General features: G+C 64.2%; 51 protein-coding genes (2 of these 51 only partly in view). 27 read left to right on the forward strand and 24 right to left on the reverse strand.

Annotation, left to right across the window (positions count from 1 at the left end):
- From ACN2XU_RS07805 to dctP, 8 genes are all read right to left on the reverse strand, one after another.
- Positions 1–487, reverse strand: partial view of a UxaA family hydrolase gene (locus ACN2XU_RS07805; protein ID WP_419409858.1) — the start only. 1,022 nt of this gene lie to the left of the window's left edge; only the first 487 of its 1,509 coding nucleotides appear in the window; the start codon lies at positions 485–487; its stop codon lies beyond the left edge, outside the window.
- Between the two features lie 17 nt (positions 488–504).
- On the reverse strand, positions 505–2,142 hold the full coding sequence (locus ACN2XU_RS07810) for a tannase/feruloyl esterase family alpha/beta hydrolase (RefSeq protein ID WP_419409859.1): 1,638 nt from the start codon (positions 2,140–2,142) through the stop codon (positions 505–507).
- 40 nt (positions 2,143–2,182) lie between these two features.
- Positions 2,183–2,902 carry a ribonuclease activity regulator RraA gene (locus ACN2XU_RS07815; protein WP_419409860.1) on the reverse strand — a complete coding sequence of 240 codons (720 nt, stop codon included), beginning with the start codon at positions 2,900–2,902 and terminating at the stop codon, positions 2,183–2,185.
- A 39-nt stretch (positions 2,903–2,941) separates the two neighbouring features.
- Positions 2,942–3,841, reverse strand: coding sequence for a dihydrodipicolinate synthase family protein (locus ACN2XU_RS07820; RefSeq protein ID WP_419409861.1), 900 nt, complete (start codon positions 3,839–3,841; stop codon positions 2,942–2,944).
- Complete coding sequence (gene araD / locus ACN2XU_RS07825; protein ID WP_419409862.1) at positions 3,841–5,574, reverse strand: L-arabinonate dehydratase; 1,734 nt, start codon at positions 5,572–5,574, stop codon at positions 3,841–3,843. The genes ACN2XU_RS07820 and araD overlap by 1 nt, the downstream gene beginning before the upstream one ends.
- A gap of 10 nt (positions 5,575–5,584) precedes the next feature.
- Positions 5,585–5,707 (reverse strand): dihydroxy-acid dehydratase, encoded by a 123-nt coding sequence (locus ACN2XU_RS07830; RefSeq protein WP_419409863.1) that lies wholly within the window; start codon positions 5,705–5,707, stop codon positions 5,585–5,587.
- 13 nt (positions 5,708–5,720) lie between these two features.
- The gene (locus tag ACN2XU_RS07835; protein ID WP_419409864.1) at positions 5,721–7,796 is read right to left on the reverse strand and encodes a TRAP transporter large permease subunit; all 2,076 of its coding nucleotides are present in this window, start codon (positions 7,794–7,796) and stop codon (positions 5,721–5,723) included.
- 152 nt (positions 7,797–7,948) lie between these two features.
- The gene (dctP, locus tag ACN2XU_RS07840) at positions 7,949–8,989 is read right to left on the reverse strand and encodes a TRAP transporter substrate-binding protein DctP (protein WP_419409865.1); all 1,041 of its coding nucleotides are present in this window, start codon (positions 8,987–8,989) and stop codon (positions 7,949–7,951) included.
- Between the two features lie 192 nt (positions 8,990–9,181).
- On the opposite strand from dctP, the gene ACN2XU_RS07845 reads away from it, so the two are divergent.
- The 12 genes from ACN2XU_RS07845 to ftsA all read left to right on the forward strand — a co-directional run bounded on the left by ACN2XU_RS07845 (position 9,182) and on the right by ftsA (position 23,441).
- Entirely contained in the window at positions 9,182–9,910 is a 729-nt protein-coding gene (locus ACN2XU_RS07845) for a GntR family transcriptional regulator (protein ID WP_419409866.1), read from the forward strand.
- Positions 9,911–9,973: 63 nt separating this feature from the next.
- Positions 9,974–11,245, forward strand: a complete 1,272-nt coding sequence (locus ACN2XU_RS07850) for an NAD(P)/FAD-dependent oxidoreductase (protein ID WP_419409867.1) — start codon at positions 9,974–9,976, stop codon at positions 11,243–11,245.
- Between the two features lie 353 nt (positions 11,246–11,598).
- On the forward strand, positions 11,599–12,765 hold the full coding sequence (gene ftsW, locus ACN2XU_RS07855) for a putative lipid II flippase FtsW (RefSeq protein WP_419409868.1): 1,167 nt from the start codon (positions 11,599–11,601) through the stop codon (positions 12,763–12,765).
- Positions 12,766–12,924: 159 nt separating this feature from the next.
- The gene (murG, locus tag ACN2XU_RS07860) at positions 12,925–14,058 is read left to right on the forward strand and encodes an undecaprenyldiphospho-muramoylpentapeptide beta-N-acetylglucosaminyltransferase (RefSeq protein WP_419409869.1); all 1,134 of its coding nucleotides are present in this window, start codon (positions 12,925–12,927) and stop codon (positions 14,056–14,058) included.
- Positions 14,039–15,475, forward strand: coding sequence for a UDP-N-acetylmuramate--L-alanine ligase (gene murC / locus ACN2XU_RS07865; protein ID WP_419409870.1), 1,437 nt, complete (start codon positions 14,039–14,041; stop codon positions 15,473–15,475). The genes murG and murC overlap by 20 nt, the downstream gene beginning before the upstream one ends.
- 414 nt (positions 15,476–15,889) lie before the next feature.
- Positions 15,890–17,449, forward strand: coding sequence for a DUF6161 domain-containing protein (locus ACN2XU_RS07870; RefSeq protein ID WP_419409871.1), 1,560 nt, complete (start codon positions 15,890–15,892; stop codon positions 17,447–17,449).
- 92 nt (positions 17,450–17,541) lie between these two features.
- Positions 17,542–18,717, forward strand: coding sequence for an APC family permease (locus ACN2XU_RS07875; RefSeq protein ID WP_419409872.1), 1,176 nt, complete (start codon positions 17,542–17,544; stop codon positions 18,715–18,717).
- 56 nt (positions 18,718–18,773) lie between these two features.
- Positions 18,774–19,025 (forward strand): DUF2484 family protein, encoded by a 252-nt coding sequence (locus tag ACN2XU_RS07880; RefSeq protein ID WP_419409873.1) that lies wholly within the window; start codon positions 18,774–18,776, stop codon positions 19,023–19,025.
- A 41-nt stretch (positions 19,026–19,066) separates the two neighbouring features.
- On the forward strand, positions 19,067–20,017 hold the full coding sequence (gene murB, locus ACN2XU_RS07885) for a UDP-N-acetylmuramate dehydrogenase (protein WP_419409874.1): 951 nt from the start codon (positions 19,067–19,069) through the stop codon (positions 20,015–20,017).
- Between the two features lie 150 nt (positions 20,018–20,167).
- On the forward strand, positions 20,168–21,088 hold the full coding sequence (locus ACN2XU_RS07890; RefSeq protein WP_419409875.1) for a D-alanine--D-alanine ligase: 921 nt from the start codon (positions 20,168–20,170) through the stop codon (positions 21,086–21,088).
- Complete coding sequence (locus tag ACN2XU_RS07895) at positions 21,076–22,116, forward strand: cell division protein FtsQ/DivIB (protein WP_419409876.1); 1,041 nt, start codon at positions 21,076–21,078, stop codon at positions 22,114–22,116. The genes ACN2XU_RS07890 and ACN2XU_RS07895 overlap by 13 nt, the downstream gene beginning before the upstream one ends.
- The gene (ftsA, locus tag ACN2XU_RS07900; RefSeq protein WP_419409877.1) at positions 22,113–23,441 is read left to right on the forward strand and encodes a cell division protein FtsA; all 1,329 of its coding nucleotides are present in this window, start codon (positions 22,113–22,115) and stop codon (positions 23,439–23,441) included. Before ACN2XU_RS07895 ends, ftsA begins: the two co-directional genes overlap by 4 nt.
- A gap of 338 nt (positions 23,442–23,779) precedes the next feature.
- Here ftsA and ACN2XU_RS07905 read toward each other — a convergent pair whose 3' ends face one another.
- Positions 23,780–24,091 carry a hypothetical protein gene (locus tag ACN2XU_RS07905; protein ID WP_419409878.1) on the reverse strand — a complete coding sequence of 104 codons (312 nt, stop codon included), beginning with the start codon at positions 24,089–24,091 and terminating at the stop codon, positions 23,780–23,782.
- A gap of 285 nt (positions 24,092–24,376) precedes the next feature.
- Here ACN2XU_RS07905 and ACN2XU_RS07910 point away from each other — a divergent pair, with 285 nt between their 5' ends.
- From ACN2XU_RS07910 to recN, 5 genes are all read left to right on the forward strand, one after another.
- On the forward strand, positions 24,377–25,138 hold the full coding sequence (locus ACN2XU_RS07910) for a helix-turn-helix domain-containing protein (RefSeq protein WP_419409879.1): 762 nt from the start codon (positions 24,377–24,379) through the stop codon (positions 25,136–25,138).
- 495 nt (positions 25,139–25,633) lie between these two features.
- Complete coding sequence (ftsZ, locus tag ACN2XU_RS07915) at positions 25,634–27,259, forward strand: cell division protein FtsZ (protein WP_419409880.1); 1,626 nt, start codon at positions 25,634–25,636, stop codon at positions 27,257–27,259.
- Positions 27,260–27,525: 266 nt separating this feature from the next.
- A complete protein-coding gene (lpxC, locus tag ACN2XU_RS07920; protein WP_419409881.1) occupies positions 27,526–28,452 on the forward strand; it encodes a UDP-3-O-acyl-N-acetylglucosamine deacetylase in 927 nt (308 codons plus the stop codon).
- Positions 28,453–28,704: 252 nt separating this feature from the next.
- Positions 28,705–29,559, forward strand: a complete 855-nt coding sequence (locus tag ACN2XU_RS07925) for an outer membrane protein assembly factor BamD (protein WP_419409882.1) — start codon at positions 28,705–28,707, stop codon at positions 29,557–29,559.
- 33 nt (positions 29,560–29,592) lie between these two features.
- A complete protein-coding gene (gene recN / locus ACN2XU_RS07930) occupies positions 29,593–31,245 on the forward strand; it encodes a DNA repair protein RecN (RefSeq protein WP_419409883.1) in 1,653 nt (550 codons plus the stop codon).
- Between the two features lie 258 nt (positions 31,246–31,503).
- On the opposite strand, the gene ACN2XU_RS07935 is transcribed toward recN, so the two are convergent.
- Positions 31,504–32,142: a DsbA family protein gene (locus ACN2XU_RS07935; protein WP_419409884.1), complete on the reverse strand. Its 639-nt coding sequence runs from the start codon at positions 32,140–32,142 to the stop codon at positions 31,504–31,506.
- 71 nt (positions 32,143–32,213) lie between these two features.
- Here ACN2XU_RS07935 and ACN2XU_RS07940 point away from each other — a divergent pair, with 71 nt between their 5' ends.
- Complete coding sequence (locus tag ACN2XU_RS07940; protein ID WP_419409885.1) at positions 32,214–32,639, forward strand: LysR family transcriptional regulator; 426 nt, start codon at positions 32,214–32,216, stop codon at positions 32,637–32,639.
- 759 nt (positions 32,640–33,398) lie between these two features.
- On the opposite strand, the gene ACN2XU_RS07945 is transcribed toward ACN2XU_RS07940, so the two are convergent.
- Positions 33,399–34,772 (reverse strand): FAD-binding oxidoreductase, encoded by a 1,374-nt coding sequence (locus ACN2XU_RS07945; RefSeq protein WP_419409886.1) that lies wholly within the window; start codon positions 34,770–34,772, stop codon positions 33,399–33,401.
- A 141-nt stretch (positions 34,773–34,913) separates the two neighbouring features.
- Here ACN2XU_RS07945 and ACN2XU_RS07950 point away from each other — a divergent pair, with 141 nt between their 5' ends.
- Both ACN2XU_RS07950 and ACN2XU_RS07955 read left to right on the forward strand, forming a co-directional pair.
- Positions 34,914–36,524, forward strand: a complete 1,611-nt coding sequence (locus ACN2XU_RS07950) for a chloride channel protein (RefSeq protein WP_419409887.1) — start codon at positions 34,914–34,916, stop codon at positions 36,522–36,524.
- A gap of 223 nt (positions 36,525–36,747) precedes the next feature.
- Positions 36,748–37,251, forward strand: a complete 504-nt coding sequence (locus tag ACN2XU_RS07955) for a CHAP domain-containing protein (protein ID WP_419409888.1) — start codon at positions 36,748–36,750, stop codon at positions 37,249–37,251.
- Between the two features lie 224 nt (positions 37,252–37,475).
- Here the strand turns inward: ACN2XU_RS07955 and ACN2XU_RS07960 are convergent, their stop codons facing one another.
- The 7 genes from ACN2XU_RS07960 to cobS form a co-directional block, all read right to left on the reverse strand.
- Entirely contained in the window at positions 37,476–37,817 is a 342-nt protein-coding gene (locus ACN2XU_RS07960) for a DUF427 domain-containing protein (RefSeq protein WP_419409994.1), read from the reverse strand.
- Positions 37,818–37,920: 103 nt separating this feature from the next.
- The gene (locus ACN2XU_RS07965; protein ID WP_419409889.1) at positions 37,921–39,690 is read right to left on the reverse strand and encodes an aminopeptidase P family protein; all 1,770 of its coding nucleotides are present in this window, start codon (positions 39,688–39,690) and stop codon (positions 37,921–37,923) included.
- 211 nt (positions 39,691–39,901) lie between these two features.
- The gene (gene cobT, locus ACN2XU_RS07970) at positions 39,902–41,782 is read right to left on the reverse strand and encodes a cobaltochelatase subunit CobT (RefSeq protein WP_419409890.1); all 1,881 of its coding nucleotides are present in this window, start codon (positions 41,780–41,782) and stop codon (positions 39,902–39,904) included.
- 182 nt (positions 41,783–41,964) lie between these two features.
- Positions 41,965–42,438 carry a hypothetical protein gene (locus tag ACN2XU_RS07975; protein ID WP_419409891.1) on the reverse strand — a complete coding sequence of 158 codons (474 nt, stop codon included), beginning with the start codon at positions 42,436–42,438 and terminating at the stop codon, positions 41,965–41,967.
- Positions 42,439–42,565: 127 nt separating this feature from the next.
- On the reverse strand, positions 42,566–42,955 hold the full coding sequence (locus ACN2XU_RS07980) for a hypothetical protein (RefSeq protein WP_419409892.1): 390 nt from the start codon (positions 42,953–42,955) through the stop codon (positions 42,566–42,568).
- Positions 42,956–43,163: 208 nt separating this feature from the next.
- The gene (locus tag ACN2XU_RS07985) at positions 43,164–43,646 is read right to left on the reverse strand and encodes a DUF1877 family protein (RefSeq protein WP_419409893.1); all 483 of its coding nucleotides are present in this window, start codon (positions 43,644–43,646) and stop codon (positions 43,164–43,166) included.
- An 81-nt stretch (positions 43,647–43,727) separates the two neighbouring features.
- Positions 43,728–44,714: a cobaltochelatase subunit CobS gene (cobS, locus tag ACN2XU_RS07990; protein ID WP_419409894.1), complete on the reverse strand. Its 987-nt coding sequence runs from the start codon at positions 44,712–44,714 to the stop codon at positions 43,728–43,730.
- Between the two features lie 235 nt (positions 44,715–44,949).
- Here cobS and ACN2XU_RS07995 point away from each other — a divergent pair, with 235 nt between their 5' ends.
- The 5 genes from ACN2XU_RS07995 (at position 44,950) to msrB (ending at position 48,906) form a co-directional block, all read left to right on the forward strand.
- A complete protein-coding gene (locus ACN2XU_RS07995) occupies positions 44,950–45,516 on the forward strand; it encodes a hemerythrin domain-containing protein (protein WP_419409895.1) in 567 nt (188 codons plus the stop codon).
- 371 nt (positions 45,517–45,887) lie between these two features.
- On the forward strand, positions 45,888–46,439 hold the full coding sequence (locus ACN2XU_RS08000) for a sigma-70 family RNA polymerase sigma factor (protein WP_419409896.1): 552 nt from the start codon (positions 45,888–45,890) through the stop codon (positions 46,437–46,439).
- A complete protein-coding gene (locus tag ACN2XU_RS08005; protein ID WP_419409897.1) occupies positions 46,436–47,134 on the forward strand; it encodes an anti-sigma factor in 699 nt (232 codons plus the stop codon). Before ACN2XU_RS08000 ends, ACN2XU_RS08005 begins: the two co-directional genes overlap by 4 nt.
- A 445-nt stretch (positions 47,135–47,579) precedes the next feature.
- A complete protein-coding gene (locus ACN2XU_RS08010) occupies positions 47,580–48,134 on the forward strand; it encodes a fasciclin domain-containing protein (RefSeq protein WP_419409898.1) in 555 nt (184 codons plus the stop codon).
- Positions 48,135–48,432: 298 nt separating this feature from the next.
- A complete protein-coding gene (gene msrB, locus ACN2XU_RS08015) occupies positions 48,433–48,906 on the forward strand; it encodes a peptide-methionine (R)-S-oxide reductase MsrB (protein WP_419409899.1) in 474 nt (157 codons plus the stop codon).
- Between the two features lie 352 nt (positions 48,907–49,258).
- Here msrB and ACN2XU_RS08020 read toward each other — a convergent pair whose 3' ends face one another.
- Positions 49,259–49,885: a J domain-containing protein gene (locus tag ACN2XU_RS08020; protein ID WP_419409900.1), complete on the reverse strand. Its 627-nt coding sequence runs from the start codon at positions 49,883–49,885 to the stop codon at positions 49,259–49,261.
- 716 nt (positions 49,886–50,601) lie between these two features.
- On the opposite strand from ACN2XU_RS08020, the gene ACN2XU_RS08025 reads away from it, so the two are divergent.
- Complete coding sequence (locus ACN2XU_RS08025; protein WP_419409901.1) at positions 50,602–51,321, forward strand: PRC-barrel domain-containing protein; 720 nt, start codon at positions 50,602–50,604, stop codon at positions 51,319–51,321.
- 186 nt (positions 51,322–51,507) lie between these two features.
- On the opposite strand, the gene gatB is transcribed toward ACN2XU_RS08025, so the two are convergent.
- Complete coding sequence (gene gatB / locus ACN2XU_RS08030; protein ID WP_419409902.1) at positions 51,508–53,025, reverse strand: Asp-tRNA(Asn)/Glu-tRNA(Gln) amidotransferase subunit GatB; 1,518 nt, start codon at positions 53,023–53,025, stop codon at positions 51,508–51,510.
- Between the two features lie 75 nt (positions 53,026–53,100).
- Positions 53,101–54,351: a hypothetical protein gene (locus ACN2XU_RS08035; protein WP_419409903.1), complete on the reverse strand. Its 1,251-nt coding sequence runs from the start codon at positions 54,349–54,351 to the stop codon at positions 53,101–53,103.
- Positions 54,352–54,751: 400 nt separating this feature from the next.
- Between ACN2XU_RS08035 and ACN2XU_RS08040 the strand changes: the two genes are divergently transcribed.
- Positions 54,752–55,411, forward strand: a complete 660-nt coding sequence (locus ACN2XU_RS08040) for a lytic transglycosylase domain-containing protein (protein ID WP_419409904.1) — start codon at positions 54,752–54,754, stop codon at positions 55,409–55,411.
- 137 nt (positions 55,412–55,548) lie between these two features.
- On the opposite strand, the gene ACN2XU_RS08045 is transcribed toward ACN2XU_RS08040, so the two are convergent.
- The 3 genes from ACN2XU_RS08045 to ACN2XU_RS08055 form a co-directional block, all read right to left on the reverse strand.
- Positions 55,549–55,755 carry a DUF421 domain-containing protein gene (locus tag ACN2XU_RS08045; protein ID WP_500797237.1) on the reverse strand — a complete coding sequence of 69 codons (207 nt, stop codon included), beginning with the start codon at positions 55,753–55,755 and terminating at the stop codon, positions 55,549–55,551.
- Between the two features lie 305 nt (positions 55,756–56,060).
- Complete coding sequence (locus ACN2XU_RS08050) at positions 56,061–56,717, reverse strand: DUF998 domain-containing protein (protein WP_419409905.1); 657 nt, start codon at positions 56,715–56,717, stop codon at positions 56,061–56,063.
- Positions 56,718–56,848: 131 nt separating this feature from the next.
- On the reverse strand, positions 56,849–57,063 hold the 3' end of the coding sequence (locus tag ACN2XU_RS08055; RefSeq protein ID WP_419409906.1) for a lysophospholipid acyltransferase family protein. Its footprint extends 658 nt past the window's final position; only the last 215 of its 873 coding nucleotides appear in the window; its start codon lies off the right edge, out of view; it ends in the stop codon at positions 56,849–56,851.

Genomic DNA, 57,063 nt, shown 5'->3' on the forward strand with positions numbered 1-57,063 from the left:
CTTGATTGTGCACAAAGGCGACCACGCCATCGACATTGGGAAAGGCCGCCAGCCGCTCTTCATCGAAGTAATCGGCGATCTTGCGGGCCACGGTGGCGGCGCAGTTCACGGTGATGAACACGCCAAGGTAATTGCGCGTTCCGACGCGGCCATCCTCGCGGGTGAATCCCATGAAGGTGGCGCGCTCTGCGGCGGGCAGGACCTCGACCGGGACGTAATCCTGCGCAAAGCGGTAATCCTTCTGCACGGCGTCCATCAGCACGTTGTGCGTATGCACATAGGTTCCCGGGGGCACATCCGCTCCGGCAAAGCCGATCACGCAATTGTACTTGAGCACGGGCGCGCCCCGGGCGATGGCCTGCGTGGCGAGTTTGTGGCCAGGCGGGATGTCGTCCTGCGCGGTGATGCCTTCGGAGGGGATCGCCGTGCCCTTGGGAATCTCGACCCGGGCGACAACCACGTTGTCAGCCGGATCGAGACGGATCACGGGAGAGACTTCGCCCATCATTCGCAGGCAAAGCTCTCTGCGCTTGTTTCATCGCCGCCCTGATAGCGGGCAACCGACGGGTAGGGGCAAAGTTTGCGCGTCACATCGCCAAGCGCCGCGCGGCCTTCGGCGTTGCCCTCGGTCACACCGGCGACAATCGTGCCCGGCGCCGCGCCGCTCTCGACCCAGGCGACCAGCGGGCTTAGCAGGTCGTAGTCGTCCGTTGAGGGACCGCCGGCGCCATGCGGCATGCCGGGATTGCGATAGAACAGCGCGAAGGCCTCGGCGTTGCCGCCATTGTTGGCGTCGAGCGCGTCGTACCACGCCTGCGTGTCGCGCACCGAAAAGACCGGATCGGACTGGCCGTGCAGGATCAGCATCTTGCCGCCTGCATCGCGGAATTCGGCAAGCTCGGGATCATCCACACCCGGCGGGGTCATCACCTCCATCGCGCTTTCGGGGAACTCTGCGGTCGTGGCAAAGATCTTGTCTGCCTCCATGGCGATATCGAAATCCATCAGGAAGGTTTCGAGGGCCTCGGGGCTGCCCTGCACATCCGTGGGCGGCGTGGTGAAAACCTGCGCCAGCGAGGACGCCCCCATCACGGCGATAATGGGTTTGTTGCCCCAGGGCGGGATCGGGCTTTCGAGTTTCCAGAAGCGCCAGTTTCCGGATGCGATACCCCGGTCCCAGGCCCAGTCGGAATAGAGTGCGTCTCCATCCTTGCCCTTTGGTCCGGCGTGGATGGTCACCAGCGCGGCGGTTTGCGCCTCGCTCAGGCACTCGGTGTTCTGACCGGCAGCGCAGGTCAGCGCGGCGGGATCGAAGGCGCTCTGACAGGCGTCGCTGTCTGCGATGATGCCATCGCGCAGCCCATCGAGCCCGTCGCAGGCTTCGAGCACCTTGCCGGCCACAAACGTCAGGTTGTCGCGGCTGAACGCGGTGCTCAGATTGTCCGACACAGAGCGGAACGCCTGCACATCAAGCGCGTGTTGCAGCGCGGCGCGGGGCAGGTTGAAGCCGGGATAGCCGACGAGAAGCCCGTCGAACATCTCCGGATAGCGCGCCGCGGCAACCATGGCGTGACGCCCGCCGTTGGAGCCGCCGATGCCATAGGAATAGGCGATATCCTTACCGTAGTAGTCGCGGGTCAGCGCCTCGGCCACCGGATTGAGATCGCGCACGGCGGTGTAGCCATAAGCGGCGCGGGCCGCCGGATCAAAACCGAAGCGCGCGCCTCCAGCAAGGCCGAAATCCGTGAACGTGCCCCCGTCATGGCCAGCATTGGAGGACACCACCGCATAGCCACGCGACAGTGCCGTGTCCGCCGCGTTGCCCGACAACAGCGGGCCGAGTGCCGGCTTGACCTCGCCGTCATTGCCGCCGTTGAACTGATGCACGAAGCGCCCGTTCCAATCGTCGGGCAGGCGCAGCTCGAAGTCGATGGCATAGGGCATGCCGTCGACACCGGTGCGGGCATTGATTTGGCCGCTGACGCGGCAATGGGGCAGGGGGCTGTCCTCGCCCGCAGGCAGGGCCTCGGCGGCGGCGATGGTCACGCCTTGCATGGCGAGGGCCTGCGGCGCACATTCGGCAAAGGCAGGCCCGGCCAGGGAAACCCCGGCCAGAAAGCTGACGGTCAAACTTGGTTTCATCACAAGGTCCTTCCTGATGGTTTGCGCGCGCGCGAAGGCCTCAGCGTCCGTTGTCCTTCCGCCACGCGGCGAACCTTTCGAGGTTTTCTTCCTGTGTCGCGGGATAGAGGCCGATGATCGGCTGGCCGCCCTTGACCTGCTCGACCACGAAATCCTCGTAGGCGGTCATTTCCGTCGCTTCATCGGCGATCTCATCGGCCAGATGCGCCGGAATGATGATCACGCTGTCGCCGTCGCCCACCACGATGTCGCCGGGAAAGACCGGCGCGTCGCCGCATCCGATCGGGCCATTGATCTCGATCGCCTCGTTGAGGGTCAGGTTCGTGGGGCTCGAGGGGCGGTTGTGATAGGCGTGGATCTCCAGATCGGCGATGGTCATCGCGTCGCGAAAACCGCCATCTGTCACGACGCCTTCACAGCCGCGCACCATCAGCCGGGTGATGAGAATATCTCCGGCGGAGGCGGCGCGCGCGTCCTTGCGGCTGTCCATCACCAACACGGCGCCCGGCGGGCATTGCTCGACTGCCTGACGCTGGGGGTGCTCGGGATTGCGGAACTCGGCCAGCGTGTTGCGGTCCTCGCGGGCGGGCATGTAGCGCAGCGTGAAGGCCGGGCCGACCATGTTGCGGCCCTTCTGGCTGAGCGGGCGCACGTCCTGGATCGCCTGATTCCGCAGCCCGCGCTTATACAGCGCGGTGGCCAGCGTGGCGACGCTGACGTGGCGCAGTTTCTCGATGCTTTGGGGTTTGACGTCTGTCATCTTTCTGTCCTTTTCTGGGGTGCGGGGTGGAACCCCGCCCTACGCCAGCAGGCCGTTTTCGGCCATGAAGCTCTGCAATCTATCCTGTTGATCAGGCGTCAACGGCCATGCGCCCGGCGGGCGCACCGCGCCGCAATCCATGCCCTGCAAGGCCAGCGCGGCCTTGACGCCGGTGACGTTGGTGCCGCCCATCTCCTCGGCGCGGATGTCTTCGAAGACGCGCATCCCGGCGATGAGACGGTTCGCCTCCGTATAGTCGCCAGCGGCCAGCGCATCGCGGATCGCCACCGATCGCTCTGGCCAGATGTTGATCAGACCGGAGGTGAAGCCGCGCGCACCGACCGCGCAGAGCGGCGGTGCCCAGACCTCGGCCAGCCCGCCGACCCAGATCACCGCGGGATCGCTGGCAGCAATGGCCTTGGCGAGGTTCATCGGATTGGGCGTGGCCCATTTTACGCCCGCAACGCCCTCTATCGACGTCAGCCGCGCGATGGCGTCCGTGCCGATGGCATCATTGCGCAGGTACAGCATCGCCGGCAGCCCGTCGCCCGCCGCAACCACGCGCTTGACGTAGTCTTCATAGCCACGCGGAGCGACGAAGGGATCGGGCGTCTGATGGATCATCAGCGCATCCGCCCCTGCGGCCCGCGCATGGCGTGCAGCGCGCTCCGCCTCCACGATGCCGCGCCCGATCCCGGCAAACAAAGGCACGCGCCCGGCAATCTGCTCGATCGCGCTGGCGCAGAAGCGCTGGGCCTCGGCCTCGTCGAGCCCATAGAATTCCCCGGTGTTGCCATTGGCGACAAGGATATCGACGCCCGCGCCGATGGCTCGGTCGATGATCGGTGTCAGCCGCTCGGGCGCCAATGCCCCATTGCCATCAAACGGCGCGGCGAGGATGCCTGAAATGCCCGTCAGGGCCTGCCTGATCGTCTCCATCAGTTGATCTCCGGTTCCGGAACCGGGCCGCCGAAATCGCTACGCAGGAAGTCGAAATCACAACCCTTGTCCGCCTGTTCCACGTGGCTCGAAAACATCTTCCCATAGCCGCGCTCATAACGCGGGGCAGGCGCGGTCCAGGCCTTGCGGCGCTCTGCCATCTCTTCGTCGGACACATCGACCCGGAGCACGCGGTTCGGCACGTCCAATTCGATACTGTCGCCGGTCTTGATCAGCGCCAGGGGTCCACCGACGAAGGCTTCGGGCGCGACATGCAGGATACAGGCGCCGTACGAGGTGCCCGACATGCGCGCATCCGACAGGCGGACCATGTCGCGGTGACCGTCCTTCAGAAGCGCCTTTGGCATCGGGATCATACCCCATTCCGGCATCCCGGGGCCGCCTTGCGGGCCGGCATTGCGCAGGACCAGCACGTGGTCCGGGGTCATCGGATAGTCTTCGTCATTGATGATGGTCTTCAGCTCGGCATAGCTGTCGGCGACGATGGCGGGGCCTTTGTGCTTCTGGAATCTGGCATCCATCGCGGCGGGCTTGATCACCGCGCCATCGGGGGCGAGGTTGCCCTTGAGTACCGCCAGCGAACCTTCGTGATACAGCGGGTTTGTCAGGGGCCGGATCACGTCATCGTTGTAGTTCACCGCCCCTGCGATGTTCTCGCCCATGGTCTTGCCATTGACGGTCATCACCGACAGGTCGAGCTTGTCGCCCAACTCCTTCATCAGCGCAGGCAGGCCGCCCGCGTAGAAGAAGTCCTCCATCAGGTATTCCTTGCCGGAGGGGCGGATATTTGCGAGCACGGGGGTCTCGTGTCCGATCTCGTCCAGATGGTCGAGCGTGAGATCAACGCCCGCGCGCCGCGCCATGGCAATCAGGTGGATGATGGCATTGGTGGAACAGCCCGTCGCCATGGCCACGGTCACGGCATTGCGCGTGCTCTGCCATGTCATGATCTTGTCCGGGGTCAGGTCTTCCCAGACCATATCGACCACGCGCCGCCCGCAGTCCGCCGCCATGCGCTTGTGCCCCGCATCGGGGGCGGGGATCGACGACGCACCGGGCAGGGTGAGGCCCCAGCCATCGGCGATGCTCATCATCGTTGACGCCGTGCCCATGGTCATACAGGTGCCATAGCTGCGGGCGATGCCGCCCTGTACGCCCATCCATTCCTCCTTGCCGATTGTCCCGGCGCGGCGCTCGTCCCAGTATTTCCAGACGTCGGTACCGGAGCCGAGTTTTTGCCCGGCATAATTGCCGCGCAGCATCGCACCCGCCGGCATAAAGATGAACGGCAGATTCATCGACACCGCGCCCATGATGAGCGCCGGTGTGGACTTGTCACAGCCGCCCAAAAGCACTGCCCCATCAATGGGATGCGCGCGCAGCGTTTCCTCGACCTCCAGCGCGCCCATGTTGCGATAGAGCATGGAGGTGGGTTTCAGGAATTGTTCTGAAAAGGAATGCACCGGCATTTCGACCGGCGTGCCGCCCGCCTGCAAAATCCCCCGTTTCACCCATTCCGCGCGGTCGCGCAGGTGGTGGTGACACGGGGAGAGATCGGACCACGTGTTGATGATGGCGATGACCGGCTTGCCTTCCCAATCGTCGGCGGTCCAGCCCATCTGCATGGCGCGCGAGCGATGTCCCATCGAACGCAGATCGTCCGGCGCGAACCAGCGGGCGGATCGCAGATCTTCGGGTTTCTTGTTTGTCATGTCTTGCCTTTCAGGAAATCGGTTGGGCGAAACTGAACATCAAAAAGATGATCAGTCCAGCCAGTGCCACCCCGAGAACCCACGGCCAAACACCGTAGCCGTTGATATCGTCGTTTGAATCGCGTCCGATCATGGGGTCGGGCTCCTCAGTTCAGAAGTTCAGGAAGGAAGAGGGCGATCTGCGGGAACATCATCACGAGGATCAGACCGGTGATCTGAAGCGCGATGAAGGGCAGGACCGCGAGGAAGATCTCCTGCAGGGTCACGTCCTTCGGGGCCACTGACTTGAGCCAGAAGCACGCCGGACCAAAGGGCGGCGACAGGAAGTAGATCTGGATGTTCATCACGAAGAGGATGCCGAACCAGATCTTGGCCTGATCCTCGGTCAGGCCGAGTTCGGGGGCGAGGGTCATCACCACGGGCGCAAAGACCGGCACGGTGATCAGCACTATGGCAATCCACTCCATGAAGGTGCCAAGCACCATCAGGATCAGCATCATCACCACCACCGTGCCCATCGCCGACAGGCCAAGGTTGAGGAACAGCGATCGGATGAAATCGCCGCCCCCCACGAGGTTGAAGATACCGACGAAGGAGACCGCCCCAAGCACCAGCCAGATGATCGTGCCGACGGTGGTCATGGTGCCCAGCAACGAAGCCGAGATGACGTCCCAGGTAAAGCGCCCGCGCACGGCGGCGATGAACAGCGCCCCGATGCAGCCCACGGCGGCGGATTCCGTCACCGACGCGATGCCGCCGTAGATCGAGCCCATGACCATGGCGATCAGGATGATGCACAGGATCACCGCCGTCATCCGCTCTTTCGACAGCTTTTGCTTGGTGCCGGTCATCTCTGCCACCTCGGCGGCGGTCGGCGCCATGGATGGATTGAGGTTCACCCGAACCAGCACATAGCTCGCGTAGAACGTCGCCAGCATGATGCCCGGAAGCGCACCCGCCATGAACAGATCGCCGATCCCGACCTCTGCGGAGACGCCGTAGACGATGGTGATGATCGACGGCGGAATGAGCGTGGCCAGCGCGCCGGCGGCGCAGATCAGGCCGATGGAGAGCTTGCGGTCATAGCCGAGACGAAACATCTGGGGCAGGGCGACAAGGCCGAGCATGACGATCTCCCCGCCCATGACACCGGACATGGCGGCAAGAATGACGGCAACCACCGTGGTTTGCACCGCAACGCCGCCGCGCAGGTTCCCGGCAAAGATGCTCATGGCGTCAAAGAGGTCCTCTGCGATCCCGGCTCGTTCCAGGATGGAGGCCATCAGGACGAAGAACGGCACCGCAACAAGGCTGTAGTGCTCCAGAAGGCCTGCCGCATTGGAGCTGACGAGGAACAACCCGCGCGGCCCGAAGAAGCCAATCGCCATGATCACCGAGACAAACAACGTCACAATGCCCAGCGGCATGCCCGTCATCATCAGCGCAATCAGCAGCACGACCATGATCAGCGAGATCGTCCCGAGATCCATCTGGCGCAGTTGCAGCGCCTTGGAGGGGTCCATCGCCTTGCCGATCTCGCTTATGAAATCGGAGAAGGCGGCGAAAATCTGGACATCCATCACATGGCTGAGGAAGGCCGAGACGAAGTAGACGACGAAATAGACGGCGACGGCCTTGACGATCAGCCTGGCCCAACCTGAGACGAGGTGCCGGTGCAGGTTCACCATGAGCTGCGCAAGATACATGAACGCGCCGGTAACCATCAGCGATTTCATCATCATCGGCAGGGGAGAGTTGAAGGCGGAACCGGATTTCTCGATCCGCATGACGCTGTCATAAGCCCGGATCGACGCGTCGGTCAGCAGCATGTAGAGCGCAAAGACACCAACCACCATGGCGAACAGATCCAGCCACCAGCGCTGCGTGGGGTTGGCGATGTTGTGGATCACGGTGATCGCGATGTGACGTTTTTTCATCGTCACATAGCCCGCCGAGAGCATCCAGGATGCCGCCACCGTGACCATCACCGTCTCGAAGGCCCAATAGGTTGGGTGATGCAGTACGTAGCGCGAGAACACCTCGTAAAGCGTCGCCAGCGCGGCGAACATGTAGAAGGTCGACACGGCGATGCCGCTGATGTGGCTGATGTGCTCGACAATCGTGTAATCGGAGCGGCTCACATCGGGCTCGTCGTGCTCCGGATCCTGTGCGCCGATCTCGATTTCCGTCTTGTCCAGGGCGTCGTCGTAAGGCCGCGACATAGGGGCTCTCCTCCCTCAAGGTGTCCGGTCTGACGCCGGAACTCGTCTGTGCGTGGGTGAAATGGCGCGCCGCGCCCACAGCGCCCCGGCAGCCGTGCCGCCGGGGAACAGTCGGTCATGAGGTCCCGGAACAGTCCGGGACCGGCCCCTGCTCAGAGCAGGCCCGCGTCTTTCATGAAGGCGATGTGCGCGTCATAGACTTCCTTGGCCAGATCGCTCTGCGCCGCAAAATCAGCCCAGGCTTCCTGGGCGATCACGCGCATCGCGTCACGCTCTGCCTGCGGCCAGTCGATGATTTCCAGCTCGCCGGCTGCCTTGTCACGCGCCACCAGCTGGCGGTCGAGGCGATCGAAGTACTGGCGCAGACCGTTATAGGCCGCCAGATACCAGGTCTCCAGCGCCACGCGCTCCTGTTCGGTCAGCTCCTCGTACACGGCCTCGCCGATGGTGAACTGCAGGATCGGGGTGGAGTGGATTCCCGGAAAGATCGGGAACTTGGCGATCTTGTGCATGCCGTTGGCGTCATTGTTGGCATAGGCGGAGTTGTCCGCCGCGTCGATCACGCCCTTTTCCAGCGCGCCATAGGTTTCAGAGCCGGACATGGAAACCGGCGCCGCGCCCGCGCGTTTGAACACGTCCGCAGCAAGCCCCTCTGGCGAGCGGATCTTGAGGCCCGCGAGATCGGCGACACCGCGTACCGGCACTTTGGAGACAAAGGCTTCGCGCGCGTAGGCGCCGCAGCCGACCACATGTACACCATCGTAATGCGCGTCAAAGAGCTTTTGCAGCATCTCCTTGCCGCCGCCCTGCGCACAGAAGGCCTGGATCTGGTCGGCGCTGTCATAGCCCGCGATCAGATCGCCCATGAGGGCAAAGGCCGGGTCGATGCCGGCGAAATAGTTGATCGAAGTCAGGTCACCGTCGAGAATACCGACGCTGATCGCCTCTGCGGTCTCGCGGCGCGGCACCACCGCATCCACGGGCAGCAGCTCGACGGTGAGCGTGCCGCCGGTCATTGCCTCCAGCTTGGGGACCCACTCTTCGTTGAGATAGGCGAGCGAGGCGTGGCTGGCGTTGGACGACGTCTGGATTTTCAGAACCCGGTCTGCCGCATCCGCTGCCGTGGCCCCGATTCCCATCACGGACATCAAGAGCGCAGCCTTCAAGCCGCCTTTCAGCATATTGAATTTCATCAGTATTCCTCCCTGGGTGGTGTCAAATTTGCGCGAGGATCTCCTCAGCCCCTCGTGCTTGACGCTTAAACTGATATATTAGTACATTAACCCGGTCAACGTCAGGTTTGTCAGAGGGCGGGCAAGGGGCTATCTGCCCTCGGATCGGCGGATGATCCGCCACAGACATGTCCTGCAGGGAGGATGAACAACGTGCAGGCACCTTCGCTCTCGAAGCTTGATCTTCCGCCGCATGGGGTCGAGGCCAGCGGGGCGGTTTCGGCCTCCCAGGCCGCCTATGAGGCGCTGAGGCAGCGCATCATCGCGCTTGATCTGCCGCCTGGCGCGGTCCTTTCCCGCAACGCGCTTGCAAGACAACTCGGGGTGAGCCAGACACCGGTGCGTGAAGCGCTGCAAAAACTGGAACAGGACGGGCTGATCCGGATCGTGCCGCAATCGCGCACCACGGTTCGGCGCATCGACGTCAAGCAGCTCGAAGAAACCCAGTTTTTGCGCATGGCGGTCGAAAGCGAGGTCGTGAGCCGGCTGGCGCGCGGGAACTATGGCGATGCGCTCAAACGGCCGCGCGCCCTCGTGCAGATGCAGGCGAGCCTTGGCAATGACATTGGCCAGATGGAGCTGTTCGACACGCTCGACCGGGGCTTTCATCGGGCCTTGTTCGAAGCGGTGGGCATGGTCCGCGTGCATGCCATGCTGGGCCGCCAGCTCGGGCATCTGGCGCGGTGTCAGCGTCTTACCCTGCCGCGTGAGGGCAAGATGGCGGATATCGTGACGGCCCATACGGCGATCCTCGATGGCATCGCTGCCGGTGAAGAGGCCGTCGCGGTGGCGGCGATGCGCGAGCATCTCTCCGGTACGATCCGGCAGGTTCCTGATCTGCAAAAGGAATTTCCCGACTATTTCCTCCCCGAGAGCGATTGACGGCGACCCGCGTCATTGGCACCGTCCGGCATATGGCGATCCCCGCCCGGAGCCCGCATCCCCATGGACAGACCCTCCCTGTGGACCCACAGCGCCGAAGAGCCGCCTTTGCTGCCGGAGGCCGAAGCACCCGCCGAGGGGGCCGTGGACGTTGCCATCATCGGAGGCGGCTATACCGGGCTGGCCACCGCGCTCTTTGCGGCGCAGGCTGGGCTTTCGGTGCATGTGATCGAGGCCGCCGCCATTGGCGCGGGCGGGTCGGGGCGCAACGTGGGTTTGATCAATGCCGGTTTGTGGGTGCCGCCGGATGATCTTCTGCAGACCCTCGGGCCGCAGGTTGGCCCCCGGTTTCTCGATCTGTTCGGGCGCGGGCCGCAGACGGTCTTCGACCTGATCGAACAGCATCAGATTCGCTGTGAGCCGCGCCGCATGGGCACCATTCACGCGGCCCACGCCCCGCGCGGCCTGCGCGATCTGCAGGCGCGGCATGCGGCCTGGCGCAGGCTCGGCGCGCCCGTGGGTCTGCTGGACCGGGAGGAAACCGCCGCGCTGACCGGAACCACGCTTTTTCATGGCGGGCTGCTGGACCGGCGCGCAGGCAAGATCAATCCGATGGGCTATGCGCGCGGTCTGGCGCGGGCGGCGCGCGGGGCCGGGGCGCGGATCACGACCGCAACGCCGGTCACTGCGCTGCGGCGCGATGGCGCTGGCTGGCGCGTCGAGACCGGGCGGGGCACCATCACCGCGCCGCAGGTCGTGCTGGCCACCAATGCCTACGGCGGCGATCTCTGGCCTGCGCTGGCGCGCGCGGTGACCATCATCCATTTCTTCCAGGTCGCAACCGCACCGCTTGGCGAGGCAAGCGCCGACATCCTGCCGCAGGGGCAGGGTCTGTGGGACACGGCGCCGGTGATGACGTCGCTGACCCGCGATGGTGCCGGACGTGTGATCCTTGGCTCCATGGGGCGGATGATCGGCACGCCGCAGACCGGAGTGAGCGCGCGCTGGGCCCGGCGGCGCTTTCGGCGGCTGTTTCCGGAAAAGCCGGTTCCGGACTTCACCGAAGGCTGGCATGGTCGCATCGCGATGACACAGGACCACATGCCGCGCATTTGCCAGCTTGACCGCGGTCTCTGGGCGCCGATGGGCTACAATGGCCGGGGCATCACCACCGGCACGCTCTTTGGCCGGGCGCTGGCCGAGATGCTGGCCGGGGCGCCGCAGTCGTCGCTGCCGCTGCCGGTTTCGCCGCTGGGCCGCCGGGCGGCACCGGGCCTGCAGGCGCGTGCCTTTGATCTCGCCTTTACCCTGAACCAGATCGCGCCGATCCCATAGGGGCGGCACCTGTCCTGCCCGCCGCCGGTCTGACCCTCGGGCGGGACCATCGCGACCGATTTATCATTGAGGCGGGCCGTACGACTTGTGCGGGCTTTGTCGGTTCAAGGTGGGTTGTCGCGTCTTTGCGGCGCGATGGCGGCGGGGGCGGTCAGGGTGCGCAAGTCAGGCTATGCCTTGGGGGTAGGGGGCTGCGGCAGCTGAACCCAGCAGCCGCGTGATCCAGCCTCCCCCCCTCGCGCAAACCTGTCGCCGGGCTTGACGAATGTCTGGCTTCAAGCGCGGAATTGCGTTACGCTGCCTGTCAGACCCGGACAACCGGGCGATCTTGAGGCAGTACGAGCGGTGTTCCCATGACGGAAATGGTCTATGGCACGGTGCCGGTGCGCGATGGCGAGCCGGTTTTCCCGAAATGGTGGCGGACGGTGGACAAGTGGACCTTGTCCTGCATCCTGATGCTTTTTGGTGTCGGTATCCTGCTCGGCCTTGCGGCCTCGCCGCCGTTGGCGGAGCGCAACAATTTCGCGCCCTTCCACTATGTTCAACGGCAGGCTTTCTTTGGCGGCGTGGCGATGATCGCCCTGATCCTGACCTCGATGATGTCGCCCACGGTGGTGCGCCGCCTTGCGGTCATCGGCTTTCTGGGCGCCTTCGTGGCCTTGGCCTTCCTGCCGGTCTTCGGCACGGATTTCGGCAAGGGCGCGGTGCGCTGGTACAGCCTCGGATTTGCCTCCGTGCAACCCTCCGAGTTCCTCAAGCCCACGTTCGTGATCGTCGCCGCCTGGCTCATGGCCGCGGCGCAGGACCTCGGCGGACCGCCGGGACGTCTCTATTCCTTTGCCCTCACGGTGGCCATCGTGCTGATGCTGGCCATGCAGCCGGACTTCGGGCAGGCCAGCCTCGTGCTCTTTGGTTGGGGCGTGATGTGGTTCGTCGCGGGCGCGCCGATGCTGCTGCTTATCGGTCTTGCCGGTCTCGTTGTTCTGGGCGGAACCTTCGCCTACAACAACTCCGAACACTTCGCCCGCCGCATTGATGGTTTCCTGTCGCCCGAGGTCGATCCCACAACCCAGCTCGGCTATGCCACGGACGCGATCCGCGAGGGCGGTTTCTTTGGCGTCGGCGTCGGGGAGGGGCAGGTGAAATGGAGCCTGCCGGACGCGCATACGGATTTCATCATCGCCGTCGCGGCCGAAGAATACGGGCTCGTGCTCGTGCTTGCGATCATCGCGCTCTATGCCACCATCGTCGTGCGTTCGATGATCCGCCTGATGCGTGAACGCGATCCCTTCATTCGCCTTGCGGGCACGGGGCTGGCCTGCATGTTCGGTGTTCAGGCGATGATCAACATGGGCGTCGCCGTGCGGCTTTTGCCTGCCAAGGGCATGACCCTGCCATTCGTCAGCTATGGCGGCTCTTCGTTGATTGCGGGCGGGATTGCCGTCGGGATGCTGCTGGCCTTTACCCGCACCCGTCCGCAAGGCGAGATCGGGGATATCCTGCGCGGGCGGATGCGCTGACAGTCGCAGGGTCTCCTGTCGTGCCACGGTGGATGTTTTGGATATTTGGACAGAGAAGAAGCAGGGGTATGCGCGAAAAGCTGCCAACGTCGGGCGCAGGATGGACGGAGCCGTGCCCGTGTTGTACTGGCCTCCTTCAATTGGTGAGGGATTGAGCAGATGAGCGAAACGCAGCCCCTTTTGGTTATGGCAGCCGGTGGCACCGGCGGGCATATGTTCCCGGCGCAGGCGCTGGCAGAGCAGATGTTGAGCCGGGGCTGGCGCGTCAAGCTGAGTACCGATGCGCGCGGCGCGCGCTATACCGGGGCGTTCCCGGGGGCGGTTGAAATCGAACAGGTGTCGAGCGCGACTTTTGCGCGCGGCGGCCCGTTGGCCAAGCTGTTCGTTCCTTTCCGCATCGCCGGGGGTGTGGTGTCAATGGCGCTGCGTATGCTGCGTGACAAACCCGACGTGGTGATCGGCTTTGGCGGCTATCCTTCGATCCCGGCGCTGTCGGCGGCCACGCTGCTGCGTCTGCCACGTTTGATCCATGAACAGAATGGCGTGCTCGGCCGGGTGAACCGGATCTTTTCCAGCCGCGTCAACATGGTGGCCTGCGGGACATGGCCAACCGATCTGCCGGAGGGGGTTGAGGGTCGCCATGTCGGCAACCCGGTGCGCGGCGCGGTCATGGAGCGGGCTGCGGCTCCCTACATTCCGCCCGGCTACTATCCGATGTCCGTCCTTGTGATCGGTGGCAGCCAGGGGGCGCGGGTGCTTTCGGATGTGGTGCCGCCGGCGATTGCGGCCCTGCCGATGAAGGCGATCACGCTGCTGCGGATCAGTCATCAGGCGCGCGGCGAAGACGAAGAGCGCGTCGCGCAGTTCTATGCAGATCACGCCATCAACGCGGATGTTCAGCCGTTTTTTACCGATGTGCCCGATCGCATGGCCGAAGCGCAGATGGTGATTTCGCGCTCTGGCGCGTCCTCCGTGGCGGATATCAGCGTGATCGGGCGTCCGGCGATCCTGATCCCTTACAAGCACGCGACGGGGGATCACCAGGCGGTCAATGCCCAGGCGCTGACCGAGGCCGGCGCGGCGATTCGTATTCCCGAAAGCCGTCTGACTGTGGAGAGCATGACGGATGCGATCCTGTCGATCCTCGACAACCCGGCGGGCGCCGAGCAGATGAGCCGCGCGGCGCTGAGCGTTGCGAAGCCGGACGCGGCCGGAGCATTGGCCGATATCATAGAAAAACTGGCGGTAGAAAAACAAGCGAAAGGGGCAGGCGATGAAGGATCTGGAACGTGAACGGGGCATGGCATTGAACGGCGCGACGAAACTTCCCGGGGACGTGGGCCCCATTCATTTCGTCGGGATCGGCGGGATCGGCATGTCCGGCATCGCTGAAGTTCTGCTCAATCATGGCTATGTCGTGCAGGGCTCTGACCTGAAGTCCTCCAAGATCACCCAACGATTGCATGAGCTGGGCGCGCATGTCTTCGAAGGGCAGCGGGCCGAGAACCTCGAAGGCGCCGAGGTGGTTGTGATCTCCTCTGCGATCAAGACCGGCAACCCGGAGCTGGACGAAGCGCGTCGGCGCGGCCTGCCCGTGGTGCGCCGGGCCGAGATGCTGGCCGAATTGATGCGGCTGAAGTCGAACGTCGCCATTGCCGGGACGCACGGCAAGACAACGACGACCACGATGGTCGCGACATTGCTCGATGCGGGCAAGTTTGACCCGACGGTCGTCAACGGAGGGATCATCCATGCCTATGGCTCCAATGCGCGGATGGGGCAGGGGGAGTGGATGGTGGTGGAGGCGGACGAAAGTGACGGCACCTTTAACCGTTTGCCCGCCACAATTGCCATCGTGACGAACATCGACCCGGAGCATATGGAGCATTGGGGCACGATCGAGAACCTGCGGCAGGGGTTTTATGATTTCGTCTCCAACATCCCGTTTTACGGCCTTGCGGTGTGCTGCACCGACCATCCGGAGGTTCAGGCGCTGGTTGGGCGGGTCACGGACCGGCGTGTGGTGACCTATGGGTTCAACGCGCAGGCGGATGTGCGGGCGGTCAACCTGACGTACCGCAAGGGCGTGGCGCATTTCGATGTGGTGTTCCAGGTCGACGGTGTGACGCTTGAGGGCTGCAGCCTGCCGATGCCCGGAGATCACAATGTTTCCAATGCCTTGAGCGCCATTGCCGTGGCGAAACACCTCGGTATGAGCGGCGAGGAAATCCGCGCGGCGCTGGCGGCGTTCGGCGGCGTGAACCGGCGCTTTACCAAGGTGGGCGAAGTCAACGGCGTCACCATCATCGACGATTACGGCCATCACCCGGTGGAGATTGCCGCCGTGCTGAAGGCCGCGCGGCAGGCGACGGAGGGGCGCGTGATCGCGGTGCACCAACCGCACCGGTATTCCCGCCTGCACCACCATTTCGAGGATTTCTGCACCTGTTTCAACGAGGCGGATGTGGTTGCAATCGCTGAGGTTTTTGCCGCTGGCGAAGAACCGATCGAAGGCGCGTCGCGCGATGATCTGGTCGCGGGGCTGGTGCGGCACGGGCATCGCCATGCCCGCGCGATTGTCAGCGAAGACGATCTCGAACGGCTGGTTCGGGAGCAGGCGCAGCCGGGCGATATGGTGGTTTGTCTGGGCGCGGGGACGATCAGCGCCTGGGCCAACAACCTGCCCGGACGGTTGTCCAAACCGTCTTAACGATTGGCCGGCGCGCGGAATGGGTTAACCCGGCGCGCGCCGGGTTACCGCACCGCGCGGCGAGGATCGCCCACCACATCTTGTGTGGTGGGCGTTTTTGTCTGCAACGGGTTAATGGTTTTTAACCGTTTGGGCCCCCTCGTTAATCCGCGAATGGTACGATTCTGGCCGGGTTTGGTACAAAACTCCGGTTGGGCGGCCCGGGCTGCTGTCCTGACAGGGTCAAGGCGGGTTAACCTTTGTGAAAGGGCGAAAGCGGGCGGATGTGTCGCGGGGGCCGCGCGCGGTGTTTTTTGAGTATTTGGAAAGAGAAGAAGAGGGGGGCGGGGCGCGGCTATTGCCCTGTTGCGCTTTGGCGTCTTCTGGGGGACAGTCCGGGGAATGAGGGCGGACGATATCACGGATCAGGAGACGATGAAGGCGTGGCTGCGGGAGCGGCCGCGGGAGGAGGCACTGGCGTTTCTCTATCGGGATGCTCTGGAAGTTCTGCCCTTTTGGGGCGCAGCCATGAACGACGATTGGGCCAAGAAGAAAGGGCTTACGGCATTGCCCATTCTGCGCGCCGTCCTGACGCTTTTTGTTGGAATGAACTTTTCCGATATGGAAAAATGGCTTTCTAAAGCGCTTGACGTAGCCGGCAGTGCTGCAAATTCGACGTCAACGCGGGCTTCGGATGATGAAATGACGCCGTCTCGCTCCGCAGCATCAGAGGCGGCACAGACTATACACAATGCGCTTGGTCTTGTCTGTTCTTCGCAGCACCCTTTGTCAGAAGACAACGACTGGGTCGCTGGGATCGGCAGGCAATACGAAAACCGCATTCAAGGTTTCGCAACAGCGGCTTCGGTCTTGGCGAAAGGGTCTTTGTCAGGCCTGATACGATCTTCTTTTCTTCGACCGCCTGATACGTTTGTCCGTGCGGAAAAGCTAATGTTTGCGGTTTGGGACGAAGAACCATCCGCCCGCTGGGATTTCTGGCGACGTTGGTGGGAGGGCGCGAAGAACGGAGATCCGATTGATCCGGAACTTCAGTACGCCATCGTGCAGGGCCTTGACGAAGAGACCTGGAAAGATCCGGATGCGGTGGCCAAACGCATCAAGGAGATCGAGATCCGGCATCGGAGCGGTTACCCGCCGGAGACCGGCCGTGCCGCGCGCCGCAAAAGTTCCGATGTTCAGGATGTCGCGCGTCAGATCGACATTCAGGACGAGCGCCTTTCGGAGTTGCTTGCTCGGCTCAATGCTCAGGAGGCCTTGCTCGCCGAAAGGGATGAGAGGTTGAATGAAGCTGGCAAGGCCGTTGAGTCCGTGTCCAATCAGGCCCTGTCGCTACGCGAGAAACTGGATGCGCAAAAGTCCGATTTTGACAAAGAGTTTCGTACCTTAAGCGCGGCTTATGATGAAAAATTCGAGAGCGCCCTCTCGGCCTTTATGGAGCAGCAGGCGATCAAGGCGCCGGTCGAATTGTGGGAGATCAAGGAAACGGAACATCGGACTGCCGCCAAGGGGGCGTTCTGGTCTTTTGTGGGCGGGTTGATTGCCATCGGATTGCTTGTTGTCGGCATTGTCTGGTGTTTGATCAGCGGTGGCGATGAACTGGCAAAGCTGTTGGCGCCCATCGGCTGTGATCCGGTTGCTGCGCCCGCGCTGTGCGGTGGGTTCAGTTTTCGCGGGGCTGTCCTGACCGGCGCGGTCCTGAGCTTTGTGACCCTTGCGCTGTGGTTCACGCGGTTGCGTATGAAAGTGTACCTTTCCGAGCGGCATTTGTCGCTGGATGCGCGCGAGCGCAAGGCCTTTGCGCAGGCCTATATCGGGCTGATCAAGGAAAAGGATACGTCGGACGAGGCCAGAGAGCAGCGTGCGCTGGTCTATGCGGCGCTGTTCCGGCCCAGCACGGATGGCATTATTGCCGAGGATGGCGGGCTTGATCCGTCTTTGGCAGCGGCTGTCAGTAAGTTGCTTGCCGGTCGGTGATATCGACGGTTGGCGCGCCTTGCGCCTGATCCAGATCATGCGGGGCGGGGGGATGGCGGTGTAGGCTGTGCTTCGACATGGGAGGGACGCGCATGGCCGAAACACTCAAACGCCGGATCGGATTGCCGTTGCTGACGGCCTATGGCGTGGGCGTCATGGTTGGCGCCGGGATTTATGTGCTGATCGGGGCCGTGGCGGGGGTTGCCGGGGTCTGGTCGCCTGTGGCCTTCTTTCTTGCGGGGATCGTGGCGGCGCCGACGGCGCTGTCTTATGCCGAGTTTTCAACGCGCTATCCGGAGGCGGCGGGGGAGGCGGTCTATCTCGGAAAGGGCTTTGGCCGGGACTGGCTTGGCGTGCTTGTCGGGCTGGCCATCGTGCTGGCGGGGACGATTTCGGCGGCGGCGGTGTTGCGCGGAGGCGCGGGGTATCTGCTGGGCCTTGTACCGGTGCCGATGGTCGTTGCGATTGTCTTTCTGGGCGCGGTGCTGATCGGCGTGGCACTGGCCGGAGTGTTGGAGAGCCTGAGCCTTGCCGCGCTGTTCACGGCGATCGAAGTGGTTGGGCTGGCGCTTGTGATCTGGGCCGGGGTGTCGGCGGAGCCGGTGGTGCCGGTGGCCGAAGCGATGGTGCCGTGGAGCGGGATCGGGGCGGGGGCCTTGCTGGCGTTCTTTGCCTTCATCGGGTTCGAGGACATCGTGAACATGGCGGAAGAGGTGCGGGAGCCGGAGCGGGCCTTGCCCCGGGCGATCCTGTGGTCGCTGGCGATCACCAGCGTTTTGTATGCGCTTGTGGCCTGGGCGGCGCTGCGGGCGGTGCCGGCGGATGTGTTGGCGGGATCGGAGCAGCCGTTGGCGATTGTCTGGGCGGTTGGCGGCGCGGGGGATGCGCGGGTGCTGTCGGCCATCGCGGTGTTTGCGGCGCTGAACGGGGTGCTGGCGCAGATCGTCATGGCGGCGCGGGTGCTGTTCGGATTGGGCAAGCGGGGCGGGGTTCTGGCGGTGTTTTGCCATGTGCATCCGCGGTTCGGCACGCCGGTGCGGGCGACGGGGCTGATTGGCGGGGCGGTGATCGTGGCGGCGCTGGCCTTGCCGGTGGCGGTGCTGGCGGAGGCGACGGCGACGGTGTTGCTTGGGGTGTTCGTTCTGGTGAACCTTGCGTTGATCGTGACCAAGCGGCGCGGCGGGCGGGCGGCGTTCGAGGTGCCGATGGTGGTGCCGGTGTTTGGCTTCGTGCTGTCGGGGCTCGCTATTTTAGGGGGGCTTGTCTGAAATTCGTCATGCGGGCATTATAGACGTGCCACCGGGGGGATGCGGAGGGCAGGACGATGACGACTTCCTTGATACTGGCCTGTGTCTGGGCGGTGTTGGCGAATGTGATGGGCATGTTGCCCTCGAAGGACAACCACTGGACGCGGGCCTATGTGCTGATCGCGCTGGGGATTCCGCTCGTGGGCTATGTGACCTACGAAAACGGGCCGTGGATTGGCTTGCTTGTGCTCCTTGCGGGCATGAGCATCCTGCGCTGGCCGCTGCGGTATCTTGCGGGCTGGGTGAAGCGGACAGTGGGGCGGGCCTGAGGCCTCTTGCCCTCTGGCGATGCGCGCCGTAGGTGGGGGTCATGCGTGATCTACCGACACCGCGCGGACGGCTGACGCCGGACCGCAGTCTGAGCGATCTGACCTGGCTGCGCGTGGGCGGGCCGGCGGATTTCCTGTTTCAGCCTGCCGATGTGGACGACTTGCGCGGCTTTCTGCGCGATCTGGACCCGGATGTGCCGGTGGTCCCCATGGGGGTCGGCAGCAACCTGATCGTGCGCGATGGTGGCATTCGGGCCGTTGTGGTGCGCATGGGGCGCGGCTTCAATCATATCGAGATCGAGGGGCGCCGGGTGCGGGCGGGTGTTGCGGCGCTCGATGCGCATGTGGCGCGCAAGGCGGCGGAGGCGGGCATCGACCTGACCTTCCTGCGCACCATTCCCGGCGCGATCGGCGGGGCGGTGCGGATGAACGCGGGCTGCTATGGCTCTTATGTGGCGGATCATTTTGTCGAGGCGACGGCGGTGACGCGGGAGGGCGGGATCGTGACACTGCACGCCGAGGATCTGCAATTCCAGTACCGCCAGAGTACGCTTCCGGAAGGCTGGGTTCTCGTTGAAGCGGTGTTCGAGGGGCCGTCGGGCGATCCCGAGGCGCTGGCCGCGCGCATGGACGCGCAACTGAAGAAACGCGACGAGACGCAGCCGACCAAGGACCGCACGGCGGGCAGCACCTTTCGCAATCCGGCGGGCTTTTCCAGCACCGGCAAGCCGGACGACAGCCACGATCTGAAGGCGTGGAAGGTGATTGACGAGGCCGGAATGCGCGGCGCGACGATCGGCGGCGCACAGATGAGCCCGATGCATTCCAATTTCCTTGTGAATACAGGCCAGGCAACGGCCCGCGATCTCGAAGCTTTGGGCGAGGAAGTCAGAAAAAAGGTTTTCCAACACAGTGGAATAGAGTTACACTGGGAAATCAAACGGGTGGGTGAATTTTTGCCCGGCGAAACCGTCGCCGATGGGCTTACTTAACCTCCTGTTAACTATAAATAAGCGATAGAATGGTCAGCGCCCGGCACAAGGGCACGGCCAAAAGATCCGGGGCAAATCCGGACGATATGGTGGGGCCACGGCCCCGAGGCAGAAATCGGGGCAACAGACCCCGGTACAGACAAGGCGGTTTTGGGAATGTCGAGCAGGACACTCCCGAAAGTGGTGGTACTCTTGGGCGGACCTTCAGCCGAGCGCGAGGTCTCGCTGAGTTCCGGTAAGGAATGTGCCGCCGCTTTGCGGGCAGAGGGATATGATGTCACCGAAGTGGACGCGGGGCCGGACCTCGCGGCGCGGCTCTCTGCGCTGAAGCCCGACGTGGTTTTCAACGCATTGCATGGCCGGTGGGGTGAGGATGGCTGTGTTCAGGGCATCCTTGAGTGGGCGGGCATTGCCTATACCCATTCGGGCGTTCTGTCCTCGGCGCTGGCCATGGACAAGGAACGCACCAAGCTGGTCTACCGTGCCGCCGGACTGCCGGTGGCGGAGAGCCTCCTGGCCGACAAGGCCGAGGTCATGGCGGCGCATGTGATGGCACCGCCCTATGTGGTGAAACCCTTCAACGAAGGCTCCTCCGTGGGGGTCTACCTCGTGCATGAGGCGGCGAATACGCCGCCGCAGCTCTCCGATGACATGCCGCAGACCGTGATGGTCGAGACATTCGTTCCGGGCCGGGAGCTGACCACCAGCGTCATGGGGGACCGGGCGCTTGGCGTAACGGAGATCCTCACCGATGGCTGGTACGATTACGACGCCAAGTACACGGCGGGCGGCTCGCGGCATGTTTGCCCGGCGGAGCTGCCGCAGGAGATCACCGACGCCTGTCTTGATTATGCGCTGCGCGCGCATCAGGCGCTGGGTTGCCGGGGTGTGAGCCGCACGGATTTCCGCTGGGACGACAGCCGGGGCCTCGAGGGGCTGATCCTGCTGGAGACCAACACCCAGCCGGGGATGACGCCGACCTCGCTGTCGCCGGAGCATGCCGGGCTGATCGGGATGAGCTTTGGCCAGTTCTGCGCGTGGATGGTGGAGGACGCCTCATGCAATCGCTAGAGCCGTATACCCAGACCTATGAGGACGATGACGCGCCGCAGATGGCGCGGCTCGATCCGCGTGTCTCGCGGCTGAAATATCGCATCGAGCGGCTGATGCTGACGCCGCTGTTCCGCTTTGCGCTGCGCGTGGTGCTGCCCTTCGGGATCTGCCTTGGCGGCGGGCTTTTGTGGTTTTCGGCGGACGACAACCGCGACGCCTTTCTTGGCATGATCGCCGATGTGCGCAATGCGGTCGAAAGCCGTCCGGAGTTTCAGGTCAAGCTGATGGCCATTGATGGCGCAAGCGCCGGCGTGGCCGAGGATATTCGCGAGATTATCCCGATTGATTTTCCGGTGAGCAGCTTTGATCTCGATCTGGAGACGATGCAGGAAACGATCAACGGGCTGGACGCGGTGAAGCGCGCCAAGCTGCGCATCAAGCAGGGCGGCACCTTGCAGATCGACGTGACCGAGCGGGTGCCGGCGGTGCTTTGGCGCGGGGTTGACGGGCTGGAGATGCTGGACCGGCGGGGCATCATCGTCGGGCCGCTGGCGTCGCGCTTCGAGCGCCCGGAGTTGCCGGTGATCGCCGGCGCGATGCTGACCGATGCGGAGCGCGATGCGCGGGCGCGGGTGATGCGGGCCGCCATGGGCGGGCTCGACGAGGGCGAAACCCTGAGCGAGGCGGACAAGCGGCTGGCGGCACGGGCTGCGCGGCAGCTTGAGCACACGGTGGTCGAGGCGCTTGAGCTGATGGCGGTGGCAGGCCCGCTGAAGGGGCGGATGCGCGGCCTGGAACGGATGGGCGGTCGGCGCTGGGACGTGGTTCTGAACCGCGATCAGCGCATCATGCTGCCCGAGACCGGGGCGGTTGTCGCGCTGGAGCGCACGATCGCGATGGACGAGGCGGTGGACATGCTGGCGCGGGATATCGCGGCGGTGGATCTTCGGCTCCCGCGCAGACCAACGATAAGAATGAAGGAAAACGCCGTGCAGGAGCTGCTGCGCATCAAGGCGTTCGAGGCAGGCGGAGACAGGCTGGAATGATCGAGCTTTATGAATCACAACGCGCCATGCGCAATATGCGGCGGGCGGCGATGCAGCGGGGTGTCATCGCGATCCTGGACGTGGGAAGCTCCAAGATTGCCTGCCTCGTGCTGCGTTTTGACGGAACGGACCCGAGCGACGATGGCATCGGCTCGCTGGCGGGGCAGTCGGGCTTTCGCGTGATCGGCGCGGCGACGACGCGTTCTCGCGGGGTGCGCTTTGGCGAAATCCACGCCATGGGCGAAACCGAGCGGGCCATTCGCACGGCGGTGCAGGCGGCGCAGAAGATGGCGGGCATCCGGGTGGATCACGTGATCGCCTGTTTCTCCGGGGCCGATCCGCGCAGCTATGGGCTGGCGGGGCAGGTCGAGGTGCATGGGGTGAACGTCGACGAGCAGGACGTGGCGCGGGTGCTTTCGGCCTGTGACGTGCCCGATTATGGCCATGGCCGCGAGGTGATGCACGCGCAGCCGGTGAATTTTGCGCTGGATCATCGCTCGGGGCTGATTGATCCGCGCGGGCAGATCGGCAACGAGTTGTCGTGCGACATGCACATGCTGACGATTGACGCGCAGGCGATCCAGAACCTGGCGCATTGTGTCAAACGCTGCGATCTGGAGCTCGCGGGGATTGCGTCGAGCGCCTATGTCAGCGGCGCGGCGGCCCTGGTCGAAGACGAGCAGGAGCTTGGCGCGGCCTGTATCGACATGGGTGGCGGCTCGACGGGCGTGTCGATCTTCATCAAGAAGCACATGATCTATGCCGATGCGGTGCGTATGGGCGGCGATCACGTGACGTCGGATATCTCCATGGGGCTGCAGGTTCCGATGGCGACGGCGGAGCGGATCAAGACCTTCTATGGCGGCGTCGTGGCCACCGGGATGGACGACCGCGAGATGATCGAATGCGGCGGCGAGACCGGCGATTGGGAACATGACCGGCGCACGGTCAGCCGGGCGGAGCTGATCGGGATCATGCGGCCCCGGGTCGAAGAGATCCTGGAAGAGGTGCGGGTGCGGCTCGACGCGGCGGGCTTCGATCATCTGCCGAGCCAGCAGATCGTGCTGACCGGGGGGGCGTCGCAAATTCCGGGCCTTGACGGGCTGGCGTCGAAAATCCTGGGCCAGCAGGTGCGGCTGGGCCGCCCGCTTCGTGTGCATGGCCTGCCGCAGGCGGCAACGGGGCCGGGGTTTGCCTCGGCCGTCGGTCTTTGCCTGTTCGCCGCGCATCCGCAGGATGAGTGGTGGGATTTCGAAATTCCGGTCGACCGCTATCCGGCGCGCAGCCTGAAACGCGCGGTGCAGTGGTTCCGCGACAACTGGTGACGCATCAAGAAATGGGGCGGGCTACGCTCTGACAGACAGGGGTCGCAGGCAATGCGGCCCCTGTTTGCGTTCTGCGGCAGGTCTTTGGCGTCTGCGCCCTGTTGGTGGGTGATGCGAATTGGCGCGCGCTGTCCGTGATTGTGGCAGCCGGTCCAACGGCCCCGAGGCGCGTCGATGCGGAGGCTTCCGGCCCGCAGCTCAGACGAAGGCCGGTGATTTCAAAAGCGAAGGCCCCGCTTCACGAGGGATGAAGCGGGGCCCTGGGCCGTTCCCAAACTGCCCTTGGGGGGAGTGAACAGTGTGACCGTGCGCCTTTTGCCTTCGGCTGGATTGGGGTTTCAGCAGGCGTGGGCCGTTGGGAAGGCCACGACATTTCCGGGCTGACCAATACCGCCGGAACGCCGTAGTTTATCGGGAAGGTCCGGCGCAAATCCCGAATCCACGCGGCGCAGATTGCGCGCGCGACGGAAGTCCCGCTCTTCCCGAATTTCAAATTGGATCAGATCACCGGCATCAATGTCCATTCCTTGATGCGCACTGGGTTCCGGCCCGGAGTAAAAGGCCAGACTCCCGTGATCTTCACACCAGATTACCGCTTTACGATCTCTTGCGTCCGCCCAGAGGACGACACCGTACATGCGTTCTTCCATGACAAGCCTTTTCGTTTTCGTGTCATCAGCGTGGCGCAATTGACGCGCTTTCGACACGGTTTTTCGCGCGTCGGCGTCTTGATTTTTGTGTCGTAAGACTGCAGATTTGGCGCTATTGAGCGCCGAAGGTGACGCTCTTTCGCATCAAGTATGACGCTAAATCGCGTCAAATTTTAGCATAGAGAGTTATCTGTTTTTTATATACACTCTTAGCGCGAGGTTCAAATGCCAGGTGGTCCTTCAAAGTCGCCATCCAGACGCCCCACACCGGCCGAGCTGCGTAGCATGCTCGGTGCGAACCTGCGTCAGTTGTCCGAAAAGTCGGCATCCATATCGGCCCTGTGCCGCGAGTTGGGCGTAAACCGTACCCAGTATAACCGGTATCTGGCGGGCGAGAGCTTTCCGCGACCGGACGTGCTGCACCGGATTTGCAGCTATTTCGGGGTCGATGCGCGGATCCTGCTTGAGCCGGTGGAAAAGATCGCCTCGGTCAAGACCGGGTTGTTCGAACATCCCGATGTGTCCGATTTCGTCGGGCGGTCGGCGGAGCAGGTGGCGGAGGACGACTTTCCGTCCGGCTTCTATCGCTTTGCCCGGCGCAGTTTTCTGCATGACGATATGATCGTTCAGGGTCTGACCTATGTCTATCGCAAGGACGGGCATACCTTCCTGCGCGGCTTCGAGGCCAAGCAGGCCATGGCCGAGCAGGGCCTGCCCACCGCTCCTGGGCAGCGCGAGTTCCGTGCCGTGGTGATGCCGCAGGAGGATGGCGTGGCGCTGATGATCAGTCGGCGCGGCGCGCAGACTGCCTCGTTCAACTACCTCGCGCGCGTGCCGTCGTTCGAGAACAACTTCTGGGTCGGCTACGTGACGCGGACGGTGCGCGAGGATGTGGCCGGTCGCCGGGTGGAGCGTCAGGTGGTGGAACACCTTGGCCGCAACACGCACAAGGTGCTGGCCGCGGCGCGGACCGTGGGCTTTTGCAGTATCGACGATGTGCTGCCCTACCTGCGGCAGATGTTGAAGGTCAACGAACCGTTCTATTGATCGGCGCGGATCCTGGCCCCTTGCGGGCCGGGGCCGGATTGCGGGCTTTGCGCGAAATCTCCGGTTGGAATGAGGGCGGTGCGGAGCCGGGCGCGTGATCGGTTTTGCGGGAAAGTGCCGGTCGCGCCGGATCGCTCAAAAAACCGCGTGACGCCGTCAGGCCGCTGCGGTACACATAAAGACACAGGCTCCCGAAGAGGAGTCATTTGAATATGAGGCAATCCAGAGGGTCGGGCAGACCCCCGAAACCGTCAGTTCCCGCTCCCGAGATCTCGAATCTCGGGTGTGTCCTGACGCTTGTGCTATGGTCGGATGTGACCACTGTATGTGGGTGCGTCGGCAAAATCCCGCGAATACGGCCATGAAATTGCCTAGATTTGGTGGGTGACCCGTGTTTTTCACGTGACCTTACTGCAACTAATCGCTAGGATTGAGCAGAATAGGCGTATGTTAACCCCCGGGACAGGGGCACCAAAAAGACAGGCGGACAGATCGATGACATTGAACCTTTCCATGCCCGGACAGGAAGAGCTGAAGCCCCGGATTACCGTATTCGGTGTGGGCGGCGCTGGCGGCAACGCAGTGAACAACATGATCGAAAAGGCGCTGGAAGGCGTTGATTTCGTCGTGGCGAACACGGACGCGCAGGCGCTTCAGCAAAGCATGGCCACCAGCCGGGTTCAGCTTGGCGTGAAAGTGACCGAAGGGCTTGGGGCCGGGGCCCGCGCCTCCGTCGGCGCAGCGGCTGCCGAGGAAAGCATCGAGCAGATCGTCGATCACCTTGCCGGCGCGCACATGTGCTTCATCACCGCCGGGATGGGCGGCGGCACCGGCACCGGAGCGGCCCCGATCATCGCGCAGGCCGCACGCGAGCTGGGCGTTCTGACCGTTGGCGTCGTGACCAAGCCGTTCCAGTTCGAAGGCGGCAAGCGGATGAAGCAGGCCGAGGACGGCGTCGACGCCCTCCAGAAGGTCGTCGATACGCTGATCATCATTCCGAACCAGAACCTGTTCCGTCTCGCCAATGAGAAAACCACCTTCACCGAAGCGTTCTCCCTCGCGGATGATGTGCTGTATCAGGGTGTGAAGGGCGTGACCGACCTGATGGTTCGTCCGGGCCTGATCAACCTCGACTTTGCCGACGTGCGCGCCGTGATGGACGAGATGGGCAAGGCGATGATGGGCACCGGCGAGGCCGAGGGCGAAGATCGCGCCATCCAGGCGGCCGAGAAGGCTATAGCGAACCCGCTGCTCGACGAGATCAGCCTCAAGGGGGCGAAGGGTGTTCTGATCAACATCACTGGCGGCTCCGACCTGACGCTGTTCGAGCTCGACGAGGCGGCCAACCGCATTCGCGAAGAGGTGGACGCGGATGCGAACATCATCGTCGGCAGCACGCTGGACGATGGCATGGCAGGCATGATGCGCGTGTCGGTCGTGGCCACGGGCATCGACGCCGCCGCGGACGTGAACCCGGATATCCCGCTGCCGCGCCGCAGCCTTGCCACCCCGCTGCCGTCGCAGCGTCTGGCCGAGCCTGCCCCGGCTGCTCCGGCGCCGCAGAAGGTCGCGGCGGAAGCCCCGGCCCAGCAGGTTGCCGCACAGCACGAAGAGTATGAGGCCGAAGAGCCCTCGCTGTTCTCCGACATGCCTCCGGCGCAGCCCGAGCAGCCGCAATACGAAGAGGTTGCCGAAGATGATCTGCCGCCGCCGGCCTACCAGCCGCGCGTCGCCGCCTTCCAGCCGTCGCAGGACACCATCGAAGCGGACCCCGAGGAATTCGTGGCCCCGCGCGCCCCGGCGCCGGGCACCCCGAGCCCCGAGGCGCTGGCGCGTCTGCGCCACGTGGCCGCACAGCGCAACGCCGAGAGCGGCCGCAGCGTGCCCCAGCAGCAGCCTGCGCCGCAGCCCACTGCCGAAGCCGAGAAGCCGCGCTTCAGCGTCAATTCGCTGATCGGGCGCATGACCGGCCATGGTCACGGCAACGAAGCCCCGGCCCAGCCCGCGCGTCGCCAGCCCCCGGTCCAGACCCAGCGTCCGGCCCCGGTGCAGGACGTGGAGCCCGACCCGGAGCAGGAAAAGATCGAAATCCCGGCCTTCCTGCGCCGCCAGGCAAACTGACATATTTGGCCTGAACGCGCCGATTTCGCGCCGGATCGCCATCAAATGATAGCGAAAACGCCCCCAAAACCGGGGGCGTTTTTTCATTATGTATCAAGGGGTTCCCTGTGGTTATCCACAGGGCGGCGGGGGTTCGCCGGTTTTGCGGGCCGCATGTTTCACTCGGTTGCAATACTTGATTTGAGCAATTGCGCCGCGCCCCGTATCTCAATCACAACGCCGGGTCCGTGGGGGGTCCGTGCTCCGAAGAGAACAGGGGTCATCCCGTGCAGACAACCATTCGCAGTGCAGTCACCTTTGACGGCGTCGGGCTTCATTCCGGCGAACCGGCACGGTTGACGATTCGCCCGGCATCCGCCGACCATGGCATCTGGTTCAAGCGCACCGATATCGCTCTGGGCAACACTCTGGTGCCCGCCCGCTACGACGCGGTCGAGACCTCTCCGCTGTGCACGTTGATCCGCAACGCCGCCGGTGCGAGCGTATCGACCATCGAACACGTCATGGCGGCGCTGGCCGGGTGCGGTGTGCACAATGCGCTGATCGAGATCGACGGGCCGGAATGCCCGATCCTCGACGGCTCCTCCGCGCCCTTCGTGCTTGGCATCATGCAGCGCGGCGTGCGCAAGCTGCGCGCGCCGGTCCGGGCCATCGAAATCCTCAAGCCCGTGACCTTCGAGACCGAGAGCGGCTGGGCCCGGCTGTCACCGGCAGAGGGCTCCTTCATGGACTTCCACATTGATTTTGCCGACGCCGCCATCGGCACGCAGGACAAGCATCTGAACCTTGCCAATGGCACCTTCGTGCGCGAGCTGTGTGACAGCCGCACCTTCTGCCGCGCTGCCGATGTCGAGGCGATGCGCAAGGCGGGCAAGGCGCTTGGCGGGACGTTCGAGAATGCGGTTGTGGTCGATGGGGACAAGATCCTGTCGCCCGGTGGCCTGCGTCACAAGGACGAGGCGGTGCGCCACAAGATGCTCGACGCGCTTGGCGATATCAGCCTTGCCGGGGCGCCGATCATCGGCCTTTACGAAGGGCACAAGGCTGGTCATGCGCTGACCAACAACCTGCTGCGCGCGGTGTTTGCCGACCCGTCCGCCTTCCGGCTTGTCACCTGTGACGCCGGGATGGCCGCGCGCCTGCCGGGGGCCGGTGTGGACATGGACGAGGTTGTTGTCACCGCCGTTGCCTGACGTCCGGGTCATGACCGGGACGGCTGTGTCACATTCCTTTGAATCAAGCCGCAGATGCGCGCCGTGGTCCGCCGCGGCGCTTTTCTTTTGGGGTGCAGGGCAGGGCGCATTCGTGCAAGGCGAACACGCGGTGGCAACTCCCTGCCACAAAACGCGCTTAAGACATTTTGCCCCGGAATTTTCTGTGCTAAGCCGATGCAAAAGGTGGCTCGGCGACGGGCGGCCTCGGTTGGGTTCGGGAGACGGTCAAGCATGACGGCAGCGAGCAGGGCACGGACGATTGTGATCCTTGGGGTGGCGGGGCTGGCCATGGCCGGGTGCGGCCAATTGAGCAGCAAGGGCACCGCCCCGGGGGGCGGGTCGCTCGAAGGCTATACCGCCAAGCAGATTTATGAACGCGGCGAATACGAGATCTCCGTCAAGGACAACGAGGAAGCGGCGCTGTTCTTCTCCGAAGTCGAACGGCTTTATCCCTATTCGGAATGGGCCAAGCGTGCGTTGATCATGCAGGCCTTTGCCTATCATTCCGATGAGGATTACGAGAACAGTCGCGCCGCCGCACAGCGGTTCATCGACTTTTATCCCGCCGATGATGATGCGGCCTATGCGCAGTATCTGCTGGCGCTGTCGTATTATGACCAGATCGAGGAAGTGGGCCGCGATCAGGGGCTGACCTTCCAGGCGTTGCAGGCCTTGCGCACGGTCATCGAGCGCTATCCGGACAGCGAATATGCCCGCTCCGCCATCCTGAAATTCGATCTTGCCTTTGATCATCTCGCCGGCAAGGAGATGGAAATCGGGCGCTACTATCTCAAGCGCGATCATTTCGGCGCGGCGATCAATCGATTCCGTGTGGTGGTGGAGGATTTCCAGACCACGACACACACGCCCGAGGCGCTGCATCGTCTGGTCGAGGCGTATCTGTCGCTTGGCCTTGTCGAAGAGGCGCAGACGGCGGGGGCGATCCTCGGCTACAACTACCAGTCCAGCGAATGGTACGAGGACAGCTACAAGCTGCTGACCGGGCAGGGGCTGGAGATGAAGATGTTCGGCGACAGCTGGTTGTCGAAAGTCTATCGCCAGATGATCAAGGGCGAGTGGTTGTAGGTGCGTTCACAGACGCACCTTACGGGCTGAATCATGCTTCGGGCACTTGAAATTCGCGACATGTTGATCATCGAGCGGCTGGACCTCGGGTTCCAGCCGGGTCTCAACGTGCTGACCGGGGAAACCGGTGCGGGCAAATCCATCCTTCTGGATTCGCTTGGCTTTGTGCTGGGATGGCGCGGGCGGGCCGAATTGGTCCGCAGCGGCGCGGCGCAGGGTGAGGTGACGGCGGTTTTCGATCTGCCGGAGGGACACGCCGGGCGGGCGGTTCTCGAAGAGGCGGGGCTTCCGGTCTCTGACGAGTTGATCCTGCGCCGGGTGAACACCGCCGACGGGCGCAAGACCGGCTGGATCAACGACCGGCGGGTTTCGGGCGAGGTGCTGCGGCGGCTGTCGGAAACGCTTGTCGAACTGCATGGGCAGCATGACGATCGCGGCTTGCTCGATCCAAAGGGGCATCGTGCCATTCTGGATGAGTATGCCGATCTCGGAGCGGTGCAGGCGCCGGTGCGCAGCGCGTGGCGGGCCCGGTCCGAGGCGCGCAAGACGTTGGAGCAGGCCAAGGCGGCGCTGGCGGAGGTGCAGGCCGAAGAGGATTTCCTGCGCCATGCGGTGGAGGAGCTGACCCGGCTCGATCCGCAGCCCGGCGAGGAGGCGGATCTGGACGCGAAGCGGCGCACGATGCAATCGGCGGAAAAGATCCGCGAAGATATTGCACAGGCGTCCAATGCTCTTGGTTATGATGGCGCGGAAGGGGCGATGTCCGGGGCGCTGCGCTGGCTTGAGGGGGCGTCGGAGAAGGCCGAGGGCCGTCTTGATGCGCCGATTGGCGCGCTGACCCGGGCCATGGCCGAGCTGGACGAGGCGGCGCGCGGCGTGGCCGATTGTCTCGATGCGCTGGAGTTCAATCCGGCGGAGCTGGAGGACTGCGAGGAGCGGCTTTTCGCCATTCGCGGTCTGGCGCGCAAACATCAGGTGATGCCGGATGCCTTGCCGGGGCTGACCGAGACGCTCTCGGCGCGTTTGGAGGCGCTCGACGCCGGGGAGGCACGGATTGCCGATCTCGACGCGGCGGTGCGCGCGGCGGACAAGGATTATGACGCGGCGGCGGCGGCATTGACTCAAGCCCGGCGCACTGCGGCGGTGCGGCTCGACAAGGCGGTTTCGGACGAGCTGGCCCCGCTCAAGATGGAACGCGCGGTGTTCACCACGCAGGTGGCCGAGGCGCCCGCCGGTCCGGAGGGGCGCGATGCTGTGCAATTCACCGTGGCTACCAACCCCGGCGCGCCCGCCGGTCCGCTGAACAAGATCGCCTCCGGCGGCGAGCTGTCACGCTTCCTTCTGGCGCTGAAGGTCTGCCTGTCCGAAGAGCAGGGCGGCGGTGCGACGATGATCTTCGACGAGATCGACCGCGGTGTCGGCGGGGCGACGGCGGATGCGGTCGGGCGGCGTTTGAAGGCTTTGGCCGACGGCGGTCAGGTGCTTGTCGTCACGCACAGCCCGCAGGTCGCGGCGCTTGGCGGGCACCACTGGCGCGTGGAGAAGCGTGTGGTGGATGAGGTGACCTCCTCGACGGTAACGCCGCTGAGCGACGCGGATCGCGAGGGCGAAATCGCTCGGATGCTCTCCGGCGATACCGTCACGAAGGAAGCGCGCGCGGCGGCGCGGGCCTTGTTGGACGGCTGACCGCAGGTGGGGACCTTACGGGCCGGGTTTGCGACACGGCCTGAGAGGGCGTGCGGCGGGGGAAAAAGGTCAGGCAATCCTGACCGCTCTCTTACCGGTGTCCGCATGTCAAGGATCGCCCAGTGGGGCCGGTCTCAGCCCCATTTCACCTGACCTGTGGCGACCTTTGCGCCGATGGCAAGCGCCCGCCCGCACGCTGCGAGACTGGTTTGAAGATATCCCAACGGGCAGTTTGGACCGTTTGAGATTGTCATCAGATCAGGCGAGCCCGAGCGCGGCCAGTGTTTTGGCGGTGCCTGCGTAGAGTACACCGGAGTCCAGCGGGCGGCTCGCACGGCTGCCGATGAGCACGGCGGGCACACCGTTAAGGCCAAATTCGGCCATCAGGCTTTGCGATGCGGCGATGCGGGTTTGAACGGACTGCAGCAGCGGCCTGTCCGGGGAGGTCACCCGTGCCGCGCTGTCCGGCAGACCGCAATCCGTGAGCAAGGCTGCCACAACACTCCGGGATGTCACGTCTTTTCCGCCGACGTAGCGCGCTTCCTGAAGGACCTTGAGCATCTCGATTTCGCGCTCTGGCGCATCCTCGGCCACGGCGGTCAGGGCCAGGGTCGCGACGCTGGAATCGAGCTTCCCGCCTTTGGCGCCGAGCACGTCGCGGCGATAGGCTTCGCTGAAGGTGCGGCCGGTCATCCCGGCGATCCGCTGATCGGCCTGCCAGGCATGCGCGGCGAAGCCGTCCATGGACCGCGCCCCCCTACCGGAAAACAAGCCGCAGGGCATCGGTATCACCTCCACCTGCGGGTGGGCCGACAGCGCCGCGATGGTCTCCGAGGCACCATAGCACCAGCCGCAAAGCGGGTCGAAGATGTAACGAAGGGTCACCGTGTGTGTCATGTCCTGTCTCCTTGGCCCGTATTTGGCACGGGCTGTGGCGGATGAAAAGGCGGACGATTTTGACATAATGTTTGCTTTTGACGTGCAGGACCAAAGGCCCCGACCTCAACCGTCTCGCCTGTTTTGCCGCCGTGGTGGAAACCGTCTCGTTCGCCCATGCCGCCGAGCGGCTGGGCATCCCCAGCGCCGTGGTGAGCCTGCAGATAACCAGGATGGAACAGGAGGCGAAGGCAAGCTGGCTCCTGCGCGCCACCCGCAGTGTCAGCCCGACAGAGCTCGGGCGCGATTTCTTCCGCCGTTGCAATCATATTGTGAAGGAGGCGGAGGACGCGTTCGACAGGCTGTCGCACTCGACGGACAGACCCACGGGCACGCTGCGGGCCACGGTGCCGCCTGATTACGGCGTCGCGATGCTGACGCCGGTCGTGACGGCCTTTCGCCGCGCCTCTCCGAGCTGCTCCGCGATGCTGAAACTGGGGACCGGATCAGCGATCTGATCACCGAGAATCTCGATCTGGCCATTTGCGTCGGCTGGCTCGACGACTTGAGCCTTCAGGCACGCAAAATCGGCGGGTTCCGTCAGAGACTGCTGGGAAGGGCTGCCTATGTCGATACGCTTTGCGCTCTGGGTCATTCCGGAGATCTGGCCAAGCGGGCCGCGTTTGTTGGCAACTTTGCCTTGCCACAGCCACTGTCCTGGCCCTTCACCAATGCGGAAAGGCAGAGGGCAAAGGGGCGGCTCAAAAACGATCTGATGCGCGACAGTGCCTTTGCTCTGTTGAAGGCGATCAAGCCCGATGCGGGGCTCTCGGTTCTGCGGGAATTTCATGTGCTGGATGAGATCGCGGCGGGGAGACAGAAGGGGGGCTGCCCGACTGGACCTTGCCGGATGGGAGCATCTGCGCCGCCTATCCGCCGACGCGTTTCCGCTCCGCGAATCTGACCGAATTGGTCCGGATGCTGGCCGAGACGAAAAAATCAGCGCCGGCTGACCGCCGCGACCTGAGATGTCTTGAACCGGCCGGTCCCCCCTGCCACGCGGACAGGGGGTGTCTTCGGTCACGGCCATCGGCTCCTCAGCCTGTCCCGCATCGCCGATCGTGCCAGAGTTTGGTTAAGAAGGGGTTGCGTCTTTGGTCCTGAAATACCTCGGGGGATGAATGCCGGAGGCAGAAGGGGGCAGCGCCCCCTTTGATGCGTTTTCGCAGAAAACGCATCCGGTCGCCGCGCGCAAGCGCGGCGAAACCCATTGGCAATCAGATGTCCCGCACCAGTTTTCCGGGATTCATGAGTCCCTTCGGGTCCAGCGCCCGCTTGATGTCGCCCATCACGTCCCAGCCGTCGCCGTGTTCTGCCGCCATCAGGCCGGTCTTGCCCATGCCGATGCCATGCTCGCCGGTGCAGGTGCCGCCAAGCATCAGCGCCCGCTCGCCCATCCGATGCGACAGCGCCTTGGCCGCGTCGAGTTGGTCCGGCTGGTCGGGGTCGACCAGCAGGATGGCATGGAAGTTGCCATCGCCCACATGGCCGAGGATCGGTCCGGAGAGCGGTGAGGCGGCGATGTCCATTTGCGTCTCTTCCACCGCCTGGGCCAGCCGCGAGATCGGCACGCAGATGTCGGTCACGACTGCCCGCGCGCCCTTTTTCGAGGCGAGAATGGCGTAGTAGCCATTGTGCCGCATGGCCCAGAGCGCCCGGCGCTCTTCCTCGCGGGTGGACCATTCGAAGCGGGAGCCGTCGTGGTCCGCGACGATTTCGGCAAAGCGTTCGGCGTCCTGCGCCACGCTTTCCGGTGAGCCGTGGAATTCCACCATCAGATGCGGCGCTTCGGCCATGTCTGTTCCGGCGTAGTCGTTGAAGGCGCGGGCGGTGTCGGCGCAGGCGAATTCGATGCGGGCCATGGGGATGCCCATCTGGATCGTCTCCTGCACGGCCTGCACCGCGCTCTTCATATCCGGGAAGGCGCAGATGCCGGCGCTGGTTGCTTCCGGCACCCCGTGCAGCCGCAGGGTGAGTTCGGTCACGAGGCCGAGCGTGCCCTCGGAGCCGACAAAAAGCGCGGTCAGGTCATAACCTGCCGCCGATTTGCGCGCCCGTGTGCCGGTGTGGATCACCCGTCCGTCCGCCAGCACGGCCCGCACTCCCAGCACGTTGTCGCGCATGGAGCCATAGCGCACCGTCGTGGTGCCGGAGGCCCGTGTCATGGCCATGCCGCCGAGCGAGGCATTAGCGCCGGGATCGACCGGAAAGAACAGGCCCGTGGCCCGCAGTTCTTCGTTCAGCGCCTCGCGTGTGACGCCGGGCTGCACGGTCACATCCATATCGGCGGGGCGCACTTCGAGAACCCGGTTCATCCGGGAAAAGTCCACCACGATGCCGCCCCGCACGGCAAGCCCGTGCCCCTCAAGCGATGTTCCCGCGCCCCAGCCCACGACCGGCACGTCATGGGCCGCGCAAATCTGCACAATCCGGCGCACGTCGGCCTCCGATTCGGGCCAGACGACCGCATCGGGCAGGGTCTCCGGGAAATAGCTTTCCGAATGCCCGTGCTGTGCCAGATCGGACTTGGAACGGCTCAGGCGTTCGCCTAGGACTTGGGCAAGGTCTTCCAACGCCGCCGTAATCTGCATGAATCTCTCCGCAATGTGTTAACACACTCTAACGGCGAGAAGCGGCAGGGGGAAGTCGCGGTATAAGGGGACGTGGAATTGTGGAGCTTTGTCCGAAAGCAGGCCGATCTCGGTGCGCTATCTTTTTCGCGCGGTTGGGATATGCTGCGCCACAAGGGCCCGTCACAGTTCCAGTTCTGGCTGATTGCACTGGCGCTCGGGGTGGCCTCCGGTTTCGCAGCCATTCTGTTTCGCTGGTGCATCGAGGCCTTGCAGGCGCTGGTTTATGGCACCCGCGACGTCAACACGTTGCACAGTTTTGCACAGACGCTGCCGTGGATCTGGGTTCTGCTCATTCCGGTTTTTGGCGGTATCATCGTGGGGATCATCCTGCAGAACTTCACCTCCGATGGCCGGGTGCGCTCGGTCGCGGATGTCATCGAGGGCGCGGCGCTCGGCGATGGCCGGGTCGAGCGCAAGGCGGGTGTGGCCTCGGCGCTGTGCTCGCTTGTCACGCTCTCGACCGGCGGCAGCACGGGGCGGGAGGGGCCGGTGGTGCACATTGCCGCGATCTTTGCCAGCTGGATTGCCAACGCGCTGCGGGTGGATGGCATTACCGGACGCGACCTGCTGGGCTGCGCGGTGGCGGCGGCGGTCTCGGCCAGCTTCAATGCCCCCATCGCCGGGGCGCTCTTTGCGCTTGAGGTGGTCTTGCGCCACTTTGCGCTGCATGCCTTTGCGCCGATCGTGGTGGCGAGCGCCGCGGGCACGGTGATCAACCGGCTGTTTTATGGCGATGTCACGGAATTTGTCCTGCCGGGGACCACGACGGTGGAGTTCTACCTCGAATTGCCGGCGTTCTTCCTGCTTGGGCTGATCTGCGGGTTGGTGGCTGTGATCACCATGCGGGCGATCTTCTTTGCCGATGATCTGGAGACTGCGCTGCAGGACCGTATGGGCCTGCCGCGCTGGCTGCGCCCGGCGGTGGCGGGGTTGTTGCTGGGGGCCATCGCCATCCAGTTCCCGCACATCATCGGCGTCGGGTATGAAACCACGAGCCGCGCGCTCTCTGGCGGGTTGTTGCTGCACGAGGCGTTTGTCTTTGCGGTGGTCAAGGTGACGGCAGTAGCGATCACCATGGCGGGGCGCATGGGCGGCGGTATCTTTTCGCCGTCGCTGATGATCGGCGCGCTGACCGGGCTGGTCTTTGCCCATATCGCCACGGGCCTCTTTCCCGAGGCGTCCTCGGCCTTCACGCTTTATGCGCTGGCCGGGATGGGGGCGGTGGCGGCGGCGGTGCTCGGGGCGCCGATCTCGACCACGCTGATCGTCTTTGAACTGACCGGCGACTGGCAGACCGGCCTTGCGGTGATGGTCTGCGTCTCCATGTCCACCGCCTTGGCCAGCCGCCTTGTGGATCGCTCTTTCTTTCTCAGCCAACTGGAGCGGCGCAACGTGCACCTTGCCGCCGGGCCGCAGGCTTACCTGCTGGCGATGTTTCGGGTGCAAGGCGTGATGCGCAAACCGGACGACGCGCGGGCGGCGGACGAACAGGTGTGCCACGACATGATCGAGCAGGGGCTTTACCTGCTGGGCTCTGCCACGCTGGAGACTGCGCTGCCGCGCTTTGACAAGAGCGGCGTGGCCTTCCTGCCGGTGGTGACGCTGGAGGCGGACGGATCGCCGGTGCTGCAGGGGGCGCTGTTCCATGTGGATGCGCTCAAGGCCTACAATCGTGCGCTGGCCGCGACTGCAGCGGAAGAGCATTCCTGAGGCGCGGCCTTGCGCGTGCGGCCGCAGAGGGGGCTCTGCACAACTCCTGCACGAAACGGGCGAAAATTTGCCGAGTGCGTCTCGACAGGCTTTGAAATGGCCAAAATCACGGTAAACACGAGGTTAAGTTACACAACGTGACAGGCGCGTGATGACCTCGACTTCTCCCTCCCGGACCCTTTGCAAAACCGTTGGACTTGGTTTTTTGGTAGTGGGGCTGGCTTTGACAGCCGCCTGTTCGAAGCCCACACGGCACAAGGCCGATATCGTCATGGGCATCCCGGAGGGCGTCGATCTCGACAAGCGGGCGATGGCCCTGCGCGAAGTCGAAACCCTGCAAAACGCCGGCCGCCGGGTGTGGTGCGTGCCGTTCGCCCGCAATGCCTCCGGCGTTCAGATCCGCGGCGACGCGCACACCTGGTGGGCCTCGGCCAAAGGTCTGTACGAGCGCAGCACGCGGCCGCTGGCCGGGGCGGTGATGTCCTTCCGCTCGACCAAGGGGATGTCGCTTGGTCACGTGGCCGTGGTGTCGAAGGTGATTTCGGACCGCGAAGTGCTGATCGACCATGCGAACTGGTCGCGCAACAAGGTCTCGCTTGGCATGTCGGTGATCGACGTATCCGACAACAACGATTGGAGCCACGTGCGCGTGATGTCCACGCCCGGCGCCTATGGCAAGACCTATCCGGTCAACGGCTTCATCTATCCGGACCGCGCAGAGGGCTGACTGCCCGCCGCGTTGGCCTCGGCCGACGGGGCGCTTTGCACATCCCGGGCGGAGGCCGATCTGGCCGGTCGTGTTTCATCCGCTGCGTGACCCCGACAGGGCAGGTCAGGGACGTCGTGCGGCGCGCAGACGCAAGATCGCGGCGGAGCGCCACGCACAGCGAAAAGCAAACGGGCAGACGTTGCCGCCCGCCCGTGTTGCGCAAATCCGGGTTTCTGTGGTGCTCAGACCTGCTCTACGGTCACGCCCTCCTGGGCGTAGAACGCGAGGTGATCCTTGATCGCCGCGACCGCGTCGTTCGGAGACTCGTAGGACCAGACGGCGTTCTCATAGGTCTTTGACTTCGACATGATCGAATAATAGGACGCTTCGCCCTTGAACGGGCAGGTGGTCTTGTGATCCGTGGCGTCCAGAAACGCCATGGCGATGTCGGCGCGCGGAAAGTAGATGACGTAGGGCATGTCGCCCTCGGTCAGTTCCAAGGCGCGGGTGCTTTCGCCGATGACCGCGCCGCCGGCGCGCACAACCCATGTCCCCTCGGCCGGTGTGATCGTGATCTTGCTCATGGTGGTGTCCCCCTGGCTCATGTCTGTCCTCCACTCGGTCGTCTGGATTATTTTATTGCGCGATATTCTGCTCCAAAGACACCGAAGTTGTAACGGTATAGTGTCAAATACTCTGACAGGCCTCTGACAACCACCCCCCTGCGACATCATCGACCAGCGGGCGCACCCGCGTCTCGACCTGCGCGTGGTAGGCGTTGACCCAGTCCCGCTCGTCCTCGGTCAGCATTTCCGCCACGATCAACCGCCGGTCAATCGGCACCCAGGTCAGGGTTTCAAATCGGTATTGCTGCGGGATCGTCTGGCCGGGATGAGCCGGGGCCTCCTCTACCGCTATCAGGTTCTCGATACGGATGCCATAGGCGCCTTCGCGGTAGAAACCCGGCTCGTTCGACAGGATCATGCCCGGCTCGAACGGCACGGTGCCTGCCCGGCTGATCCGCGCGGGCCCTTCGTGCACGCAAAGATAGGAGCCAACGCCATGGCCGGTGCCATGACCATAGTCCAGCCCGGCCTGCCAGAGCGCGTGCCGCGCAAACGGATCAATGTCCTGCCCGGTCAGCCCCTTCGGAAAGCGCAGCGTGGAAATGGCAATCATGCCTTTGAGAACACGGGTGAAGTTCTGCCGTTCCTCGTCGCCGACGGTGCCGATGGCCACGGTCCGCGTGATGTCGGTGGTGCCATCCACATACTGCCCGCCACTGTCCACCAGCAGCAGTTCGCCCGCCTGCAGGGGGCGGTCCGTGCCTTCCGTCACCCGGTAATGCACGATGGCGCCATGCGGGCCGGAGCCGCTGATTGTCTCGAAGCTGATGTCGCGCAGGGCGTTGGTGGCGCGGCGCTCTTCTTCGAGCCGCTGAACCACGGAAATCTCGGTCAGATCGCCCGGCGCCTCGCGGTCGAGCCAGGCCAGAAAGCGCACCATCGCCGCCGCATCGCGCAGATGCGCCGCGCGGCTGCCCTCCAGCTCGACGGCGTTCTTGCGCGCCTTGGGCAGGATGCACGGATCAGCCCCCTCGACGACCTCGCGACCGTCGAGCGCGTCGAGCACCGCGACCGGGCAGGTGGCCGGATCGATCTGCACCGGGCCGCCGAGGCCGTGCAAGGCGTCTTCGAAGGCGTCGACCGGCCGCACCGTGACCGCCGCGCCGAGATGATCGCGCACATCGGTCAGCTTGGCCTCGGCCATGAACAGCGTCACGGTTTCATCGGCATGCAGCAGGGCAAATCCATGCGGGACGGGGTTGCGCGGAATGTCACTGCCGCGAATGTTCAAAAGCCAGGCGATGCTGTCGGGCAGGGTGATCACCGCGGCTGCGGCCTTGCCGAGCGACGCGGCCAGACGCGCGATCTTGGCCTCATGCGGCTCGCCGGACAGGCTCACCGGCTGCGCGAACACGGCCCCCATGGGCGGGGCGGGGCGGTCGGTCCAGACCACATCGACGAGGTTTGCGCAGCGCTCAAGCGCCACACCCGCCGTCTCCAGCGCGCGCATCTGATCCACGGTCAAAAGCCATGGATCAAAGCCGATGACGCCCTTTGGCAGGGCTTTGCCGATCCAGTCCGCAAGGCTGGTCTCCGGCCAGTCGACCTTTTCGAACACCTCCGCCACCTGCGCCTTGACCTGCACGCGGTAACGCCCGTCCACGAAGACCGCCGCGCGCTCGGCCAGTGCGACGGCCCAGCCTGCGGAGCCGGTAAACCCGGTTAGCCAGGACAGCCGCTCATCGGCGGGGGCGACGTATTCGCCCTGAAAAGCATCGGCTCTCGGCACCAGGAACCCGTCGACGCCAGCCTCGGCCATCGCCGCGCGCAGCGCCGTCAGACGCGCCGGGCCGGTGTCGGGGGAGGCGGTTTCGGTGAAAGTCTGGAACATGGCGCTCTCCTGCAAAATTCAGCGCGATCTTAGTCATTCGTGGCGCAGACACCAGCCGCAGAGACGGCCCTGATCACTCCGCGCGCGGCGGGCGTGTTCATGTCTTCGGTCCCGAGAGACCTCGGGGCGGGGGGCAGGGCCGCCGACACGATAACACCACACCCGACAGGGCGCGGGCCGGCTTGCCAAAGCCAGACACCCCCCCCTGCGATCAGGCGCTGCGTTTGATGCCCATGACCCGGGCGCGGGCGCGCGGATCGCTGTCGAACAGCGAGGCAAGCTGCTCGGTCATCGCGCCCGCCAGCTGCTCTACATCGGTGATCGTCACCGCGCGGTCATAATACCGCGTCACATCGTGGCCGATACCGATGGCCAGAAGTTCGACCTGCCGCCGCTTTTCGACCATGGCGATCACGTCGCGCAGGTGCTTTTCAAGGTAATTTGCCGGGTTCACCGACAGCGTGCTGTCATCCACCGGCGCGCCATCGGAAATCACCATCAGGATCTTGCGCGCCTCGGGACGCACCACCATCCGCCGGTGCGCCCATTCCAGCGCCTCACCGTCGATGTTTTCTTTCAGCAGGCCCTCTTTCATCATCAGGCCAAGGTTGTCGCGTGTGCGCCGCCAGGGTGCATCCGCCCCCTTGTAAATGATGTGCCGCAGATCGTTCAGACGCCCCGGCTGCTGCTCGCGGCCCGCGTTCAGCCAGGCCTCGCGCGCCTGACCGCCTTTCCACGCGCGGGTGGTAAAGCCGAGGATCTCGACCTTCACGTTACAGCGCTCCAGCGTCCGCGCCAGAACATCCGCACAGATCGCCGCGATGGAAATCGGCCGCCCGCGCATGGAGCCGGAATTGTCCAGCAGCAGCGTCACCACCGTGTCGCGGAATTCCATGTCCTTCTCGACCTTGAAGCTCAGCGGCGTGGTCGGGTTGGCCACCACCCGCGCCAGACGTCCGGCATCGAGAATGCCTTCCTCCCGGTCGAATTCCCAGCTGCGGTTCTGCTGCGCCTGCAGGCGTCGCTGCAGCTTGTTGGCAAGGCGGCTGACCGCGCCCTTCAGCGGCTCCAGCTGCTGATCGAGATAGGCGCGAAGCCGCTCCAGCTCCGCCGCTTCCGCCAACTCTTCGGCGAGGATTTCTTCGTCGTGATCCGTCGAATACACCCGGTAATCCGGATCGGCATCGGAGAAGGCGGCAGGCGGCGGCGGGTCCAGCGGCGCTTCGCCCTCCGGCATTTCCGTCTCGTCGCCAAGCTCCTGATCCGCAGCCTCGTCCATCGACACCTGAGCCTGGCTCGGGTCCATGGTTTCTTCCTGCGACTGCTCCGGCGAGGCATCGGCCTCTTCGCCCTCGTCCTCGTCGTTGCCGTTGGAATCCGGCTGCTGCTCGTCGTCCTGGCCGTCTTCCTGCCCGTCGTCTTCGGCCTCGTCGTCCAGTTGATCCGGGTCATCGCCCAGCTGATCGCCATAGCCGAGATCGGAAATCATCTGCCGCGCAAGCTTGGCAAAGGCGGATTGGTCGCTGAGCACCGCATCGAGGTTTTCAAGCGTCCCGCTCGCCTGCTTTTCCATGAAGCCGCGCCAGAGGTTCATGACGTTCGCCGCCTCGGGCGGCAGCGCGCGACCCGTGGCCAGATGGCGGATCAGGTATCCGGCGGCAACCGGCATGGGCGCCTCGGAGGCTTCCTTGATCTGGCCGTAGCCGCGTTTGACCGCCTCGGCGCCGATCTTGGCGTCGATGTTCCCGGCGGTGCCCGGCATGTCGCGGGCGCCCATCGCCTCGCAGCGCGCGGTTTCCATCGCTTCGTACAATTCGCGCGCCATATCGCCCGGCGGGGCATAACGCGCATGGGTTCCATTGTCGTGATAGCGGCGGTGCAGGGCAAGCGCATCCGCCGTGCCCCGTGCCATCAGAACCTCCGCGCGCGTCATCCGCCGCGACACCTGCGGCAGGCGCATCGCATCGCCGGACATCCCCGCGGGATCAACGCTGTAGGAAACGGTCAGGTCCGGATCGTCGGCCATGACCTTGGTGGCCTCTGCGAGGGCCTTCTTGAAGGGATCTGCGGGGTTGTCGGATTGCTGAGCCATACGCCACATTTCTCCCGAGTTCAGGCAATTGGCAAGGGGGCGCGGTATGAAAAACGCGCGCAAACCTCTCGCGCGGTCGCTTGGGGCAATCGGGGCAGGGGCTTGCCCGCCCGGCACCGACCCGGCTCAGGGCGGCGTTTTACCCGTCGCGCGCCCTCAATCCGGGTTCGGCGGCAGCTGCGTCAGCTGCGTTCCAGTGCGGCCTTCATCTCGTCGCGCATGTCGCTGCAGAAGGCGAAATTCGCCCGGACCGCCTCATCGAGAAGCTCGCCACGGCTGGCCTGATTGTGCTGAAACCGCTCAAGATACACCGCGCTGACTGCCTTCACGAAGGGCACGGTGAAGGCCAGCGCTGTCTCCTGGTCTTCATCGGCGGCCTTGCGGCGGGTCATCATGGCATAGAACACCATCTCCTCTTCCAGTTCCGAGAAGGTGGTTTTGGCGTTGCTGCCGTCGGGTGCGGCGATGCGCAGTGCCGCCACCAGCCCGGCACAGGCCACCGGTGCCTTGGCCTTGCCCGCCGGTTCCACGGTTTCGTCGATGCGCGTCTGAAACTCCGCCGGGCTCAGCGCGCTGCCTTCGGCCGCAGCGGCCTGCGTGAACGGTGTCAGGCAGAGAAGCGTGGCGGTAACCACGCGGGGGATCTGTGTCATCATCGGTCTGGTGTCCTGCTCAGGGAAGCCCGTCGCGTCGCGGGCCTTGAAAGCAGGGTAGCACGCGGCGCGCGGGCACGAAACCGCCGCGCGTCCGGATCGGCAAAGCCCGGCCTACACCGCGCCCGTGTCAGCTCAGAACCAGCATCCGGCAGGAGGTCATCAGCCGCTGGGCGCTGGCCTGCGCATGACGCGCCTGTCGCCGGTCGGTGGCAAAACTGGCCAGAGACAGCAACCGCGCCTGCGCGAATTTGGCCTCGATCCGGATATGAAGAACCTGCGCGCTGCTCAGACCGGCCTGCTTCGCGTCTGGCGCCACAGCCTCCAGCAGGGCCTCGAACATCTGCCGCCGCGCCAGCGCGTCGGCACCATCGCGGCCCAACAGCCATTCATGTTCCATCGTGGCGGAATAGCGCCCGAGGCAAGAGGCAAAGCGCTGCGCCTGATCGCGCACATCGTTGGGCATGGCATTCAAGCCCGTGCCGCAGCTGAGCATGAGGCTCAGAAATATGATTTTCAAACCGCCCATATTTTGGACGGTACATCAAATGTTCTGCTGTCTGGTTAATCGGCACTGAAACTTTTCGACAAAGTGTCCTCAAATCCACAGGCTTTACCGGCTGTGCGCGTCTTTGGCTGCCAATGCCTTGGGGGCGTCTTGCGCAGGCAAAGGCAGGCAAACACCGAAAAAGGCGGTGCAAGAATCGTCACCCGCGCCGGCGCATGGCTCAGGTCATGGTCATCAGGACCGCCTGATCCGCCTCTGCCGCTGCGGTGATGAAATCGCGGATCGTGCCGAAGGCCCCGCGCACCAGCCCGTCTTCGGCCTCGGTGGCAGGCTTGTGGTAGATCTCCACATCCCCGTGCAACGCCGCCAGACGCGCATCAAGCACCGTATGGGGCAGGGCGGCGAGATGCGCCTGCGCCGCCTTTACCGCCTCCGCAGAGAGCAGCCGGGGTGGGTCTTCCTCCGGGTGGATCTCATGCCAGAGGTCGCCGCCGATCAGGAAACCGCCGGGCAGCGTCCGATCCCAGTCTGTCCCGGTCGACAGATAATGCACCACGTGCCAATCGTCGAAGAAGTGCAGCACCTCCGGCCCTTCGAGAAGGGTGATGCCCTTGAGGCCAAGAGCAAACTCGGCGGCCTCGTCCCCCGGCTCCTGCGGGGCGTCCTCTGGCGCAAAGCGCCGCAATGTCATGGATACGCTCATGTGCGTCTCTCCTGCTTCAAAAAAGAAAACGCCCCGGCAAGGGGGCGCTTTCAATCCGGTTGGTCGGCCGAAGGGCCCCGCTCAGCCGAGGCTGAGGCTCGCGGCGCTTTCGGGCAGCTCTTCGTCAAAGCAACGCTGGTAGAACTCGGCCACGGTCTGGCGCTCAAGCTCGTCGCATTTGTTGAGGAAGGACAAGCGGAAGGCATAGCCAACATCGCGGAAGATCTCCGCGTTCTGCGCCCAGGCGATGACGGTGCGCGGCGACATGACGGTGGACAGCTCGCCATTCATGAAGGCCCGGCGGGTGAAATCGGCCACCGTCACCATCTGGCGAATGGTCTTGCGACCCTTCTCGTTGTTGTAATGCGGTGCCTTGGACAGCACGATGCTCGTCTCCGCGTCGATCGAGAGGTAGTTGAGTGTCGCAACAAGGCTCCAACGGTCCATCTGGCCCTGGTTGATCTGCTGCGTGCCGTGATAGAGGCCGGTGGTGTCGCCGAGGCCCACGGTGTTGGCGGTGGCGAAGATGCGGAAATACTTGTGCGGGGTGATGACCTTGTTCTGATCGAGCAGCGTCAGCTTGCCGTCGGTTTCCAGCACCCGCTGGATCACGAACATCACATCCGCGCGGCCCGCGTCATATTCGTCGAACACGATCGCCGTCGGCGTGCGCAGCGCCCAGGGCAGGATGCCCTCCTGGAATTCCGTGACCTGCTTGCCCTCGACCAGCTTGATGGCGTCCTTGCCGATCAGGTCGATCCGGGAAATATGGCTGTCGAGGTTCACCCGGACGGCGGGCCAGTTCAACCGCGCCGCGACCTGTTCGATATGAGTCGATTTGCCGGTGCCGTGATAGCCCTGGATCATCACGCGGCGGTTGTTGCGGAACCCGGCTAGGATGGCGAGCGTGGTATCGGGGTCGAACTTGTAGGTCGAATCCATGTCCGGCACGCGGTCGGTCGCATCGGGAAAGCCGTGCACAACCATGTCAGTGTCGATGCCAAAGACCTCCCGAACCGAAATTTCTTCGGTTGGCTTTGCATTGATGTCGATTTCACCACTGGCCATCTTTGGTCCCGTCCTTCTTTCACCGGTCGTCTGTTCGGCCCGTGGTGCAACATATCCGAACGAGGGGCAAGAGGCTCTCGTGTCCCACAGCCCAAGAATGCCGCCCCTGAGTATGCCGGCGCCGATGCTCTGAGCGGACGCGCGGGCCTGCCGACAGCGCATGGCTGCCATGCCGCCGGGCCGACTGGTGCCGCCGCTCACCCGGCCCCACCTCTTTGCGGAAAGGAGCGGACCGATGCTCGATACCTATCACATTCGCACCAACGACATGCCTGCAGAGATGCAGATCCTGCTTGATCGCTATCCGCGCGACAGCTGGGAGGCACATCCGGGGTTCCGGGAAAAGACCCGGCACTGGCTCGGTGCCCATCAAGGCTTCCGCCGGGTGGCGGAACGCATTCGCCTTGATACCGAGGCGCTGTTGAACAAGGACATTGCCCTGGATGATTACGTGGGGCGCCTGTCCTATTTCGGCGGTAATCTGGTCGGCAACCTGCATGGGCATCATGGCTGGGAAGATCACAGCTATTTCCCCGAGCTTGCGGCGGCGGATCCCCGATTCGACGCAGGGCTTGCGGTTCTGGAACAGGATCATGCGGATCTGGACCGGGTTCTGGACGATTTCACCCGCCGGGCAAACCGCGTGATCAAACTGTCGGATCTCGATGCGACGCAGGCGTTGGACGAGGCGGGGACGGTGCATGACACCGGGTCTGTCATCGAAGCGTTTCTGAAACGGCACCTGACCGATGAAGAAGAGCTGGCCGTGCCCATCATCCTGCATCACCGCCTCAGGGGGTGACATCCGCCGCAGGGGCCAGCCCTCCAAGGCAAGACGACGCCGCGTGCGGGTACGATCCGTGCGCGGCGTCCGCGCAGTGCCGCGGCCCCGCTGCGCCATCGGTGGCGCGGCGCGTCCGGCAGGGCCGCATCCCGCGCCCCGGTCGCGGCGCGGATCTGCCGGTGACAGTCGTTGCGGGGCACTGGCCCGAAACAGGCGTGGGCCAGAAGACTGCCGTCAGGCGTTCGACGCTTGCCCGTCTGTACCGGGACACATACAGGCGGTGCCCTGCAAATGCGCCACGGGCGGGCGGCCTTGGGAAAACCACCCCTTGCAACGGTCACGCAACGTGCCATCTTGCCCGAAGCGGTGGAAGGAGCGCACGGGTCGGAATGACACCTCAGGAAGAGATCGAAGAGCTGATCGCGCGCATTTCCATGGGCGACAGGAAAGCCTTTGCCACGCTGTATTCCCGCACATCGCCGAAACTCTTTGGCGTTGCCTTGCGTGTGTTGAAGCAAGACGCGCTGGCTGAAGAGGTTCTGCAGGAGGTGTTCCTGCGGATCTGGGATCGGGCCGGGCAATACCGCGCCAATGGATATTCGCCGATGACATGGCTGATCACAGTGACAAGGAACGCCGCCATCGACCGGCTGCGCCGCCTCAGGGCGCAAGGTCAGCAGAGCGATATCGGCGATCTTGCAGAACGGCTCACCGAGCCGGGCCCCGGCCCGGAGGCGCAGGCCGTTGCGCGTGACGAGGCGCGCCTGCTGCACCAGTGCCTTGCGGAACTTCCGCCCGATCGCGCGGAGATGGTGCGCGGCGCCTATCTGGATGGCGACACCTATGCCGATATCGCCGAGGCCACGGGGATCAAGCTGAACACCGTGCGCACATGGCTGCGCCGCAGCCTGATGCAACTGAGGGAGTGCCTGGGCGGATGAGCGACATGCAAGACACCGATCAGCCCGGCGACCGGGAGGCCCTGGCGGCCGAATACGTGCTTGGCCTGTTGTCTGGCGACGAGGCCGCGCGATTCGAGTCGCAAATGGCCGAAGACCCCGAGCTTGAGCAGGATGTCGCGGCCTGGGCGGAGTATTTCACCCGGTTCACCGACAGCGTGGACGAGGTGACGCCGCCGCCGCAGCTCTGGCGCCGCATCGAGGCCGCCGCGTTCGGGCGCGAGACGCGCAAGCCCATGTGGCAATTGCTCTGGCCCTATGCCGCAGGGGCGGTCGCCGCCTCTGTACTGGCGTTCGCGGTCTACAACACCGGTCTGCTGGACATGACCCCGCAGCCGCATCTCTATGCGGATCTGGTCGCCGAGGAGCAGGGCTATGTCCTGCTGGCCCATTGGGCGCCGGACAGCGAAACCTTCATGCTGCGCCGCGATCAGGGCGGCTTTCCGCAAGACAACGCCATCGAAATCTGGGTAATCCCGGGGCCGAACAGCGCCCCGATCTCCGTTGGTCTCATGGCCGAGGCGGGGCTGACGCAGATCCCGGTGCCCGAGGCCCTTATCCCGGTCATGACGCCGGGCGCTACCGTGGCACTCTCGCTGGAGCCATTGGGCGGCTCGCCCACCGGCGCACCGACCGGCCCGATCCTGGCCACCGGCCCCTTGGGCATCCGCAGCTGACAACGCATGTCCGGCGCAGGCCGCTGATGTCGGTCGCGCGGATGGTGCCATGGGGAACGGCGGCGGTCTCTCAGCTCTGTCGGGGCAGGGAGTTTGGACGCGGCGGTGCCGATATGGGGATCGGTCCCGGCCTCACGGGCGCAACGGCAGCCTCCGGGGTCGTCGGCCCGCTCAGCCTGACGACCTCGGGCCTCTCGACCAAACTCCAATCAATCAGACCGTGAGCGCACGGGCGGCGGCAAGGCGGCCGCATCGCTGCCTGTGATGGCCTTTGCGCAAGGGGCGGTCCGGGGATTGCGGGCCTGCCGCAGCCCTGCGCCGATCCCGCCGCGACGGGGCGCAAAAAAAATTTGAAGAATTTTGAAACTCCACCCGGCGCGCCTTCGTGGCTTCCTGTGACCCGGCCGAAACGGTGCGGGAAAACAGACAGAACGGAGATTGAAACATGAACCGCCTTTCCACCATTGCCTATGCCACCAGCATTGCCCTCGTCGCCACGGCGTCCTTCGCCGCAGAGAACCCGATGGTCGGCGGCGCGCCGATGTTTGCCAACAAGACCATCGTCGAAAACGCGGTCAACTCGAAGGACCACGAAACCCTCGTTGCCGCCGTCAAGGCCGCCGACCTTGTGGACACGCTGAACTCCGAAGGCCCGTTCACCGTCTTCGCCCCGACCGATGCCGCCTTTGACAAGATCTCCGACGAGAGCCTCGCACAGCTGCTGATGCCCGAGAACAAGGCGCAGCTGGCCCAGATCCTCACCTGCCACGTGGTCGCCACCAATGCGCTCTCCGGCGCCATTGCCGGGATGATCGCCGATGACGGCGGCATGCACCCGGTGCCCACCGTGGGCGGCTGTACCCTGCAGGCCCAGATGAAGGGCGACAAAATCACGCTCACCGATGAAAACGGTCGGATGGCCACCGTGACCATCGCCGACGTGCGTCAATCCAACGGCGTGATTCACGTCATCGACCGCGTCCTGTTGCCTGCCCAGTAAGAGGCAGGAGCGGAGGCGTGGTTCGGTTAAGCGTTTGACTTGATACCTGTTCCCACGTCTCCCCGTGCCGGGGGCACCCCCTTGCGTCCCCGGCACGTTTTTGCGCGTTTGCATCTGTTCATGCCCGTGTGTTCGGGGCCGGCCCCCGTCGACACTCGCGCAATCGTGCACCCACCCCGACTTGCCCTGTCGGCTCCGGGCACGCATTTTGAATATTATCCCGATGACCGGCGTCACGCCGGCGCCTTACACCCTGCGCCCGCCCTTCGGGGCCAACCGAACAAAGGACAGGCCCGCCATGATCCGCAGAACCTTTCTCACCCGCGCCGCCGCCGCGGCCGCCGCCCTTGGTCTCGCCGCGCCTCTACGCGCCGCCTCGGACCGCTTCGAAGTGACCCGGAGCACGGCCGAGTGGAAAGCCATGCTCAGCGATCTGGAATATGCTGTCATGCGCGAGGAGGCGACCGAACGCGCGTTCACATCACCGCTCAATGACGAGAAGCGCGCGGGGACCTTCCTGTGCCGGGGCTGCGATCTGCCGCTCTATCCCTCGAAGACCAAATTCGACAGCGGCACCGGCTGGCCCTCGTTCTGGGATGCGCTTCCGAATGCCATCGAAACCAAGGCCGACCGGTCGCTCTTCGGGGTGCGCACCGAATGTCACTGCCGCCGCTGCGGCTCGCACCTGGGACATATTTTCGACGATGGCCCGCCGCCCACCGGCAAACGGCACTGCATCAACGGTGTCTCGCTCAAATTCCGCGCCGCTTGATCCATTCGGGGCGTTCTTGACCGGCAGCTGCGTTCCCTCCGCGGCTGCCGGTCTTTTTTTGACTGTTTTCAAAGGAAGATAACGGGGCTGGCGGGAGCGGAACGCTTTGCTGTGGCGGGCGCCGCACCGGTGGTCCGGTCTGGTCGCCCGCCACTGTCCGTGAGTGGATTTTGATCCGCCGCTGGGGAGTTGCCGCGCATTAGCATCAGGGTACAGCAACCATAGCGTGTGCGTCCAGAAAAATCTCACTCGGCTTTGCTGTCTCAGAGCTTTTTCGCCGGTGGGACACAGGATGATGCGCAAGAAAAAGGCCCGCCCCGGCGGGGCAGGCCTTTGAGTGATCGTGCTGCGTTCACTTGAAGCTGCGCGAGTCCTTGATCTGATCCCAGGCCCAAACCACCTGCTGCAGCTGCTCTTCCTGGGAGCGGTCGCCGCCGTTCATGTCGGGGTGCAGGACCTTGATGAGTTTCTTGTAGGCTTTGCGAATCTCCGCCTTTGTCATGGTGTCTTCGGCTTCAAGGATGTCGATGGCCTTGCGTTCGGTCGGCGGCAATTTGCGCCCACCCCCCGGTTTGTTGCGTCCGGGGTTGCGCGTGGCGTTATCGCCGAGAACCTGATGCGGGTCCTCGATGCCAAGCCGCGCCCAGGCCTTGGCCTCCGGATCGCGCCATTCCTTAGTCTTGCGCTCCCAGACCTTGTCCGCGCTCTCCTGGGCGTTCATCTCGGCCTCGGTCTTGCCGTCGAAGAAACTCCACTTCGCGTTGTATTCCCGCACATGCTCGCGACAGAACCAGAAGAAATCATCCAGCACATCCGGCGCCTTGGGCGCGCGGAATTTCCCCGGCTCGTCGCAGCCTTCATGGTCGCACACCCGCGTGGAGGTTTCCTGCTCCCCGGTCATGCTCCTGCGGCCGCGCGGGTTCTTTTTCTTCGCGGATTTGATCGACATGTCAAAGCCGAAGGGGTCTGATCTGCTCATGGTCCACACCTATTCGAGTCGGAGGCCAGAGTTTAGACTAATCGGCGCGAGTTTACAGGGGGCAGGCCGGGAAAAATGCTTTGTTTCGTTCACATTCTGTCCAGCGGATACATGGCGCGGCACCGGCGGCAGGTCGACCAAATAGGGGCGGGCCAAACCGGCCGCGCCCCTGATGGAAAAAACAAACGGATCAAATCCCCCTGTCGCAATCGTTATTATTGGCCCTTGAAAACCACTGGGCGGTTGGCTCTATGCGCTGCCAACACCAGAACTTTACCAAATGGTTTACGTTTGGTGAAGTCAGGGATTCCTTACGTTGGGGGAAGCGCCAGGACGGTTGCTGCCACTGCGCAAAACGCCGTCAGCGCTGCAAACACCGTGCGCACCCTGTGCGTGTGTCGCTCATCGGCAGGTTTCCGCCCCTGAGCGCACTGATCGGAAATCCGCCGAGCGCTGCCGAGCGGCGCATTTCGCCGGTGAATTTGCGATGCCAATTTGGGTCGAAAAGGAAAAAACGATATCAATTCTTGCCGTGGTCCGGGGGCGGCGAATGCAGCGCGATCGGTCTGTTTTCATAGCCTGTTTCGTCCGATATGCCTCGGATCGCGGATCCTGGTTCCCGACAGTTTTCGCACGTAGGCGGAAACCCCCACACGGATTTCGCAGTTTTCCTTCCATCAACTCCTCGACCTGAGGAAAGACGAAAGGAAGAGACAATGACCTTCAAGACACTTTTGATGAGCACCGCGCTTGTATCCCTTCTGTCCGCCCCGGCCATGGCGCAGGACACGACATTGACCCAGGATCCGACGACGGATCCAGCCCCGCAGATGCAGTCGGAGGCGGACGTGACCGACGGCCAGATGGCTGCTGAGGCCAATGAACCGATGAGCATCGAGGAAATGACCGTTGATCAGTTCATCGGGCTCGACGTTCAGAGCGCCGATGGCGAAGATGTCGGGGAAATCGACTATGTGATCGGCGGCCTCGACGGCGGCGAAGCACAGGCCGTGATCGGCATCGGCGGGTTCCTTGGCCTCGGTGAATACACCGTCGCCCTGCCAATCAGCGCCTTTGATTTCAATTCGGTGGAGCGCATCCTTGTGGTCAACGCATCCGAACAGGAGCTGCGCGACACGCCGGAATTCGACGAATCCGGTGCCGAGAGCGTCGATGGCTCAATCTTGATGGCTGAGCTGATGGGCGCGCCGGAAGACGCAGGGACAGAGACCGGCATGACTGATGACAGCGGCATGAGCGGCGAGTCGACTGCGGATGATGCGACCATGGCGGACGAACCGGCGACGGATGATGCGCCCGCCATGGAGGAGGAAACCATGGAGAAAGACTCCACCGCACCGGCCGAAGAGCCGATTCAGGAAGAGGGCGCCACCACCGAGCCCGAGACTGAAACGGAGACCGAAACCAACAACTGATGGTTTTTCTTAGAAAGCAGGCCCCCGTTGCAGATGGCAGCGGGGGCCTTGTCATCTCAGTCCGGGTCAAACCCGCCGATGTGTCGTAGCGGTCCAGAGGTCGCAAGAGCGACAATAGGCGTATCTTTCCCGTACTCCCTGCGAAGTAGCCGTCCGACCGGGTTCGGCCGAAAGGCGGTCCCCTTCTTACTCGGCGAGTTTCTTCGCCACCAACTCATTGACCGACTTGGGGTTTGCCTTGCCGCCCGTGGCTTTCATGACCTGACCGACAAACCATCCGGCAAGCTTCGGGTTTTGCTTGGCTTTTTCCACCTGATCGGGATTTGCCGCAATGATCTCGTCAACCGCGGCCTCGATGGCGCCGGTGTCCGTGACCTGCTTCATGCCACGCTCTTCGACGAGCACTTCGGGATCGCCGCCCGTCGTGTAGACGATCTCGAACAGGTCCTTGGCGATCTTGCCGCTGATGGCATCGGATTTGATCAGCTTGATGATCCCGGCCAGTTGCGCCGGGCTGACCGGGCTGTCCTCGATCGAGTGATCTTCCTTCTTCAGGCGACCGAACAGCTCGTTGATCACCCAGTTCGCCGCCAGCTTGCCGTCGCCCGCCGCTCCCGCGACCTCTTCGAAATAGGCGGCGTTCACCACTTCGGCGGTCAGCACGGAGGCATCGTATTCCGACAGGCCGAAATCCTTGACGAAACGCGCTTTTTTCGCGTCCGGCAGTTCCGGCAACGTGGCCTCGATATCGTCGACCCAGGCCTGTTCGATTTCCAGCGGCAGCAGGTCGGGATCGGGGAAGTAGCGGTAGTCATGCGCCTCTTCCTTGGAGCGCATCGAGCGCGTCTCGTTCTTGTCCGCGTCGTACAGGCGCGTTTCCTGATCAATCGAACCGCCCGCTTCGAGGATCGCGATCTGGCGCTTGGCCTCATAGTCAATCGCCATCTGGATAAAGCGCATGGAGTTCATGTTCTTGATCTCGCAGCGCGTGCCAAGATGCGAAAAGTCCTGCGTTTCCTGGTATTTCTCGTACTGGCCGGGGCGGCAGACAGACACGTTCACATCGGCGCGCATATTGCCGTTCTGCATGTTGCCATCGCAGGTGCCGAGATAGCGCAGGATCTGCCGCAGCTTGGCCAGATAGGCCGCCGCTTCCTCCGGCCCGCGGATGTCGGGGCGGCTGACGATCTCCATCAGCGCCACACCGGTGCGGTTGAGATCAACAAAAGACATGTTCGGGTCCATGTCATGGATCGATTTGCCCGCGTCCTGCTCGACGTGAATGCGCTCGATGCGCACCTTGCGGGCCACCCCCGGCTCCATATCCACGATCACCTCGCCTTCACCCACAAGCGGATGATAAAGCTGGGAAATCTGGTAGCCCTGCGGCAGATCCGGGTAGAAATAGTTCTTGCGGTCAAAGGCTGATTTCAGGTTGATTTCTGCCTTCAGGCCCAGACCGGTGCGCACCGCCTGTTCGATGCAGTATTCGTTGATGACAGGCAGCATCCCCGGCATCGCCGCGTCCACAAAGGCCACGTTCGAGTTCGGCTCGGCACCGAATTTGGTCGAGGCGCCGGAGAACAGCTTGGCCTTGGAGGCAACCTGTGCGTGCACCTCCATGCCGATGACCAGTTCCCAATCATGCTTGGCCCCGGCAATGACCTTGGGCTTGGGGGATTCAAAGGACAGGTGATCCAGCATGAGGCGCTCCTTGGCTCGCAATCGCCCCGGGTTCTAGGCCCTCGGGGCGCGTTGGGCAAGGGGGCGCTGCGCGGCTCAGACCATCCGGGGCATCTTCAACCCGGTGGGTGTGAAAACAAGCCGCCTGCCATTGTCCAGAAGCGGCGCAAAATGTTCGGCAAGGGCCGAAATCGCGCGGGTCCGGCCGCGCTTGACCAGGTCGGCGTCGTCCGGGTTTGCCGTTTCCGACCGTCCCGGCAATGGCGCGAGCGCCCAGACCGCCGGGTGCAGCTCGAACAGATGATCCTGGGCGATCCAGTTGAAGCAGTCGGAGATGCGGGCCTGAACGCTGCCTGGGGCGGAGGCGGAAGAGGCGGTGAGGCCGCAGAAGGCCGCAAGGCGGTTGACCATGTCCTGACCGGGGTGGCGCGACAGGATGTCATGCAGCCCTTCGGCGAACAGCTCGTCATCCAGCCAGCGCAGCGCGCTCGGATCGTGCTCGATCGCGCCCATCTGGATCCAGCTGTAGCCACCCATGCCCCAGACATCCGCCGTGCGGATCGCGGTGCGCCGGGATTCGCGGTCCAGAACCTCGCGGTTGCCATAGCGTCCGGGCATCAGGTCGCGGCCGAAGCAGCGCATGTGATCGGGGTTTTCCGGCTCCATCTCGATCAGGTCTTCGTAATCGTCGGCGAGCCGCAGGCTCGGCTTTGGATCAACCGCCAGAACGCGGCAGCGCACCTCGGCCCAGAGCGGCGATTGCGTCTGGAAGGGATCGAACTCATCGGAAAGCCGCGCGGCGGCGGCCATGTGCCAGTCAAAGGCGTCGCGCCGGGGTGTCGCAAGCTCTCCGGGCCGCGAGGCCCCGGCCCAGGCCAGCGCCAGGTCCACATGCGCCATGGCCACGATATAGGCGGTGGCGGGGCATTGCGGCATGTCTTCCATGTTGATTTCAAGCGTGGCGAGGATCGTCCGGGCGACCTTCGGCTCGGCCTTCTTCGTTGCGGCCCGCCCGGCCTCCACCGCATCGCGGCGTGCCCCTTGAGCGAGCAGCGCGGCGACGGAGCCCAGCCCCTCGGTCAGGCGGTGCTCGCGATCGGCGTCACAGATTTCCCGCCCGAGCGCCTCCCACTCGTCCTGCCGTGCCATATGCTGGCCACGCTCGATCAGCGCCTGTGCCTCGGCCCAGGCCGGGGAGGGGTCGCGCACCGGGATTTCGACACGCGGTCGCAGCGGCCCGACAGGGAGGGTCTTGGTGACGGGACGCGACGTCGCGGGCGCGGTGTCAGGTCTGAGAAACGCGAATCTACTCGACAGGGAACGCATATTCGGAAGCAACTCGTTCATGGACATGGGCCGAAGATGCCGGGCAATCCGGGCCAAATCACGGCAGGACGAGGGAGCTTCTCCGGCCTCGTGAAGGCGGTGGCTTGTCGCTGGTTCTGCCTTTGGCGACAATGCGTTCCGAGCGGAGAGACAATGCCCGACCGGGGCTGCCCGGAAACCGCCATCGGCGACAAACCACCGCTGCGGGCGCGTCGCGGTTGCATGAAACGGCCGGTTGAGGCATTTTGCGCCGGTCATGATGCGTGCTGCCCTTTTATTAGCGCTTCTGGCGACACCGGTTACGGCGACACCAGCCAAGACCCCCTTGCCCGATGCTGCTCCCGGCGTGGTTTCTGCGACCCCCCCGGAACATTCGACACTGGCTGTTTTTCAATCGTTGCGCCCCAAGGCGCGCAAGCCCGTGGTGATTCCCAAAGCCCGCTGGGACAAGCATGGCGGCAAGCCGTCGTGGTCCCTTGCCGTGCTGCAAAGCCTGCGCAGCCATGCCAGCGATCTGCCCGGAACCGTGCCGCGCGACATCGCTGACTGGTGCCCGGCCTATCCAAGCGCAAGCCGCCAGATGCGCGAGCAGTTCTGGGTCGGCCTCGTCTCCACGCTGACCAAGCACGAGAGCACGTACCGCCCGACGGCGGTCGGCGGCGGCGGGCTGTGGTACGGCCTGACGCAGATCCTGCCCAGCACCGCGCGGCTTTATGGCTGCAAGGCACGCTCGGGCGCGGCCCTCAAGGACCCGGAGGATAACCTGAGCTGCGCCATGCGGATCATGGCCGTCACGGTTCCCCGCGACCGGGTGATCAGTGCCGGGATGCGCGGCGTGGCCGCCGACTGGGGACCGTTCCATTCGAGGAAGAAGCGCGAGGACATGCGAAGCTGGATCCGCGACCAGCCCTATTGCAAGGGACTGGCCAGCTCACCGCGCCCGATCGCGCGCCCGCAGGATCTGCTCGCGCCGACGCCGGGAGGCACCTACGTCCAGACGCGCCCACAGTCGCGCCCCGAAACGCAGGAAGCCTCGGATGAGCCTGTCATCGTCGCCCCGGTGCTCAGCACGCAGGGCTGACACCAAACCCCCGGCCCGGCGCCGGGGGTCGAATGCTGCGCCATTGCGGTCAGTCGGCCCAGTGGCCTGACGGATAGGCCTTTCGCACTTGGACATGGACTGGCAGCTTTTCGACTGCCGCTGGACGACGGGCGGTTTCAACCCTTGTCGCGGCGCACGCCGTCAAGAAGACGAGCATCGAGCCTCTCACCGTGCAAAACGGACATGTCGCCCGTGGAGTCGAGTATGACGGCGCGCATGTCGCTGACGTGAAGAGCACGTGCTTTCCGCAGCCTGGCGATGAGGTCGGCGTGGGTCGTGCGGGTCCATACGAGCGCGCGCTCCTGAAACGCTCCGTCGCGCATCAGCAGGGGGGGCGATGACCCCCTCGAAATCGTCACGATGCACACCGGTAAGAGAGAGGCCGTACCGAATGCCAAGCAGGGCTGAGATGGCAATGAGCGCTTGAAACAGGGCGCGCCACTTGGCGGCTTGTACGCATCCGGCAAGAAGCGATCCGATGGCGATGGTGATGGCAAAATCGAAAGACGTCATTTGGAGAATGCACACAATCCGATCACATGGACGCATACCACCACCCAGGCAAGCCCGACACCGGCAAGGACGGTTCCGCGCAAGAGACCGTCGAGCGCTTTTAAATCATTAAATATCAGGCGCTTCTTTTGTTCTTGGCGCGTTGATGGAAGAGATGCGCGAGCGCGAGGACCAATACGAAGGAGACCGCGCCAAGACCGCGTTCGTAAATGCCGTCGATGTCCGTCGGCAAGAAAAAGAACACCGGAGCCGAGATAACCCAGACGATGCCCGTCGCGATCAGGATCGTTCGGTAACGGGGGCTGGCCCGGGCTGAGCCGCGCGCCAAGGCAAAGCAGGCGACCGCCATCGTGACACCCAGAGAATAGACCAGATAGCTGTGGATCTCCCAGCCTTCGCTGTCGTTGTCGCCGTATTCGTTGCGGGCTCCAATGAGGAACACCAACAGGCCGAAGACAACAAGCGCGATGATCCCGACGCTCCAGTCCCATGCGCCAAGATGAACATGGGCGGCCGCTACAGCGAGGCCAATCAACGCGGCGGAGAAGGAGTAGAGCCCGATATCCACGATGAATTCATAGCGTCCCGCTCCGAGATCGCTGATGGTATCGGCGATCCAGTCATGGTTCGGAACGACGAAGTCCGCGATCAGAATGGAGACCGCGAGTGCGACGCACCCGTAGACCGCAAGCAGGCTGAGCGCGCGCAGAAGAAGCGGTTGCTCGGCGACTTCGGCGGCCATCTGATCATCGGTCTCATGGGTTGGTGGCATCGGTTATCCTCAGGCTCACAGGGTCAACAGCCTGACGGAGAATTGGTTCCTGAATTCCCCTGACGGTCCGCGCGCCACATCCTGCGGTGGCCGGCAGGGGGCGTCTTATCTACCATCCGTCTCTGCTGCCCTCAAGTCGCGGGCCGTCTCATCCACGTGGGGCGGCGCGTGGTATCGACCAGCGACACCTCAGGCTCGCTGCGACCGCCAAGGCTCAGCGTGGCGCGGCGCAGGGCGGCAATCGCCTCGTCGGAATTGTCGGGCAGGGCGCGCGCCGGGATCGGCTCGCCCACGGTCACTTCGAACGGCTGACGATCCTTGTTCAGCGTCTCGTGGAACAGGGTGA

This window comes from Pacificoceanicola niger (assembly GCF_048553275.1).
GTDB lineage: Bacteria > Pseudomonadota > Alphaproteobacteria > Rhodobacterales > Rhodobacteraceae > Pacificoceanicola.

Excerpts from the sequence above, each read along its gene's own strand:
- ACN2XU_RS07830 (WP_419409863.1), bottom strand. The coding sequence starts at position 5,707 with ATGATCGGACGCGATTCAAACGACGATATCAACGGCTACGGTGTTTGG.
- ftsW (WP_419409868.1), top strand. The coding sequence starts at position 11,599 with ATGACGGAAATGGTCTATGGCACGGTGCCGGTGCGCGATGGCGAGCCG.
- ACN2XU_RS07880 (WP_419409873.1), top strand. The coding sequence starts at position 18,774 with ATGACGACTTCCTTGATACTGGCCTGTGTCTGGGCGGTGTTGGCGAAT.
- ACN2XU_RS07905 (WP_419409878.1), bottom strand. The coding sequence starts at position 24,091 with ATGGAAGAACGCATGTACGGTGTCGTCCTCTGGGCGGACGCAAGAGAT.
- ACN2XU_RS08045 (WP_500797237.1), bottom strand. The coding sequence starts at position 55,755 with ATGCGCGACGGAGCGTTTCAGGAGCGCGCGCTCGTATGGACCCGCACG.
- ACN2XU_RS07870 (WP_419409871.1), top strand. The coding sequence starts at position 15,890 with ATGAAGGCGTGGCTGCGGGAGCGGCCGCGGGAGGAGGCACTGGCGTTT.
- dctP (WP_419409865.1), bottom strand. The coding sequence starts at position 8,989 with ATGAAATTCAATATGCTGAAAGGCGGCTTGAAGGCTGCGCTCTTGATG.
- ACN2XU_RS07935 (WP_419409884.1), bottom strand. The coding sequence starts at position 32,142 with ATGACACACACGGTGACCCTTCGTTACATCTTCGACCCGCTTTGCGGC.
- cobS (WP_419409894.1), bottom strand. The coding sequence starts at position 44,714 with ATGGCCAGTGGTGAAATCGACATCAATGCAAAGCCAACCGAAGAAATT.
- ACN2XU_RS08005 (WP_419409897.1), top strand. The coding sequence starts at position 46,436 with ATGAGCGACATGCAAGACACCGATCAGCCCGGCGACCGGGAGGCCCTG.
- ACN2XU_RS07815 (WP_419409860.1), bottom strand. The coding sequence starts at position 2,902 with ATGACAGACGTCAAACCCCAAAGCATCGAGAAACTGCGCCACGTCAGC.
- ACN2XU_RS07835 (WP_419409864.1), bottom strand. The coding sequence starts at position 7,796 with ATGTCGCGGCCTTACGACGACGCCCTGGACAAGACGGAAATCGAGATC.
- ACN2XU_RS07910 (WP_419409879.1), top strand. The coding sequence starts at position 24,377 with ATGCTCGGTGCGAACCTGCGTCAGTTGTCCGAAAAGTCGGCATCCATA.
- ACN2XU_RS08050 (WP_419409905.1), bottom strand. The coding sequence starts at position 56,717 with ATGCCACCAACCCATGAGACCGATGATCAGATGGCCGCCGAAGTCGCC.
- ACN2XU_RS07975 (WP_419409891.1), bottom strand. The coding sequence starts at position 42,438 with ATGATGACACAGATCCCCCGCGTGGTTACCGCCACGCTTCTCTGCCTG.
- ACN2XU_RS08010 (WP_419409898.1), top strand. The coding sequence starts at position 47,580 with ATGAACCGCCTTTCCACCATTGCCTATGCCACCAGCATTGCCCTCGTC.
- ACN2XU_RS07875 (WP_419409872.1), top strand. The coding sequence starts at position 17,542 with ATGGCCGAAACACTCAAACGCCGGATCGGATTGCCGTTGCTGACGGCC.
- ACN2XU_RS07950 (WP_419409887.1), top strand. The coding sequence starts at position 34,914 with ATGCTGCGCCACAAGGGCCCGTCACAGTTCCAGTTCTGGCTGATTGCA.
- araD (WP_419409862.1), bottom strand. The coding sequence starts at position 5,574 with ATGACAAACAAGAAACCCGAAGATCTGCGATCCGCCCGCTGGTTCGCG.
- ftsZ (WP_419409880.1), top strand. The coding sequence starts at position 25,634 with ATGACATTGAACCTTTCCATGCCCGGACAGGAAGAGCTGAAGCCCCGG.
- ACN2XU_RS07925 (WP_419409882.1), top strand. The coding sequence starts at position 28,705 with ATGACGGCAGCGAGCAGGGCACGGACGATTGTGATCCTTGGGGTGGCG.
- ACN2XU_RS07985 (WP_419409893.1), bottom strand. The coding sequence starts at position 43,646 with ATGAGCGTATCCATGACATTGCGGCGCTTTGCGCCAGAGGACGCCCCG.
- gatB (WP_419409902.1), bottom strand. The coding sequence starts at position 53,025 with ATGCTGGATCACCTGTCCTTTGAATCCCCCAAGCCCAAGGTCATTGCC.
- ACN2XU_RS07820 (WP_419409861.1), bottom strand. The coding sequence starts at position 3,841 with ATGGAGACGATCAGGCAGGCCCTGACGGGCATTTCAGGCATCCTCGCC.
- ACN2XU_RS08025 (WP_419409901.1), top strand. The coding sequence starts at position 50,602 with ATGACCTTCAAGACACTTTTGATGAGCACCGCGCTTGTATCCCTTCTG.
- ACN2XU_RS07960 (WP_419409994.1), bottom strand. The coding sequence starts at position 37,817 with ATGAGCAAGATCACGATCACACCGGCCGAGGGGACATGGGTTGTGCGC.
- ACN2XU_RS07810 (WP_419409859.1), bottom strand. The coding sequence starts at position 2,142 with ATGAAACCAAGTTTGACCGTCAGCTTTCTGGCCGGGGTTTCCCTGGCC.
- murB (WP_419409874.1), top strand. The coding sequence starts at position 19,067 with ATGCGTGATCTACCGACACCGCGCGGACGGCTGACGCCGGACCGCAGT.
- murC (WP_419409870.1), top strand. The coding sequence starts at position 14,039 with ATGAAGGATCTGGAACGTGAACGGGGCATGGCATTGAACGGCGCGACG.
- murG (WP_419409869.1), top strand. The coding sequence starts at position 12,925 with ATGAGCGAAACGCAGCCCCTTTTGGTTATGGCAGCCGGTGGCACCGGC.
- ACN2XU_RS07895 (WP_419409876.1), top strand. The coding sequence starts at position 21,076 with ATGCAATCGCTAGAGCCGTATACCCAGACCTATGAGGACGATGACGCG.
- ACN2XU_RS07850 (WP_419409867.1), top strand. The coding sequence starts at position 9,974 with ATGGACAGACCCTCCCTGTGGACCCACAGCGCCGAAGAGCCGCCTTTG.
- recN (WP_419409883.1), top strand. The coding sequence starts at position 29,593 with ATGCTTCGGGCACTTGAAATTCGCGACATGTTGATCATCGAGCGGCTG.
- msrB (WP_419409899.1), top strand. The coding sequence starts at position 48,433 with ATGATCCGCAGAACCTTTCTCACCCGCGCCGCCGCCGCGGCCGCCGCC.
- ftsA (WP_419409877.1), top strand. The coding sequence starts at position 22,113 with ATGATCGAGCTTTATGAATCACAACGCGCCATGCGCAATATGCGGCGG.
- ACN2XU_RS07965 (WP_419409889.1), bottom strand. The coding sequence starts at position 39,690 with ATGTTCCAGACTTTCACCGAAACCGCCTCCCCCGACACCGGCCCGGCG.
- ACN2XU_RS08035 (WP_419409903.1), bottom strand. The coding sequence starts at position 54,351 with ATGAACGAGTTGCTTCCGAATATGCGTTCCCTGTCGAGTAGATTCGCG.
- ACN2XU_RS07945 (WP_419409886.1), bottom strand. The coding sequence starts at position 34,772 with ATGCAGATTACGGCGGCGTTGGAAGACCTTGCCCAAGTCCTAGGCGAA.
- ACN2XU_RS07995 (WP_419409895.1), top strand. The coding sequence starts at position 44,950 with ATGCTCGATACCTATCACATTCGCACCAACGACATGCCTGCAGAGATG.
- cobT (WP_419409890.1), bottom strand. The coding sequence starts at position 41,782 with ATGGCTCAGCAATCCGACAACCCCGCAGATCCCTTCAAGAAGGCCCTC.
- ACN2XU_RS08020 (WP_419409900.1), bottom strand. The coding sequence starts at position 49,885 with ATGAGCAGATCAGACCCCTTCGGCTTTGACATGTCGATCAAATCCGCG.
- ACN2XU_RS08000 (WP_419409896.1), top strand. The coding sequence starts at position 45,888 with ATGACACCTCAGGAAGAGATCGAAGAGCTGATCGCGCGCATTTCCATG.